The organism is Prescottella soli (genome assembly GCF_040024445.1).
GTDB lineage: Bacteria > Actinomycetota > Actinomycetes > Mycobacteriales > Mycobacteriaceae > Prescottella > Prescottella soli.
Genome location: NZ_CP157276.1, coordinates 457445 through 515115, shown reverse-complemented (window position 1 = coordinate 515115; position 57671 = coordinate 457445). Strand labels below are relative to the sequence as shown.

At 69.5% G+C, this 57671-nt stretch carries 52 protein-coding genes and 1 tRNA gene (2 of these 53 running past the window's edge); 27 read left to right on the top strand and 26 right to left on the bottom strand.

All coding sequences use genetic code 11. From position 1 onward, the window contains the following. Positions 1-250, top strand: partial view of a S8 family peptidase gene (locus ABI214_RS02395; RefSeq protein WP_348605780.1) — the 3' portion only. The gene continues 974 nt to the left of window position 1, outside the view; only the last 250 of its 1224 coding nucleotides appear in the window; the start codon falls outside the window, past its left edge; the stop codon is at positions 248-250. A gap of 79 nt (positions 251-329) precedes the next feature. Here ABI214_RS02395 and ABI214_RS02390 read toward each other — a convergent pair. Next, positions 330-415, bottom strand: a tRNA-Leu gene (locus ABI214_RS02390). A gap of 208 nt (positions 416-623) precedes the next feature. Between ABI214_RS02390 and ABI214_RS02385 the strand changes: the two genes are divergently transcribed. After that, entirely contained in the window at positions 624-1979 is a 1356-nt protein-coding gene (locus tag ABI214_RS02385; protein ID WP_348611167.1) for a M20/M25/M40 family metallo-hydrolase, read from the top strand. Between the two features lie 18 nt (positions 1980-1997). Next, on the top strand, positions 1998-2528 hold the full coding sequence (locus ABI214_RS02380) for a YbhB/YbcL family Raf kinase inhibitor-like protein (RefSeq protein WP_348605778.1): 531 nt from the start codon (positions 1998-2000) through the stop codon (positions 2526-2528). A gap of 61 nt (positions 2529-2589) precedes the next feature. On the opposite strand, the gene ABI214_RS02375 is transcribed toward ABI214_RS02380, so the two are convergent. The 8 genes from ABI214_RS02375 to ABI214_RS02340 form a co-directional block, all read right to left on the bottom strand. Next, positions 2590-3663: a quinone-dependent dihydroorotate dehydrogenase gene (locus ABI214_RS02375; RefSeq protein ID WP_348605776.1), complete on the bottom strand. Its 1074-nt coding sequence runs from the start codon at positions 3661-3663 to the stop codon at positions 2590-2592. A gap of 8 nt (positions 3664-3671) precedes the next feature. Beyond that, positions 3672-3911 carry a DUF5703 family protein gene (locus tag ABI214_RS02370; RefSeq protein WP_348605774.1) on the bottom strand — a complete coding sequence of 80 codons (240 nt, stop codon included), beginning with the start codon at positions 3909-3911 and terminating at the stop codon, positions 3672-3674. Positions 3912-3917: 6 nt separating this feature from the next. Further along, positions 3918-4919, bottom strand: coding sequence for a hypothetical protein (locus ABI214_RS02365; protein WP_348605772.1), 1002 nt, complete (start codon positions 4917-4919; stop codon positions 3918-3920). A gap of 105 nt (positions 4920-5024) precedes the next feature. After that, positions 5025-5891 (bottom strand): heme ABC transporter ATP-binding protein, encoded by an 867-nt coding sequence (locus tag ABI214_RS02360; RefSeq protein WP_348605770.1) that lies wholly within the window; start codon positions 5889-5891, stop codon positions 5025-5027. Then, positions 5891-6937, bottom strand: coding sequence for a FecCD family ABC transporter permease (locus tag ABI214_RS02355; protein ID WP_408586714.1), 1047 nt, complete (start codon positions 6935-6937; stop codon positions 5891-5893). Before ABI214_RS02355 ends, ABI214_RS02360 begins: the two co-directional genes overlap by 1 nt. A gap of 8 nt (positions 6938-6945) precedes the next feature. Continuing rightward, positions 6946-7962 carry a heme/hemin ABC transporter substrate-binding protein gene (locus tag ABI214_RS02350; RefSeq protein WP_348605766.1) on the bottom strand — a complete coding sequence of 339 codons (1017 nt, stop codon included), beginning with the start codon at positions 7960-7962 and terminating at the stop codon, positions 6946-6948. Continuing rightward, positions 7959-8642 carry a heme oxygenase (biliverdin-producing) gene (locus tag ABI214_RS02345; RefSeq protein WP_348605764.1) on the bottom strand — a complete coding sequence of 228 codons (684 nt, stop codon included), beginning with the start codon at positions 8640-8642 and terminating at the stop codon, positions 7959-7961. The genes ABI214_RS02350 and ABI214_RS02345 overlap by 4 nt, the downstream gene beginning before the upstream one ends. 117 nt (positions 8643-8759) lie before the next feature. After that, positions 8760-9695 (bottom strand): aldo/keto reductase, encoded by a 936-nt coding sequence (locus ABI214_RS02340; protein WP_348605762.1) that lies wholly within the window; start codon positions 9693-9695, stop codon positions 8760-8762. 206 nt (positions 9696-9901) lie between these two features. Here ABI214_RS02340 and ABI214_RS02335 point away from each other — a divergent pair, with 206 nt between their 5' ends. From ABI214_RS02335 to ABI214_RS02320, 4 genes are read left to right on the top strand one after another with little or no spacing between them, the layout of a single operon-like run. Further along, a complete protein-coding gene (locus ABI214_RS02335; protein ID WP_348611162.1) occupies positions 9902-10747 on the top strand; it encodes an undecaprenyl-diphosphate phosphatase in 846 nt (281 codons plus the stop codon). Between the two features lie 37 nt (positions 10748-10784). After that, positions 10785-11474, top strand: coding sequence for a histidine phosphatase family protein (locus ABI214_RS02330; protein ID WP_348605760.1), 690 nt, complete (start codon positions 10785-10787; stop codon positions 11472-11474). Between the two features lie 39 nt (positions 11475-11513). Next, positions 11514-12107, top strand: coding sequence for a DUF3090 domain-containing protein (locus tag ABI214_RS02325; protein WP_348605758.1), 594 nt, complete (start codon positions 11514-11516; stop codon positions 12105-12107). 5 nt (positions 12108-12112) lie between these two features. Continuing rightward, a complete protein-coding gene (locus tag ABI214_RS02320) occupies positions 12113-12934 on the top strand; it encodes an SCO1664 family protein (RefSeq protein ID WP_348605756.1) in 822 nt (273 codons plus the stop codon). A gap of 25 nt (positions 12935-12959) precedes the next feature. Here ABI214_RS02320 and ABI214_RS02315 read toward each other — a convergent pair whose 3' ends face one another. Beyond that, complete coding sequence (locus ABI214_RS02315; RefSeq protein WP_348605754.1) at positions 12960-15086, bottom strand: FAD-dependent oxidoreductase; 2127 nt, start codon at positions 15084-15086, stop codon at positions 12960-12962. Between the two features lie 146 nt (positions 15087-15232). Between ABI214_RS02315 and mshC the strand changes: the two genes are divergently transcribed. After that, entirely contained in the window at positions 15233-16474 is a 1242-nt protein-coding gene (mshC, locus tag ABI214_RS02310; RefSeq protein ID WP_348605749.1) for a cysteine--1-D-myo-inosityl 2-amino-2-deoxy-alpha-D-glucopyranoside ligase, read from the top strand. A gap of 10 nt (positions 16475-16484) precedes the next feature. On the opposite strand, the gene ABI214_RS02305 is transcribed toward mshC, so the two are convergent. Beyond that, positions 16485-17762, bottom strand: a complete 1278-nt coding sequence (locus ABI214_RS02305; protein WP_348605747.1) for an ATP-binding protein — start codon at positions 17760-17762, stop codon at positions 16485-16487. A gap of 236 nt (positions 17763-17998) precedes the next feature. Between ABI214_RS02305 and ABI214_RS02300 the strand changes: the two genes are divergently transcribed. Together ABI214_RS02300 and mgtE are read left to right on the top strand one after the other, a co-directional pair. Beyond that, complete coding sequence (locus tag ABI214_RS02300) at positions 17999-18967, top strand: antibiotic biosynthesis monooxygenase (protein ID WP_348605744.1); 969 nt, start codon at positions 17999-18001, stop codon at positions 18965-18967. 40 nt (positions 18968-19007) lie between these two features. Continuing rightward, the gene (gene mgtE, locus ABI214_RS02295; protein WP_348605740.1) at positions 19008-20366 is read left to right on the top strand and encodes a magnesium transporter; all 1359 of its coding nucleotides are present in this window, start codon (positions 19008-19010) and stop codon (positions 20364-20366) included. An 11-nt stretch (positions 20367-20377) separates the two neighbouring features. Here the strand turns inward: mgtE and ABI214_RS02290 are convergent, their stop codons facing one another. The 8 genes from ABI214_RS02290 to ABI214_RS02255 all read right to left on the bottom strand — a co-directional run bounded on the left by ABI214_RS02290 (position 20378) and on the right by ABI214_RS02255 (position 33532). After that, positions 20378-21631 (bottom strand): Nramp family divalent metal transporter, encoded by a 1254-nt coding sequence (locus ABI214_RS02290; RefSeq protein ID WP_348605739.1) that lies wholly within the window; start codon positions 21629-21631, stop codon positions 20378-20380. Positions 21632-21741: 110 nt separating this feature from the next. Next, complete coding sequence (locus tag ABI214_RS02285) at positions 21742-22557, bottom strand: glycoside hydrolase family 19 protein (protein ID WP_348605738.1); 816 nt, start codon at positions 22555-22557, stop codon at positions 21742-21744. 404 nt (positions 22558-22961) lie between these two features. Then, entirely contained in the window at positions 22962-27134 is a 4173-nt protein-coding gene (locus tag ABI214_RS02280; protein WP_348605735.1) for a TIGR02680 family protein, read from the bottom strand. A 13-nt stretch (positions 27135-27147) separates the two neighbouring features. After that, on the bottom strand, positions 27148-28569 hold the full coding sequence (locus tag ABI214_RS02275; protein ID WP_348605733.1) for a TIGR02678 family protein: 1422 nt from the start codon (positions 28567-28569) through the stop codon (positions 27148-27150). Then, entirely contained in the window at positions 28566-30014 is a 1449-nt protein-coding gene (locus tag ABI214_RS02270; RefSeq protein WP_348611156.1) for a TIGR02677 family protein, read from the bottom strand. Before ABI214_RS02270 ends, ABI214_RS02275 begins: the two co-directional genes overlap by 4 nt. Before the next feature lie 121 nt (positions 30015-30135). Continuing rightward, complete coding sequence (locus ABI214_RS02265) at positions 30136-31206, bottom strand: hypothetical protein (protein ID WP_348605731.1); 1071 nt, start codon at positions 31204-31206, stop codon at positions 30136-30138. 257 nt (positions 31207-31463) lie between these two features. Then, positions 31464-32627, bottom strand: a complete 1164-nt coding sequence (locus tag ABI214_RS02260) for an MFS transporter (protein ID WP_348605729.1) — start codon at positions 32625-32627, stop codon at positions 31464-31466. After that, positions 32624-33532 (bottom strand): PAC2 family protein, encoded by a 909-nt coding sequence (locus tag ABI214_RS02255; protein ID WP_348605727.1) that lies wholly within the window; start codon positions 33530-33532, stop codon positions 32624-32626. Before ABI214_RS02255 ends, ABI214_RS02260 begins: the two co-directional genes overlap by 4 nt. 51 nt (positions 33533-33583) lie before the next feature. Here ABI214_RS02255 and metH point away from each other — a divergent pair, with 51 nt between their 5' ends. From metH to hisG, 6 genes are all read left to right on the top strand, one after another. Then, positions 33584-37153 (top strand): methionine synthase, encoded by a 3570-nt coding sequence (metH, locus tag ABI214_RS02250; RefSeq protein WP_348605725.1) that lies wholly within the window; start codon positions 33584-33586, stop codon positions 37151-37153. Then, complete coding sequence (locus tag ABI214_RS02245; protein ID WP_348605723.1) at positions 37146-37853, top strand: HAD family hydrolase; 708 nt, start codon at positions 37146-37148, stop codon at positions 37851-37853. The genes metH and ABI214_RS02245 overlap by 8 nt, the downstream gene beginning before the upstream one ends. Before the next feature lie 2 nt (positions 37854-37855). Beyond that, entirely contained in the window at positions 37856-38707 is an 852-nt protein-coding gene (locus ABI214_RS02240) for a rhodanese-related sulfurtransferase (RefSeq protein ID WP_348605721.1), read from the top strand. Between the two features lie 19 nt (positions 38708-38726). Further along, positions 38727-39614 (top strand): pseudouridine synthase, encoded by an 888-nt coding sequence (locus ABI214_RS02235; protein WP_348605719.1) that lies wholly within the window; start codon positions 38727-38729, stop codon positions 39612-39614. Positions 39615-39635: 21 nt separating this feature from the next. After that, positions 39636-39917 carry a phosphoribosyl-ATP diphosphatase gene (locus ABI214_RS02230; RefSeq protein WP_174910124.1) on the top strand — a complete coding sequence of 94 codons (282 nt, stop codon included), beginning with the start codon at positions 39636-39638 and terminating at the stop codon, positions 39915-39917. Positions 39918-40007: 90 nt separating this feature from the next. Further along, the gene (gene hisG, locus ABI214_RS02225; RefSeq protein ID WP_348605717.1) at positions 40008-40859 is read left to right on the top strand and encodes an ATP phosphoribosyltransferase; all 852 of its coding nucleotides are present in this window, start codon (positions 40008-40010) and stop codon (positions 40857-40859) included. 72 nt (positions 40860-40931) lie between these two features. Here hisG and ABI214_RS02220 read toward each other — a convergent pair whose 3' ends face one another. Both ABI214_RS02220 and ABI214_RS02215 read right to left on the bottom strand, forming a co-directional pair. Continuing rightward, positions 40932-41741 carry a thioesterase family protein gene (locus tag ABI214_RS02220; protein ID WP_348605714.1) on the bottom strand — a complete coding sequence of 270 codons (810 nt, stop codon included), beginning with the start codon at positions 41739-41741 and terminating at the stop codon, positions 40932-40934. Further along, positions 41738-42556 (bottom strand): RecB family exonuclease, encoded by an 819-nt coding sequence (locus ABI214_RS02215; protein ID WP_348611153.1) that lies wholly within the window; start codon positions 42554-42556, stop codon positions 41738-41740. The genes ABI214_RS02220 and ABI214_RS02215 overlap by 4 nt, the downstream gene beginning before the upstream one ends. A 154-nt stretch (positions 42557-42710) precedes the next feature. Between ABI214_RS02215 and ABI214_RS02210 the strand changes: the two genes are divergently transcribed. Then, positions 42711-43565, top strand: coding sequence for a tRNA (adenine-N1)-methyltransferase (locus ABI214_RS02210; RefSeq protein ID WP_348605711.1), 855 nt, complete (start codon positions 42711-42713; stop codon positions 43563-43565). A 20-nt stretch (positions 43566-43585) separates the two neighbouring features. On the opposite strand, the gene ABI214_RS02205 is transcribed toward ABI214_RS02210, so the two are convergent. Then, the gene (locus ABI214_RS02205) at positions 43586-44074 is read right to left on the bottom strand and encodes a nuclear transport factor 2 family protein (RefSeq protein ID WP_348605709.1); all 489 of its coding nucleotides are present in this window, start codon (positions 44072-44074) and stop codon (positions 43586-43588) included. A gap of 183 nt (positions 44075-44257) precedes the next feature. Here ABI214_RS02205 and arc point away from each other — a divergent pair, with 183 nt between their 5' ends. Beyond that, complete coding sequence (gene arc / locus ABI214_RS02200) at positions 44258-46021, top strand: proteasome ATPase (RefSeq protein WP_348605707.1); 1764 nt, start codon at positions 44258-44260, stop codon at positions 46019-46021. Positions 46022-46038: 17 nt separating this feature from the next. Here arc and ABI214_RS02195 read toward each other — a convergent pair whose 3' ends face one another. From ABI214_RS02195 to ABI214_RS02185, 3 genes are read right to left on the bottom strand one after another with little or no spacing between them, the layout of a single operon-like run. Then, positions 46039-46545 carry an NUDIX domain-containing protein gene (locus tag ABI214_RS02195; protein ID WP_348605705.1) on the bottom strand — a complete coding sequence of 169 codons (507 nt, stop codon included), beginning with the start codon at positions 46543-46545 and terminating at the stop codon, positions 46039-46041. A gap of 53 nt (positions 46546-46598) precedes the next feature. Next, positions 46599-47618 (bottom strand): MerR family transcriptional regulator, encoded by a 1020-nt coding sequence (locus tag ABI214_RS02190; protein ID WP_348605703.1) that lies wholly within the window; start codon positions 47616-47618, stop codon positions 46599-46601. Positions 47619-47633: 15 nt separating this feature from the next. Further along, on the bottom strand, positions 47634-48290 hold the full coding sequence (locus ABI214_RS02185; protein ID WP_348605701.1) for a HEAT repeat domain-containing protein: 657 nt from the start codon (positions 48288-48290) through the stop codon (positions 47634-47636). Between the two features lie 139 nt (positions 48291-48429). Between ABI214_RS02185 and ABI214_RS02180 the strand changes: the two genes are divergently transcribed. From ABI214_RS02180 to prcA, 5 genes are all read left to right on the top strand, one after another. Then, entirely contained in the window at positions 48430-48807 is a 378-nt protein-coding gene (locus ABI214_RS02180; RefSeq protein WP_348605699.1) for a nitroreductase family deazaflavin-dependent oxidoreductase, read from the top strand. 55 nt (positions 48808-48862) lie between these two features. After that, positions 48863-50362 (top strand): depupylase/deamidase Dop, encoded by a 1500-nt coding sequence (gene dop, locus ABI214_RS02175; RefSeq protein ID WP_348605697.1) that lies wholly within the window; start codon positions 48863-48865, stop codon positions 50360-50362. 125 nt (positions 50363-50487) lie between these two features. After that, the gene (locus ABI214_RS02170) at positions 50488-50682 is read left to right on the top strand and encodes a ubiquitin-like protein Pup (RefSeq protein WP_005513229.1); all 195 of its coding nucleotides are present in this window, start codon (positions 50488-50490) and stop codon (positions 50680-50682) included. 41 nt (positions 50683-50723) lie between these two features. After that, on the top strand, positions 50724-51560 hold the full coding sequence (gene prcB / locus ABI214_RS02165) for a proteasome subunit beta (protein ID WP_408586806.1): 837 nt from the start codon (positions 50724-50726) through the stop codon (positions 51558-51560). Beyond that, a complete protein-coding gene (prcA, locus tag ABI214_RS02160) occupies positions 51557-52354 on the top strand; it encodes a proteasome subunit alpha (RefSeq protein ID WP_348605693.1) in 798 nt (265 codons plus the stop codon). Before prcB ends, prcA begins: the two co-directional genes overlap by 4 nt. Here the strand turns inward: prcA and ABI214_RS02155 are convergent. Beyond that, positions 52351-53787 carry a bifunctional phosphatase PAP2/diacylglycerol kinase family protein gene (locus ABI214_RS02155; RefSeq protein ID WP_348611146.1) on the bottom strand — a complete coding sequence of 479 codons (1437 nt, stop codon included), beginning with the start codon at positions 53785-53787 and terminating at the stop codon, positions 52351-52353. The two genes, prcA and ABI214_RS02155, sit on opposite strands and share 4 nt — an antisense overlap. Positions 53788-53904: 117 nt before the next feature. On the opposite strand from ABI214_RS02155, the gene pafA reads away from it, so the two are divergent. From pafA to tatA, 4 genes are all read left to right on the top strand, one after another. Then, positions 53905-55263 (top strand): Pup--protein ligase, encoded by a 1359-nt coding sequence (pafA, locus tag ABI214_RS02150; RefSeq protein ID WP_206612394.1) that lies wholly within the window; start codon positions 53905-53907, stop codon positions 55261-55263. An 80-nt stretch (positions 55264-55343) separates the two neighbouring features. Continuing rightward, on the top strand, positions 55344-56360 hold the full coding sequence (locus tag ABI214_RS02145) for a helix-turn-helix transcriptional regulator (protein WP_348605690.1): 1017 nt from the start codon (positions 55344-55346) through the stop codon (positions 56358-56360). After that, positions 56357-57334: a helix-turn-helix transcriptional regulator gene (locus ABI214_RS02140; protein ID WP_348605688.1), complete on the top strand. Its 978-nt coding sequence runs from the start codon at positions 56357-56359 to the stop codon at positions 57332-57334. The genes ABI214_RS02145 and ABI214_RS02140 overlap by 4 nt, the downstream gene beginning before the upstream one ends. A 240-nt stretch (positions 57335-57574) precedes the next feature. Continuing rightward, positions 57575-57671, top strand: the 5' end (the start) of a protein-coding gene (gene tatA / locus ABI214_RS02135; protein ID WP_348605686.1) for a Sec-independent protein translocase subunit TatA. It continues 176 nt past the right edge of the window; 97 of the gene's 273 nt are visible here — the first part of the coding sequence; its start codon is at positions 57575-57577; the stop codon falls past the right edge of the window.

The window sequence follows — 57671 nt, the reverse complement described above, 5'->3', positions numbered from 1 at the left end:
GCTGCAGTCGTTCTACCTGCGGACGATGGGGCACCTGCCCGGGGTGGTGGACGTCAAGCGGTGGCTGATGCGCGGTTCGACGGTCGTCTACGACGGCGCCGACGACCACGACAACGTCAAGCACACCGAACTGACGTTCCCGCGCGTCAGCGCGCTCGGTTCGCTGTTGGTGTGTGCGAAGGATCTCGCCGTGCGGGAGCTGACGAAGGCGGATCGCGCCGGACTGAGGACGGAGGCGATGCACCACTGATCCACCGATGTCGAAGGCCGACAACGAGAAGACCCCGGTTCCGTGGAACCGGGGTCTTCTCGTCTGTCTCAACTCAGAGTGTCCGAGGGGGGACTTGAACCCCCACGTCCGTTAATAGGACACTAGCACCTCAAGCTAGCGCGTCTGCCATTCCGCCACTCGGACTCGTTGTTTTCCCGCCTGTTCGCGGGGCCTTCAGTTGTTTTTCGTTTGCCCCCGTTCTCCGGGTGCCTGGAAAGATTATCCGATATTGCGCCAGGTCCAAAATCGGCTGGTCAGAGGGTGTTTTTGCGGCATATCTGCGTGCCTGTCGCATCCCGTGCGGTGAGTCTGGCGGTGGTAGGAAAGGGGAGTGGGAGCAAATGAAGAAGCAGTGGCGTCGGATCGGTCGTCGGAACGGTCCCCGAGTCGCGCCGAATCCGAGGTCGTCGACCTCGTCAGTTCACTGATCCGGTTCGACACGTCCAACACCGGTGAACTCGAGACGACCAAGGGAGAGCGGGAGTGCGCCCTCTGGGTGCAGGCGAGGCTCGAGGAGGTCGGCTACGAGACCGAGTACGTCGAATCCGGCGCGCCGGGTCGCGGCAACGTGTTCGCGCGCCTGCGGGGTGCGGACGCGGCGCGGGGGACGCTGATGATGCACGGCCACCTCGACGTCGTGCCGGCCGAGCCGGCCGACTGGAGCGTGCACCCGTTCTCGGGTGCCGTCGAGGACGGCTACGTGTGGGGGCGCGGCGCGGTCGACATGAAGGACATGTGCGGCATGATGCTGGCGCTCGCCCGCCAGTTCAAGGCCGAGGGCACGGTGCCCCCGCGCGACATCCTGTTCGCGTTCGTCGCGGACGAGGAGGCCGGCGGCAAGTACGGCTGCCAGTGGCTGGTGGACCACCGGCCGGATTTGTTCGAGGGTGTCACCGAGGCGGTCGGGGAGGTCGGCGGATTCTCGTTGACCATCCCGCGCGCGGACGGCACGGAAAGGCGCCTGTATCTCGTCGAGACGGCAGAGAAGGGCCTCGGGTGGATGCGGCTGACCGCGAAGGCCACCGCCGGGCACGGGTCGTTCCTGCACGAGGACAACGCGGTGACGCTCCTCGCCGACGCGGTGTCCCGGCTCGGCAACCACACGTTCCCGCTCGTGATGTCGGACTCGGTGGCCGAGTTCCTCACCGTCCTCGCGGAGGAGACCGGTGTCGAGTTCGATCCGAACTCCCCGGACATCGACGGCACGCTCGCGAAGCTGGGCAGCATCGCCCGGATCATCGGCGCCACCCTCCGCGACACCGCGAATCCGACGATGCTCAAGGCCGGTTACAAGGCGAACGTCATCCCGCAGACCGCCGAGGCCGTCTTCGACTGCCGGGTGCTGCCCGGGCGGCAGGCCGCGTTCGAGCGCGAGGTGGACGAGCTGATCGGGCCGCACGTGACCCGCGAGTGGATCACCAAGCTCGACTCGTACGAGACGACCTTCGACGGCGACCTGGTGGACGCGATGAACGACGCGATCCTCGCGCACGACCCGAACGGCCGCACCGTCCCGTACATGCTCTCGGCGGGAACCGACGCGAAGGCGTTCGCGCGGTTGGGGATTCGCTGCTTCGGTTTCGCCCCGCTGCGGCTGCCGCCGGACCTCGACTTCGCCGCGCTCTTCCACGGGGTCGACGAACGGGTGCCCGTCGACGCGTTGCGCTTCGGGACCCGGGTGATGGAACACTTCCTGCTACACAGCTGATCGCGAGAGAGGAATCTCATGGCTCACAACCCGTACGACGGACTACCCGACCTGCCGTCCTTCACGCTGATGTCGGAGGACGTCACCGACGGCGCGCCGCTGAAGAACGATCAGGTCAGCGGAATCTTCGGTGCCGGTGGACACGACATCTCCCCGCAGCTGTCCTGGTCCGGTTTCCCCGCGGAGACCAAGAGCTTCGCCGTCACGATGTTCGACCCGGACGCGCCGACGGCGTCGGGCTTCTGGCACTGGGCCGTCGCCAACATCCCCGTCACGACCACCTCGCTGGCCGCGAATGCCGGTGACGAGAACGGCTCGGGGCTGCCCGAGGGTGCCGTCACGCTGGAGAACGACGGCGATCTCGCCCGGTACCTGGGTGCGTGCCCGCCGAAGGGGCACGGCCCGCACCGCTACATGTTTGCGGTGCACGCGGTGGACGTCGATCACCTCGACATCACGCCGGATTCGAAGCCGGCGTTCCTCGGCTTCAACCTGTTCTCGCACGCCATCGCGCGCGCGGTGATCACCGGAACCTACGAGCAGAAGTAGGCCACGAACCACGACGGCCCGCCACCTGCGGAGGTGGCGGGCCGTTTCGGCGTCCGGGGACCTACGTGCGGGCGCCCGCGCCCACGGCGTCGGAGATCGACTGGAAGCCGGCCTCACGGACCTTGCGGGCCAGGCCCTTGTGCAGCTTCTTGGCGTAGAACGGGCCGCCGTAGATGAACCCGGTGTAGCCCTGCACCAGGGTCGCGCCGGCGAGGATGCGCTCCCAGGCCTGGTCGACGGTCTCGATGCCGCCCACCGAGATCAGCACCAGCTTGTCGCCGACGCGGGCGTGCAGGCGGCGCAGCACCTCGAGCGAGCGGGCCGCGACCGGCGCGCCGGACAGGCCACCCGCGCCGATCTCGTCAATGCGCGACTGCGGCGTGTTCAGGCCGGTGCGGCCGATCGTCGTGTTGGTGGCGACGATGCCGGCCAGCCCCAGCTCGACCGCGAGATCGGCGACGGCGTCGACGTCCTCGTCGGACAGGTCCGGCGCGATCTTCACCAGCACCGGGGTGTCCGTGACGGTCTCCAGGACGGCCTGCAGCAGCGGCCGCAGCGACTCGACGGCCTGCAGGTCGCGCAGACCCGGGGTGTTGGGGGAGCTGACGTTGACGACGAGGAAGTCGGCCAGCGGCCCCAGCAGGCGGGCGCTCGCGGTGTAGTCCGCGGGCGCCTCCTCCGCGGGGACGATCTTGGTCTTGCCGATGTTGGCGCCGATCGGCACGTCGCCGCGCCGGTGCCGCAGGTAGTTCGCCGCGTTCCCGGCGCCGTGGTTGTTGAAGCCCATCCGGTTGATCAGCGCGCGGTCGTCGGGGAGTCGGAACAGCCGCGGCGCGGGGTTACCGGGCTGCGCCTGCGCGGTCACGGTGCCGACTTCGGCGAATCCGAAGCCCAACGGACCCCACGTGTCTACGCCGGTGGCGTCCTTGTCGAATCCGGCGGCCAGGCCGACCGGCGCCGGGAAGTCCACCCCGAACGCGCGGGTGCGCAGCACCGGATCGTCGACCACGAGCACCTTCGCGACGAGCGCGCGGATCGGCGCGAACCGCGTGACCAGTCGCATCGCGGCGAACGCCAGGTGGTGGATGCGCTCCGGGGGAACCCGGAACATCAGACGCAGTAGCAGGTAGTACACGAATCTCCCTAGATTCCAGGTGCCGGAACGTGATGGGTGGTCTTGCGGCGGCGGAGCAGGATGCGCCGGCTGCCGTCCGTGTAGAGGCGCAGACGCGAGAGTTCCCAGCCGCCGAACTCGGCTTGCAGGGCCAGGCGCATCGACGCGCTCAAGCGGGTCACGTCACGGGGCAGACGCAGCGGCAGGTACTCGAACTCGTCCGATTCGAGGTCCCACTCGCGGGGCAGTCCACGACCACGACGTGACACGGCGGCTCACCCGGCGGCCAGCGGGATCCGCTGCAGGCCGTCACCGGTCGCGGATCCGATCAGGAGGGCGCCGCCCGCGGTGTCCACGGTGACGGAGTTGGGCTGGCGGACGGTGTCGTAGCGGGCCTTCTCGACGGGGATGCCGGTCGAGATGTCGTAGCCGACCACCTTGTTGTCGCCGGTGACCGTCACCCACACCAGATCGGTCCGCTCGTCGTACGCGACGCCGTACGGGGAGTGCGGGATCGGGTAGCGCTGCCGCATGATCAGCGGATCGGTCGTGAAGACCAGCAGTTCGTCGCCCCCCGTGTCGGTGATGAGGATCCGGCCGTACTCGTCGGTTGCCAGTTGTGTCGCGCCCTCGCCCGCGCGCAGCGCCATACCCAGCGACGAGTTGTCGACGTCGATCTCGGTGAGCGATGTCTGCCGGCGGTCGAGAGCGCTGAGATCGCCCTTCGTCAGGGCGAGCGCGTCCACCGAGGCGAGACCCGAGATCGTCTCGGCCACCGCGCCGTTCGTGTCGAGGATCTGGATCTTGCCGTTCGCCAGACCCGCCGCGAGCCGGCCGTCGGACAGGTACACGGCCGAGCGCGCGTCGCCGTCGACGGTGATCGACTTCTTCTCGCCCGACGCCGCGTCGACGATCTGCACGCGGCCGTCCATCGGAAGCAACAGGCGTCCGTCGGAGGCCACGACGATCTGCGCGGCGCGGCCGTCGAGCGCGACGTCGCGCGGTTCGGCGGCGGGCTGCGCCTGGAGCAGCAGGTGGGTCCCGCCGTCCGCGAGGATCGCGGTCGTCTTCGAACTCGGGTCGAACGCGAGTGCGTCGATCGAGCGGCCGAGGTTCTGGACCGTGCCGGTCGGCGTCGCGCCGGCGGGCGACACGGCCGCCGTGGCGGGCTCGATGGTCTGGAGGTTGTCGCCGTCCTTCGTGGATGAGCACCCGGCGAGCAGCAGCAACGCGGCCCCGATCGCGGTGGCGGTGATGCGCGGCGCGGGTACTCGCATGAAGGTGCTCCTCGGATGGTGCCGGTGTGATGCTCGCTCTCTAGCATCCATGATCGACCGGACCGGCCGGAATTCGACTCACCCCCCGAGTGAGGCGCGCGACATTCACCGCCGGCTGGCGGTCGGGTCGTCGCGCCGCGGCTGGACCAGGGTGGCGCCGGACCGCGGATGCGCGAACACCTCGACGGGGTGCCCGTACACGCGGCTGAGCAACTCCTCCGTGAGGATCTCGGCGGGTGGTCCGTCGGCGGCTGCCCGGCCGTTCTCGAGGACGCAGATGCGGTCCGCATACGCGGCGGCCAGTCCCAGATCGTGCAGCACGACAACCACCGCGGCGCCGGCGGACGCCCGGTCGCAGGCGATCCGCATGACGGCCTCCTGGTGGCCCAGGTCGAGCGCCGCGGTCGGCTCGTCCAGCAGCACCGTCTCGGTGGACTGCGCCAGCACCCGGGCGAGCGCCACCCGCGCGCGCTCGCCGCCCGAGAGGACGCTGAACGGCCGGTCGGCGAGGTGGCGGACGTCGCAGATGTCCAGGCAGTCGTCGATCGTCTTGTCGTCGTCGGCGGACCGCGGGGTCCGCTGCCACGGCGCCCGGCCCATCCGGACGACCTGCCGGGCGGTGAACGAGAAGCCGACGGTGTGCTGCTGGGGCAGCACCGCGCGCCGGCGCGACATGTCGCCCGGCGACCAGTCCGACAGCGGCTTCCCGTCGAGTTCGACGACACCCGAGCTCACCGACTGGTCACCGGACAGTGCGGCCAGCAGGGTCGACTTGCCGGCGCCGTTGGGGCCGACGAGCGCGAGCACCTCGCCCGCCCGGACCGTGATGTCGACGTGGTCGAGGACGGTGCGGCCGCCACGCTCGACACAGATGTCGCCGGCGCGCATGGTCACCGTGCCGCTGTCGGTGGGGGACGGGACGTCGTCGGGTCGGCCGAACAGGCCTCGCGAGCGTTCGAGTAGCGATGCCATCAGGCCCACCCGCCTTGCCGCGAGCGCGTGCGCCGCAGCAGCCAGAAGAAGAACGGTCCGCCGACCAGCGAGGTGAGCATTCCGAGGGGGAGGTCGGCGTTCGGCACCAGCGTGCGCGCGCCGAGGTCGGCGGCGAGCAGGACGATCGCGCCGCCGAGGACACTGGCCGGCAGCAGGAGGCGGTGTCCCGGTCCGACCAGCATGCGCATCACGTGGGGCACGACGAGTCCCACGAACAGGATGATGCCGGTGAACGCGACGCTGGACGACACCAGGACGGCGACGATCACGATCGCGATCAGTCGCAGCTTCTCGACGTCCACACCGAGGTGCCGGGCCGCGCTCTCGCCCAGTGCCAGCAGATCGAGTTTGGGCGCGATCAGCATCGCCGCCGCGATGCCCGCGATCGCCATCGGTGCCACGATCGCCACGGCGTTCCAGGTGGCGCCGTTGAGGCTGCCGAGCTGCCAGAACACGATCTGATCGCGGGCGGCGGGGCTCGCTACGAAGGTGAAGAAGGCGATCAGGCCGCCGGCGAACGCGTTGATCGCGACGCCGGTCAGCACCAGGGTGACCACCTCGGTGCGGCCTTCCGAACGCGCCAGCAAGTACACGAGGGTTGTGGTAATCAGCCCGGCGACAAACGCCGCACCGGCCACCGCCGGCCCGGCGGTGGCCGCGCCACCGACGACGATGACCGCACTGGCGCCGACCGCGGCGCCCGCGGACACACCGATCACGCCGGGCTCGGCGAGCGGATTGGAGAACACGCCCTGCAGCAGGGCGCCGGAGCAGCCGAGTGCGGCGCCGACGAGGATCGCGAGAACGACGCGCGGGAACCGCACCTGCCACAGCGTCACCTCCCCGCTCGGGTGCGACGGCATGGGGCCGATGTCGAGCCCGACGCGGTGCAGGATGCTGCCGAGGACCTCGGCCGGGCTGGTCGGGACCTGCCCGATGCAGGCGGACGCCAGGGCGAGGACGGCCAGCAGGATCGCCAGGCCTGCGATGACCGTCCCCGCGCGAACCCGCGGGCGGGTCGTCATTTCTGTGCTCATTCGGGGCTGGGGTGGTAGATCGCGTCGGACAGGGCGGCAAGGACCTGACCGGTGTTGGGCCCGAAGCTGAGCAACGTGGTGTCGGACATGTCGACGACACGCTTGTTCTGCCCGGCCGGGGTCTGCGCGATACCCGGCACCTTCTCCAGACCGTCGACCCCGCCGATGGACTGCAGCCCGCCGGTCATCATCAGCAGGACGTCGGGCGCCGCGGCGATCATCGCCTCGCTGGTGATCGGCACGAACTCGTTGGTGAGGCCGGAGGCGGTGCCGGCGTCGGTCGCCCCGAGGGCCTCGATCAGCGCATCCGCGCCCGATCCGGGACCGGCGAGCATCGTGATCGACGGTCCACGCATGTAAAGGAAAGCGATCTTGAGCTTGTCGCCGTCCTGCGGGACGGACGCCCCCGCGTCGGCGATCTCCTTCTGGGTGCGCGCGACGAGTTGCTCGCCCTCGGCGGGAACGCCGAGCGCCTGCGCGACCGCGGTGAGCTGCCCAGGCAGACCCTCGAGCGTGCGTGCCGGATCGAAGTACACGACCGGGATCCCGGCCGCGCGCAACTGGTCCTGCACCGACTTGGGTCCGATGCTGGTGTCGGTGAGCACGACGGTGGGGGCGAGGTTGAGAATCGCCTCGGCGTTGAGTGCCTGACCGCCCGGTGTGATGTTCGGGATGTCCTTCGCGGCCGGGAACGACGATGCAGTGTCCCGACCGACGATGTTGTCACCGAGGCCGAGCGCGAACACGGTCTGGGTGAGCGTGCCGTAGCGGTCCGCGGTGACGATCCGGCTGACGTCCGTGACCGTGACATCGACGCCGTCGAAGCCGCGCACGGTGGCCGGCAACTGCGGTGTCGGGTTGTTCGTGATCGGACGCGGATCGGGGTCCGCGATGACGGCGGTGGTCTGGCCGCGCTGGTCGGTGTCGCCAGTCGTGACCGTGGTGCACGCCGCGAGGGTCAGCGCCGCCAGGACCGCAGTCCCGGCGGCGGCGAGTCGGGAGAAAGATCTCATTTCACAAGGTAACGATCGATGTCGGCTTCGAGGTCGGAGAACAGTCCACCGTTGAGTCCGTAGGCCAGGTTCACCTCGGCGATGAACCGCGCCTGCTCCTCGGTGCTGAGCGGGGCCTGATCGAGCTTGGCCCGGTACTCGTCCTTGAAGACCTTGGGCTTGGCGATGGCGTCGAAGATGTAGAACCGCAGTCCGTCCACCTCGTAGCCGTACGCGCGCTCGAGCATGCGGCGGATGATCTGGCCACCCGAGAGGTCGCCCATGTAGCGCAGGTAGTGGTGCGCGACGAAGTCGGCGGGTGAGGTGAACGCGACCTCCTCGAGGCGCGCGACGTACCGGGCGGTGGCCGGCGTGGCGACCACTTCGTCGCGCCACTGCGGACCGAGGAGGAACTCGAGGTCGGCGGCCAGCGAGGGCAGTCGAATCAGTTCCGCGGCGATGAACGGTGCGGCCAGGGCATCCTCGGCGTGGGCTTCACCGGCGCGCTCGAGCGCCTCGTAGACGAGGTACGTCTGCGCCAGGAGGGCGGCGTAGCCTTCCTTGGTGAGCTTGCCGGCCAGGAGATCGCCGACGAAGCGGGACTGCTCGGTCGCGCGGTGTGCCGCGTCGGTCTCGGTCTTGATGCGCTCGGCGAACCCGGCAAGCGCGCCGGCGTCGGTTCCCTGATCGAGCACGTCCATGTGATCTCCTCCACGATGATTTTCGTCGAACACGATGGCTGCGAGGTTAGCCTACCCTCTGCATCGTTGTCCTCACTAATCACCGCAAATCAATCGAAAGTTGGACGCGCGATCGAATCAGGCGCTCACGTCGTCGAGCGCGGCGGCGATCGCCGGCGGCAGCTCCAGGTCCTCGGCCGACAGAACCCCCGTGAGCTGCGCGAGGTCACGCGCGCCGACCACGGCGCTCGCGACACCGCGCCGATCGCGCGCCCACGCGAGTGCGACCGCGAGCGGCGACGTGCCCAGTCCGTCGGCCGCGGTGAGGACCGCGTCGACCACCCGCACCGACGTCTCGGTGAGGTAGCTCCGGACCTCGGTGGCGTGCGTGTCGTCCGCCCCGCGGGAGTCGGCGGGGATGCCGTCGCGGTACTTGCCGGTCAGCACGCCGCCGGCGAGGGGGACGGCGGCGAACACGCCGATGCCGTGATGGGCGGCCGCAGGCAGCAGCTCCTCCTCGACCCCGCGGGCCAGCAGTGAGTACTCGGCCTGCGTCGCCACCAGTCGGCCGGGGCCCTGGTTCGCCGCCGCGGTAGCGAGCTGCCACCCCAGGTATCCGCGCGCGCCGGTGTAGCGGACGCGGCCGCTGCTCACGGCGTAGTCGAGGGTCGCGGCGATCTCGTCGACGGGAGTCAGCGGATCCCACGTCGCGACCTGCCACATGTCGAGGTGGTCGGTACCGAGTTCGCGCAGCGTCGCGTCGAGCTGGGTCAGCAGGCCGCGGCGGGAGCAGTCCACGCGCTGACCGGACGGGGCGGCGGAATTGATCCCGGCGCTGCCGCCGAGAATGAGGTACTCGCGCGGCACGACGTCGTCGAGCAGTTCCGCGAGGATGCGCTGCGCCTTCCCGTCGCCGTAGGCGGGGGAGGTGTCGACCAGTGTGCCGCCCGCGTCGACGAACGCCGACAGCTGTGCGGCGGCCTCGTCCCCGTCGGTGTCCCGTCCCCAGTGCAGGGTGCCCAGACCGAGCCTCGACACCCGCAGCCCGCTCGTTCCCACCGCTCTGTATTCCATAACCGCCCACGTCTCGACACCGGATGTTTTCGTTGGTGAACTGCGTCCACCGGGAAGAACACTAGTAGTGCGCACGGCGCGCCGAGAACAGCCACGCCGGGTACCGTCTGTCCGGTGAAACTTGGACCACACGTGTGTAATCCGGATGCCCCCAACCTCATCCGTCGTTCCGCCCTCGCACCGAGTGGCCCGGAGTTCCGCGCATGATCGGGGAGGCCATGACCTGGCTCCAGGCGATCGTGCTGGGAGCGGTGCAAGGTCTCACCGAGTTCCTTCCCATCTCGTCCTCGGGACATCTGCGGATCGTCTCGGAGATCTTCTTCGGTAGCGACGCCGGTGCGTCGTTCACCGCCGTCACCCAACTCGGCACGGAGGCAGCGGTTCTGCTGTACTTCGCGCGCGACATCGGCCGCATCGTCGCGGGCTGGTTCCGTGGGCTCTTCCGCGCCGAGTTCCGCGACGATCTCGACTACCGCATGGGCTGGTACGTCATCATCGGCACGATTCCCGTCGGAGTGCTCGGGTTCCTCTTCAAGGACCAGATCCGTACCGGCGCAAGGAATCTCTGGCTGATCGCGACGATGCTCATCGTCTTCGCGGTGGTGATCGCGGCCGCCGAGCGCTACGGCAGCAAGAAGCGTCCCATCGAGGAGTTGCGCGCCAAGGATGGCATCGTGATGGGTTCGGCCCAGGCGCTGGCGCTCATTCCCGGTGTCTCCCGTTCGGGCGGCACGATCAGCGCGGGTCTGTTCCTGGGGCTCACCCGTGAGGCAGCGGCGCGGTACTCGTTCCTGCTGGCCATTCCGGCGGTCGTCGCGTCCGGGCTGTTCAGCCTCCCGGATGCGTTCGAGCCGGCCGGTGAGGGACTGAATGCGTCGGGCGCGCAGCTGGTCGTCGCGACGCTCATCGCGTTCGCGATCGGCTACGCCACGATCGCGTGGCTGCTGCGATTCGTCGTCGACCACTCGATGTACTGGTTCGTCGGGTACCGGATCGCCCTCGGCACGCTCGTGCTCGTTCTGCTCGCCACGGGCGTCGTCTCGGCGACGTGACCGGTTTCCGGTCGATGTCGGAACTAGGCTGGGGCGCATGACGGTCATCCTGTTGCGTCACGGGCGCTCGACGGCGAACACTTCTCGCACGCTCGCGGGCCGTTCGCCGGGCGTCGCGCTCGACGAGGTCGGCATCGAACAGGCCAAGGGGCTCGTCGATCGCCTGGCCGGGCTCGCGATCGTGGAGATCGTGCACTCGCCGCTGCTGCGCTGCGAGCAGACGGTGGCTCCGCTCGCCGTCGACCGTGGCCTCGAGCCGCGCGTCGACGAGCGTCTGGTGGAGGTCGACTACGGGCAGTGGACCGGTCGCGCTCTGAAGGAGCTGGTCGAGGAGCCGCTGTGGAAGGTGGTCCAGCAGCACGCGTCCGCGGCCGTCTTCCCCGGCGGCGAGGGGCTGGCCGAGGTGCAGGCGCGCGCGGTGGCCGCGGTCCGGGACCACGACCGCCGGCTGGCCGACGCACACGGCCGGGACGTGGTGTGGATCGCATGCAGCCACGGCGACGTGATCAAGTCGGTTCTGGCCGACGCGGTGGGCAGTCACCTCGACGGGTTCCAGCGCATCGTCACCGAGCCGGCGTCGATCAGCGTGGTCCGGTACACCGACATCAGACCGTTCGTCCTGCGGATGAACGACACCGGCAGCGATCTCGCCGGACTGGACGGCGGCGGCCGGTCGGCCGACCCGCAGCAACCCGTTCCCGGCGGTGAGGTGGGCCGTGATCGGTAGGCGGATAATGAAGCGGTACGCATAGTTCGAGGAGGTGCAATGTCACGCGCGATACACGTTTTTCGCACCCCTGATCGATTCGTTGCGGGGACGGTCGGGGAGCCAGGTGACCGGTCGTTCTATCTCCAGGCTGTCCACGACGCGCGGGTGGTGAGCGTGCTGCTCGAGAAGCAGCAGGTGCAGGTGCTCGCCGACCGCATGGGGCTGCTGCTCGACGAGGTACACCGACGGTTCGGTACCGCGGTGCCACCCGAGGCCGGCGAACTCGGTGACCTGAGCCCTCTCGTGACGCCGCTCGACATCGAGTTCCGGGTCGGCACGATGGGACTCGGATGGGACGCCGAGGCGGAGTCGGTCGTCGTCGAGTTGCTCGCGGTGAGCGAGACGGAGTTCGACGAGTCGGTCGTCCTCGACGATGCGGAGGAGGGGCCGGACGCGGTGCGGGTGTTCCTCACCCCGATCCAGGCCCGCGAGTTCGCGCTGCGCTCGGAGCGGGTGATCGCCGCCGGACGCGCGCCGTGCCCGCTGTGCGGTGAACCGCTCGCGGCGGACGGGCATGTGTGTATTCGCACCAACGGCTATCGGCGTATCGCCGGATTCGATTCGTCGGTCGAGTTCGGAGAAGAGCTCTGACGACGGTGCCGGTCGACCCGTTGGATCCCGCGGCGCGAGGACTGCTTGCCGGGGGCGAGCTGACGCTGGTCGGCCGGATCGTGCACGCGAGCAACGCGACGTTGGTGTGCGATGCGTCGTCGGACGGTCGATCGGTGCGGTGCGTCTACAAGCCGATTCGTGGCGAGCGGCCGCTGTGGGACTTCCCGGACGGCACGCTGGCCGGCCGGGAGGTCGCGTCGTATCTGATCTCGGAGGCGCTCGGCTGGGGCGTCATTCCCCACACGATCCTGCGGGACGGTCCGCTCGGTCCGGGCATGGTCCAGCTGTGGATCGAGACGCCGGACCGGCACCCGGAGTCCGGGGGACAGCTCGACCTGGTGGACATCTGCCCGCCCGAGGAGGTGCCGCCGGGGTGGCTCGAGGTGTTGCGTGCCTTCGACGTCCAGGGCGACGAGGTAGCGCTGATCCACGCCGACGATCCGCGGTTGCGGCGGATGGCGGTGCTCGACATTCTGCTCAACAACGCCGATCGCAAGGGCGGTCACGCACTCGAGGGGATCGACGGGTCGGTGTACGGCGTCGACCACGGCATCTGCCTGCACGAGGAACCCAAGCTTCGCACGGTCTTGTGGGGGTGGGCGGGAATGCCGATCGGTGACGACCTGATGGCCGACATCGAATCTCTGGCCGAGCGGCTCGGAGGCGACGACCTTCCGGCCGTTCTCGCCGAGCATGTCACCGGCCGTGAGGTCGACGCGCTGCGGGCCCGCGCCAAGGCGCTCCTCGCGGCGCCGGTGATGCCGCATCCGGTCGGGTCCCGGCCGATTCCCTGGCCGGCGTTCTGACGCCGGCCAGGGACCCCGTCGCCTCCTACAGCTCGGTGGCGACCTTCCACGCGGTGTGCATCGCGCCCTCGATGTAGTCGACCTCGGTGGCGTCACCCACGACGCGCACGTCGACCCCGGCGCGGGCCAGTTCGTCGGCCAGCGGCGCCGCCGCGGAGACGCCGGACGCGACCACGACCAGGCTCGCCGGCGCGGACAGCGTCTTGCCTCCGGCGGTGAACTCGACGGTCTTCTCGGTGATGCGCTCGACGGTCGCGTTGCGGTGGATCTTCACCCCCAGCTCGTTGGCGTGCTTGACGGCGGTCCAGCGGCGCGGCATCGCCATCGGGACACCGAGCTGCTGCCCCTCCTCGATGAGCGTCACGTTGCTTCCCCGCTCGGCGAGGAACTCGGCCAGCTCGAGGCCGACGAGCGATCCGCCGATGACGACGACGTTCTTGCTCATCGGAAGGAACTTGAGGAACTTGCGGCTCAGGTCGCGAATCTTGGCGGGGCTCTTGGTGATTCCGACGAGACCGCCCAGCTTGCCGGCGACCCGCAGGAACAGCGACTGGTCGGAGACGTCGCCCGCGCCGGTCATCAGGGCCCGCAGCGTGTCGCCGGTGTGCACGTGCGGCAGATTGCCGCCCGGCACGCTCGGCCGTGCGCGCACCGCGCCGGTGGCGACCACGACGACGTCGGGCGAGAGGGCCTCGATCGTCGCGGCGGTGGCCTCGGTGTTCAGGCGGACGTCGACGCCGGCGCGCTTCACCTCGTGGGTGAGCCAGTTCAGCAGGCGCTCGTTGTCGGGCGTGGTGAGGGTGGAGAACCACAGCGTTCCGCCGAGGCGGTCGGTCTTGTCGAGAATGGTGACCCGGTGTCCGCGTTCGGTCGCCACCCGGGCGGTCTCGAGACCGCCGGGGCCTGCGCCGACGACGACCACGTGCTTGCGTGCGGTGGTGGGTGGGAACGGCAGCAGCGTCTCGTTGCCGAGCGCCGGATTGACGGCGCACAGCGGGGTGTCGTCCCAGAAGTTCTCCTGCACGCAGACGTAGCAGTTGATGCAGGGGCGGACCTGCTGGGACCGTCCGGCCTTCAGCTTGTCGACGAGCTCCGGGTCGGCCAGCAACTGGCGGCCCATCGCGACGAAGTCGGTCCGGCCCTCCGAGATCATCTGCTCGCCGACCTCGGGCAGCATGCGGCCGACGGTGATGACCGGAATCGACACCGCACGCTTCACGACGGCGGCGTTGTCGGTGTAAAACCCGACCTTGTCGGGCAGCGGGCCGTCGGTGAAGTTCGCGAACGCGTTGAGCGCGGTGCCGGTGACGTGGATGGCGTCCGCGCCCGCCTGCTCGAACATGGCGGCGGCGCGGGCGGCCTCGTCCGGCGTCAGGCCCTCGGACTCGCCGTATTCCTGACCGGCCAGGCGCACGATGACGGCGAGGCTGTCGCCGACCTCGTCCTTGACCGCGCGGATGACCTCGCACGACAGCCGTGCCCGGTTCTCCAGCGACCCGCCGTACTCGTCGGAGCGCTGGTTCGAGTAGCGGCTCAGGAAGCCGCCGAGGACGTAGTTGTGGGCGCAGTGGATCTCCACTGCGTCTCCGCCGGCGGCCTTCACCCGGCCCGCGGCCTCGGCGAACATCCGGACCAACCAGTCGAGGTCCTCCTGCGTGGCCTCGCGGTAGGTGGCCTTCTTGCCCTCCTGGATGGCAGCCATCTTCCGGAGTTCCTCGGGGGTGCAGTCGGCCATCGCGCTCATGTCCCCGGGCGGCTTCGGGATGGACGGCACCAGCTGGGGGCGGCCGTCGAGGGTGTCGATCCGGGCGACCTTGCCGTGGTGCGTCATCTGCACGCACAGCTTGCTGCCGGCCTCGTGGACCGCGTCGGCGAGCGCCTTCAGGCCGGGGATGAACCGGTCCTCGGACAGGCCCGGCTCCTTGCGGCTGGTGCAGCCCGCCGGGTATGCGACGGCGCAGCAACCGGTGATGATCATCCCGGTGCCGCCCTCGGCGCGGGCGGCGAAGTGGTCGATGTCACCCTGGTGGATCTCGCCGTCCTCGCACAGGTTCATGTCCATCGCTGGGAGCACGACCCGGTTGTCGAGCGTGATGGGCCCGATCTTGCCGGGGGCCAGGAGGTTCGGGAATGCGTGGTCTCGGATCGTCACGCCCCGAAAGCTAGTGAGCCACGACACCGCCATGGTGTGGTTTCCCGCTCAACGAGACTCGACGGGCGCGGCGCCGGGGTGCGCTCGATCGCGTCGTGCGACGCCGCCCGCGAGGACGGAATCGGCTCTCCACTAGGCTCGTTGCCATGCAGTCTTGGTCCGAAACCGCTGTCCCGTCCGTGCCTGGTCAGGGCCCTGCCCTCCGGCTCTACGACACTGCGGACCGGCAGGTCCGGCCGGTCACCCCCGGCCGGACGGCGAAGATGTACGTGTGCGGCATCACGCCGTACGACGCGACGCACCTCGGTCACGCCGCGACCTATCTGACGTTCGACCTGGTGAACCGGATCTGGCGGGACGCGGGCCACGACGTGCACTACGTGCAGAACGTGACCGACGTCGACGACCCGCTGTTCGAGCGGGCCGAGCGGGACGGCGAGGACTGGGTGGTCCTCGGTATGCGGGAGACGGCGCTGTTCCGTGAGGACATGGAGGCGCTGCGGGTGCTGCCGCCGCGGGACTACATCGGTGCGGTCGAGTCGGTGAACGAGGTCGTCGAGCTGGTCGAGAAGTTCGTCGCGTCCGGCGCGGCCTACGTCGTCGACGACCCGGAGTACCCGGACGTCTACTTTCGTGCCGACGCGACCAGCCAGTTCGGGTACGAGTCCGGCTACGACCGCGGGACCATGGACCACTTCTTCGCCGAGCGCGGCGGCGACCCGAACCGTCCCGGCAAGAAGGATCCGCTCGACGCGCTGGTGTGGCGCGCACAGCGCCCGGGTGAGCCGTCGTGGCCGTCGCCGTTCGGTCCGGGCCGCCCGGGCTGGCACATCGAGTGTGCGGCGATCGCGCTCAACCGCATCGGTTCGGGCTTCGACGTCCAGGGCGGCGGTAGCGACCTGATCTTCCCGCACCACGAGTTCTCGGCCGCGCACGCCGAATCCGCTACCGGGACAGATCGTTTCGCGCGCCACTACGTCCACACCGGAATGATCGGGCTGGACGGCGAGAAGATGTCGAAGAGCCGGGGCAACCTGGTGTTCGTCTCGAAGCTGCGGGGCGAGGGCGTGGACCCGGCCGCGATCCGGCTCGGTCTGCTCTCCGGCCACTACCGCACCGACCGTGCCTGGACCGACGAGGTGCTCGCCGACGCGCAGACGCGACTGGCGCTGTGGCGCAAGGCGGCTGCGCTCGAGTCGGCGCCGTCCGCGGACGACACGATCGCCCGGCTGCGTCAGCACCTCGCCGACGACCTGGACACCCCCAAGGCGCTCGACGCGATCGACGGCTGGGCGCGCCGGGCCGTCGACCACCGCGGCCCGGACGCCTCGGCGCCGGCCGCGCTCGCGACCGCGGTGGACGCGCTGCTCGGCATCGACCTGCGCTGACCGGTGCCGCTCACAGCCGGGTGAACTGCTTCCGGTCCTGCTCGAACTCGGCGAGGATCTCGGAGGTGAGCGTCGGACGGGTGTCGGCGATCGCGGTCAGGTAGTCGTCCGTCGTCGCCGGCCGTCCCGTTCGCTCCGACACCTCCCGTTCGAACGCGGCCTGGGATCCCTTGCGGGACGCGAATTCGATGTCCGCGGGCGTGAACAGCTCGCTGGCGTCGGCGAGCCGGTCGAGGTCGACGTGCTCGGCCGACTCGCCGAGATACCGGCGCCACACCGCGCGGCGCGCGGGGGCGTCGGGCGGGCCGACGGGGATCACGTAGTCGAAGCGTCCGGGGCGCAGGAACGCCGAGTCCAGCGAGTGCACCGAGTTGGTCGCGCACACCATCAGGCGTCGTTCCGATTCCCGGAACGCGGGGATCAGCTTGAGCAGTTCGTTCGTGACGCCGTGCGCGGGATTGGTCGGGAGTCCGGTTCGGGCACTGGCGATCTCCTCGACCTCGTCGATGAACAGCACCACCTCGTCGAGTTCGGCGAGATCGGCGAACACCTCGCGGAGGGAGGCCGCGAGCCCGCCGGTGGCCGCGGCCGCCAGACGCGAGGGGAACAGTTCCACGAACGGCCAGTCGAGCCGTGAGGCGATGGCCTTCGCGAAGCTCGTCTTGCCGGTGCCCGGTGGCCCGAACAGGATGACGGCCTTGGGCGGTGTGACGCCGTACCGGTCCGCGACGTCCGGGTGCTCGAGGGGCGACACGATTCGCAGTTCGATGACGTCCTTGACGGCCTCCATCCCGGACACCTTCTGCCACAGGCCGCTCGGCATGACGCGCCCGCCGAGTTCGCTGAGAAGCGTCTCGTCCGGGCCCAGGGGCTCGAGCAGTTCGTAGTAGACGAGGCCGTCGCGGCGCCGGTAGCCGGAGTGCTCGAACGCGGCCGTGCCGGTGGCGGCCTCGGGCAGCACCGCCGAGATCCGGTGTGCGCCCGCGGCGCGCAGCCGCCGCTCGAGATGGGCGAGCAGGTCGCTGCCGATACCGCGGTTGCGCCACCGCGAGCCGAGCGCGACGAGCAGGATCCACGCGCGTTCGCCGTGGACCTGCGCCATCGCCATGCCCACGAGTTCGTCCCCGACGACCGCGACGACCGCGGGTTGGCCCGCCCGCGCGGCCGCCATCACCTCGGCGAGTGTGAAGACGGGCTCGGGCGACCCGGGGGGCCTGCTCTGGTCCCAGATCTGAATGGCCTGATCCAGGTCGTCGTTCTGGAAGTCTCGCAATCGCCACACCGGCATCTGCGCTCACCTCGATCCACTCGTCGGTGTTCCCCCAGTAGACACGTCGGTGCCGGGGCTGTCAGGGCGTGCGCGGAATCGATTCGGCTACGAGATGCGGGAAAGGGGCAGGTCACGGCGACGATCAGGTGTAATCCCGTGTGGGGAGCCTCACCGCGTGGGTAAATTGTGGCCAGGTGTACCGCGACGCTCCGGAGGCGAATCGGACATGACGCCGGACAGACACCAATACTGACATGGCGGACCGGGATGCCACGGCCCGCCACCGCTCACCGGCGACCGTGGTCGTCACGCATCTGGTGCGGCCGGGTTCGGACGCCGCCTTCCGGCGGTGGCAGGACGAGATGGATTCGGCTGCAGCATCGTTCGCGGGCTTCCTGGGAACGGACGTGAACCCGCCGGCCGGCGGTACGCGTGCGTGGTCGGTCGTCTACCTGTTCGATTCGCTGGAGAATCTCCGGCGCTGGTTGGACAGTGCCCGGCGGCGCGACCTCGTGGAGCGGGCGCGCACGATGTTCGATGCGCCTCCGACGCAGCACATCCTGCTCGGCGAACCGGGGACGGAGGCGGTCACCGTCGTCGTCTCCCACCCGCCGGTGCCGGGGCGTGAATCCGAGTTCCTCGCGTGGCAGCAGCGGATCGACGACGCGGAGACGCGGTTTCCCGGGTTCCGCGGCTCGGAACGGCACGCGCCGATACCGGGTGTCCAGAACGAGTGGACGATCCTGTTCACGTTCGACTCGCAGGAGCACCTCGACCGCTGGCTCGAGTCGCCGGAACGTGCGGCGCTGCTCGCGGAAGGTAAGGCGTTCCAGGACTTCAGCGTCGGCCCGATCCCGAACCCGTACGGATCCTGGTTCCCGACGCGCGGGGCGGCGGGCAGCGCGGTGCCGTCGTGGAAGACCGCGCTGTCGGTGCTGGTCGGGCTCTATCCGCTCGTCGTCGTGCTCACCGTCGTGATCGACGAGCTGTGGCCGGGCGCGCCGCTGTGGGCGAGTCTGCTGATCGGGAACATCGCGTCGGTGAGCCTGCTGACCTGCGTGGTGATGCCGATCGTCACCCGCGCGCTGCGCTTCTGGCTCGAGCCCGACGGCCCCGCCGGGCGGCGCATCGACGCCATCGGGACGGCGGTGTCGATCGGGTTCCTGGCGGCCGCGGCGGTTGTCTTCTGGCTCGTCACGACGGTGGTGTGGTCGTTGCCCTGACGCCCGGCGGGATGTCGGGCGGCGGGCTATGGTGCAGTCGATGAGCCGAATCGATGCGTCCGACACCGATTTTCCGATCCGAGTGGCCGAACGGGCGGTCGCTGCGTCCGATCTGCCGGCACTCACCGAGGCCGTCGCGCCCCTGACCGCCGTGCAGGTGGTGGATGTCCTCGAGCGACTCGACCGCACACACCGCGCCGTGCTGTACCGCGTCCTGCCGAAGGACCTCGCGATGACGGTGTTCGAGGCGCTGCCACCTACGTTGCAGCGTGATCTCCTCGAAGGGCTGCGGGAGGACGATGTCGCGGCGCTGTTCGCGGGTCTCGACCCGGACGACCGTGTCGAGCTGCTCGACGAGCTGCCCGCGGCGGTGGCGACCGAGTTGTTGCGCGGGCTGCCCGACCATGAGCGCGCGTTGACCGCAACGATCCTCGGCTATCCGGCGGGGTCGATCGGACGTCGGATGAGTACCGAACTGGTCACCACCCACCCGGACCTGACCGTGGCCGCGACGCTGGAGCGACTGACGCGCCGGCTCGACGACGCGGAGACCGTGTACACCCTGCCGGTGACCGACGGCCACCGTGTCCTGGTGGGGGTCGTGAGCCTCCGGGACCTGCTGCGCGCGTCACCGGACTCGACGATCGCTGAGATCGTGCAGCCGGCGGAGTGGGTCCTCGCCACCGAGGCCGCCGAGGACGCCGCCCGCTACTGCGCGCAGGTGAAACATCTGGCCCTGCCGGTCGTCGACGCGGAGACCCGGCTCGTCGGCATCGTCACCGTGGACGATGCGCTGCGCGTCCTCGAGGAAGCCGACACCGAGGACCAGGCCCGGATCAGTGGCACCGAACCGCTCCGGCAGCCGTATCTGACCACACCGGTGCGCCGCATCGTCCGCTCCCGCGTGGTGTGGCTGCTGGTGCTCGCTCTCGGTGCGACGCTGACGGTGCAGGTGCTCGAGATATTCGAATCCACGCTCGACGGGGTCGTCACGCTCGCGCTGTTCGTGCCGTTGCTGGTCGGCACCGGCGGCAACACGGGCAATCAGGCAGCCACGACCGTCACCCGTGCACTTGCGCTGGGCGAGATCGGTTCTCGGGACGTCGTGCGGGTCGTGCTCAGGGAGCTGCGGGTGGGGATGTTCCTCGGCGCTCTCCTCGGCGCGATCGCGTACGTTTTGGCCGGCGCGATCTACGGTTACGACATCGGCCTGGTCATCGGGCTGACGCTGCTCGCCGTGTGCACGATGGCTGCGACCGTCGGCGGCATGATGCCGCTGGTCGCCCGCGCCGTCCGCGCCGATCCGGCGGTGTTCTCGAATCCGTTCATCACGACGTTCGTCGACGCCACCGGACTGATCCTGTACTTCCTTATCGCCAAAGCCGTTCTCGGCCTGTGACGTTCGGAGATTCAGCTCGCCCCGGTGAAGGTCAGCCACAGGAGCGCGATGTTGAGCGCGATGATCAGCCCGGCGCAGAACCAGGCGACGGCCGTCGTGGCCGGGGCGTTGCGTTCGGGGCCCATGAGTTCCCGGTCGGACGTCATGCGCACCAGCGGGATCAGGGCGAACGGGATGCACAGGCTCAGCACGACCTGGCTGATGACCAGCGCGTAGGTGGGGTCCACGCCGATGCCGAGCACGATCAGCGCCGGGATCAGCGTGACGACCCGACGCGTCAGCACCGGGATCCGCATGTTCAGCAGTCCGCGCATGATCTCGGACCCGGCGGCGCAGCCGACCGAGGTGGACGCCAGGCCCGACGCGAGCAGGCCGACACCGAACACGATCGCGACGCCCGGGCCGAGGGACGCCTCGATCGCGGCGTGCGCGCCCTCGATGCTGTCGGTGTCGGGGACACCACGCAGCGCGGACGCGGCCAACAGCAGCATGCCGATGTTCACGCCGCCGGCGACGACCAACGCGCTCGCGACGTCCCATCGGGTGATGCGCAACAGTCGGTGCAGCCGGGGCCCGTGCCCCGCGGCGCCGTGCCGGTCGCGGGCGAGCGCGGAGTGCAGGTAGATCGCGTGGGGCATCACCGTGGCTCCGAGCATGCCGGCGGCCAGGAGGACGGTTTCGGCGCCGTCGAAGCGGGGGACGAGACCCTCGGCGGCGTCGCGGCCCGAGACGTCGGTGAACGCGAGTCCGGCGAGGAACCCGATCGTGATGATCGCGAGCAGACCCATCACCACGAACTCGAAGGCCCGCTGTCCACGGCGGGACTGGATCGACAGGATCACCATCGAGACGACACCGGTGATCAGACCGCCGACGAGCAGCGGCAGCCCGAACAGCAGGTGGAGTGCGACGGCGCCGCCGATCACCTCGGCCAGGTCGGTCGCCGCCGCCATCACCTCGGCCTGCACCCAGAATGCGCGCCGATTGCCCGTGCGGAGCCGCATGCCGAGCATCTCGGGCAGCGAGTGCCCGGTGACGAGGCCGAGCTTGGCGGACAGGTACTGGATCAGCACGGCCATCGCGTTGGCGAGGACCAGCACCCAGATCAGCAGGTAGCCGTACTTCGCGCCCGCGGTGAGGTTCGCGGCGACGTTACCGGGATCGACGTATGCGATCGCGGCGACGAACGCCGGGCCCAGCAGGGCTACGGAACGCAAACCGCCCCGCGGACGGTGCGGGGCGGGTGCGTCGATATCGGTGCTCACTGATCTCCACAGGGCGCTTCTCGAACAGCCGATGGTCGGTTATTCGCCTCTTCGCACTATAGAGTTCGGGTGTCCGAAAACTCAACCTGGAGACTCTCGTCGGTCGATCTCTAGTGGAGGACCCCGAGCGCGCGCTGGAAGCTGTCGATGCGCTGCGACAGGCCGTTCGTGCCGCCGTTGACGATGCGCGAGACGCTCTCGATGCTGCCGGTATCCGACACGGCGTTGAGGTTGCGGGACTGCCAGTACCAGGCGGCGGTGTCGAAGGCGTTCTCCGGCGTCGACATGAGCTCGGGATGCGCGACGAAGTCGATGCCGAGGTAGTTGCTGACGCTCTCGTAGTTGTGGCGGCCGGTGACCTGGATGGCTCCGCGGCCCTTGTAGCGCTCGCCGTCGCCGGGCGCGACGTTACCGAGGTCCGAGCGCCCCTCGTAGGCGCGGCCGGACGCGTACTCCTCGAACGTGCGGAACGAATCCGACTCGACGACGAGCTGCGAGATGAACGCGGCCTTGCGCACCGGGGTGTCGATGGCGGCCTTCGCCAGTGCGTCGTTCAGCGGCGCGACGTAGCCGGCGAGCTGCGCGGGTGACACCTGCGGCACGATGCTCACGAGTTCGTCGAGCGTGACGGACGCCGGTGCGGGCGGCGGGGGCGGGGGTGGGGGTGCGATGGCCGGGATGATGCTGGCTTGCGGATTAGGGGCCGGGGCGGGCACGGGGGTCGAGTCCGGCAGGTTGAGCGCCTTCAGCAGGCCCGTGGACTCGAGGAACTGCGCCGGTGCCGCTGCGGCGGCGGGGGCTGTCAGCGCTGCCGGGGCTGCCGGCAGGGGCTCGGCGTTACCGGACGCGAGCGGTCCGAAAACGGCGTTTCCGATCAGGCCGGCCGCGGCCAGGGTGGCTACGCCGGCGATGCGGGTTCGTGACATGAGCCCGCATCGGGTAGTGGTCGACGTCTGGTCGAAATTGCTCTTACGCGAATCGTTCAAGGTTCGTGCTCCAGCTTTTGGGCTGCAGACGGGGCAGCCGCCGAACGTGAGCACCGGTAGGGTCGAGTAAGTTGTTCTGACCGCTGCATCACCCGGTGGTCACGACAAGGTCACAACCAGATAACAGGCGGAGTCCTGAAGATCGCAAGCTGCGGCGACCCAGATCACAATTGAGTTACATTGTGATCTGGGTCACACGATGTACGGAATGTGTGAGACGCCCGTTCGGGCCGAGTGATGGTCCGCACAGAGGTCGGCGCGCTGCACACACGCGGTCGGTGGGTGCAGCGCGCCGGTTCGGACGGGTCGGTTCTCGGAGTGGCTCTTCGTCGGAGGGGCCCGGGCTAGACCTCGGCGAACTCGAGTCCGCCCTCCGCGGTGGCGGGCACCCGGCGGCGCATCGGCGAGCCGAGGGCGCGGGCCAGGTTGCTGCCGTCGTGCTCCGCGAGCAGTTCGCCGCCGGACCACACGAGCAGCGCCGCGCTCACGCTCTGCTCCGCCGTCGAGTGCGCGAGGTCGTAGTGCGCGCATCCCGGCACGCCCGCGTACGTGATCCACAGGTCGTATCCGGTCATGAACAGATCGAGATCGAACTGCACGCTCAGACCGAGGAGTTCGCTGCGGCCGTTGTCGTCGACGCCGGCGAACGCCTCGTCGAGACCGAGCAGGCGCGGGGAGTGCGGATCCGCCGACGACAACATGACGTGCGCCGCGGCGAACAGCGGCAGGTGCAGCGACACCGACTGCTCACCACCGGACAGCGCGCTGTGCCGGGCCACGGTGAGCCGGTCCTCGCTGCCGTCGCCGCCGATGAGGGTGAACGAGAACACCCGCCAGCGCCGGTAGTCGAGCGCGGACGCCAGGATCTCCGGGTACGACCGCTCGGGATGGGCCGCCCGGGCGATGCGGACCTGCGCCGCGAAATGCGCTCGGATGGTGGCCAATTCGTCCGCACTCAGTGCCGACGGCGCCCGGTCGAGCAGCTTCGACACCGCTCGTGAACTGTCGTCGAGGTTGTCGGCGAGGATCCAGTGGACGCCGATGGTGCTGCCCGACGACATCCGCCGCTCGCGCATCTCGGCGCCCATCTGGGCGATGAGGTCACGGGCGTCGGCGGTGCGCTCGTGGATCTGCTGCGCGAGTCCGGTGAGCAGCGCGTCCTCGAGGATGCGCCGCTCCGAATCCGTCAGCAGCACCTCCTGATCTCGACGCGCCGCGCTGATCCGGGTCGCGAACTCGCCGATCGACGAGTAGCCCTGGTCGTCCTGCACCCGGACGACGGTGAGTCCGTCCGGCGCATCCCACTGCAGCCGGTAGTCCTGGCCGGCCGCGGCGAGCTGGGCGTCGAAGTCCTGCAGCGCCGCCGTGAGCGCCGAGCGGGTCGACTTCTTCGCGTTCTCGCTGGTCTTCACCGACGCCGTCGCCGCGTCGAGCGCCCGGTAGAGAGCCTCCACGTCGGGCGGCAGGATCGGTGCGTCGGGATCGCCCTCGGTGGCGATCCGGTACACCAGCTGATCCGGGCTCAGCCACGCCGCGGAGCTCTGCGGCCACGCGTGCTGGGTCGGGGCGCCGAGCAGATCGAGCAGGTCGCGCCGCGCGTACGGCGCGAGTCGGTCTGCGTCCGAACGGGTTTCGGTCAGCGCACTGCGCAGGGCCTCGATCGCGGCGGCGTGCGCGCCCTCGGCCTTGCCGATCTGCTCGACCGCGGCGTCGTAGGTCTTGCGGGCGGCGCGCTGCTCGGTCTTGCACACCTCGATCCGGGCCCGGGCCTGCTCGAGGTCGGCGTCGATCTGCTCGGCGCTGGCGCCGAGTGCCTCGCGGAGGGTTTCGAGGCGCGAGATCTGCTGCGCGTAGTTCTCCTCGGCGACGGCGGCTTCCTCGACGAACTCCTCGGCGTTCCCGCGCGCCTCCTCGAGGCGGTCGTCGGCCTCCCGATGGAGCTCGAGTTCCTTCTCGTGGTCGCGGCGGCAGCGCAGCAACTGCTCGCCCTGATTCTCGAAGTGCCGGATCGCGGCGGCGAGGGCGTCGACGTCCCGGGCCTGGTGCGACGTGCGGTGCGTGACGGCGACCGCGCGCAGCTGCTTGTCCTTGGCGGTGTGGTCCGCGATCGCCTGGTCGAGTTCCTCGCCGACGGTGGCGGTGGACTCCGACCTTGTGCGCAGGGCACCGGCCGACTCGGTCAGCTTCTTGATCGCGGCGAGCACCCCCGACGGCCGCGGCAGCGCCTTGGCGGCACCGGCCAGGCGGTCGAGGACGGCGACAGTCTCGGCCTCGGCGTCGCGGGCGGCGCTCAGGGCCTCCTCCGCCGCAGCGATCTCGTCGTCGAGTTCCTCGAGGCGTTGGGCGCGCCGGCGCTCGCGGGCGGTGGTGCCGATGTACTCGGCATCGGCCTTGACGTGGCGGCCGCGCTGGACGCCCTGCCAGAAGCGGCCGTCCACCCCGACGCCGACGGCGGCAGCACCACCCGTGCCGGTGCGGTCGAGCGCCACGGATTCCAGGATGGCCTGCACGATCGTCTCCGGCACGCCTGCGTCGGGCTCCACCTCGAGGACCTCGGCGAGGGTCGGACCGTCCGGTCGACGATCCTCGGGCAGCGGCATGAGGAACTGCTCCGACGGGGCGTCCGGGAGCGGACCATCACCGCCGAACACCCAGCCGTCGAGGAGGTTCGCCGCGGCGAGGGCGGACTCGACGCCCGCGGCGACGGCCGGGTCGACGCCGTCCGCGAACCGCACCAGACGCCACAGCGGCGCGCCGGGAAGCTCCGTGCGGTCACCGGTGCGGAACGCGAAACCGGCCGGGGCGTCGTCGTGTTCGGCGGCGACGCGCCGCCGGTCGGCACGCAGCGCGGCGATCCGCTCTGTGGTGGTGGTCTGCTCGGCGGCGGCATCACGGCGGTGCGCCCGCTGGTCGTCGAGCGCCGAATGGGTTTGCTCGTGCAGCACCGTGGCCAGGCTGGGGGAGTCGTCCTCGCCGGCCCGCGCCAGCGCGGCATCGAGTGCCGCGAACAGGTCGGCGGTGACGCCGATCGAGCCGTACTCGGTGGAATGCTCCGTCCACCATCCGCGCAACGCGGCCGCGCAGTCGGCGCGGGCCAGTTCCACGGACGCCTCGGCCTCGGCGACCGCGGCCTGGGCAGCGTCCAGGAGCTCGCGGCCCTTGTCCGCCGCGCGGTCGGCGCGTTCACGCTCGGTGGTCGCCTTCTCGACCGTGGCCAGGGCCGCGCGCACGGCCCGGACGTCGCCGTCGCGTTCCTCGGCGTGCCCCCGGACGGCGGTGGTGATCTGGTCGGCGCGCGCGCCCTCGGGCAACGGGGCCCACGCGATCCCGGCCTGCTCGGCCGCCCCGGCCAGTTCCTCCTCGGCGCGCACCATCGCGGCGCTCGCGCGGCGAACCGCATCGGTCGCGCGCGTGGCCTCGTCGGTCCGCTGCTCGAGCGTCGCCTGCGCCTTGCGTGCCTTGTCGGCCTGCTGTGCGGTCGACACCTTGAGCTGTTCGACGGCGGCGGCGAGGTCGTCGAGTTGCTGCTTGCCCTCGTAGGCACCCGACCGCTGGAGGGTGTCGAGGTCCGCGCGGGCCTGCTCGAGGGCGCGCTCGGCGACGGTGAACCGCTCCTCCGCGAGCAGGCGCTCCTCCTGCCGCGACGTCTGCAGCGCGAGTGCCTGGTCGAGGACCGCCTTCGCCCGGTCCACCGACTCGAGGCGGCGGGCCACCTGCTCGACGTCGGTGCGGGCCTGCTGGGCCAGGTACTTCGAGTACACGGTGACGAAGCTCTGCGCGGCCTGGTCGGCGGCGGCGAGACCTTCGAGTGCGCGGCCCACCTCCTCCATGTCGCTGAACGAGCGGGCCGCCTCGAGTACCAGCTGCTCGTCGAGCGGGCGAAGACCGTCGGTGAGGGCCTGCGACAACCCCTTCGGGTCGAGGTTCTTCGCGAGCTGCGGGCGGCGCAGCGTCAGGATCAGGTTGATCAGCTGGTCGTAGCGTTCGGCCCCGAGGCCGAACAGCCTGGCATCGATGGCAGCGCGGTAGTCGACCGGACGGTCGGTGAGGGCGTCGCTGCCGAGCTGCTCGGCCAGCTGCTTCTTGGTGAGCGGCCGGTCGTCGCTGCCGAGCAGCGAGAAGTCGACGCCCACCCGGCCCTCGGCGACGAAGTACCAGCGGGTGACCTTGTCGTTCTGGCGGGTCGCGCGCATCCCGATGCCGACGGTGACGGCCTCCGGGTCGTCCTGCGGTCCGCGGCAGAACTCCATCCACACGTACGAGTGGGCCGAATCCTGCCCGCGGTAGAGGAGATTCGACTTCATGGTCCGCTCCTCGCCCGCGAACGGGTTGAGGCGCCGCGGCTCGATGCGGCCGTCGAACACGAACGGGAACAGCACCTCGAGGGCCTTGGTCTTGCCCGAGCCGTTAGGCCCGCGCAGCACCAGGCGTCCGTCGGCGAATGAGAACTCCTGGTCGCGGTAGTCCCACAGGTTGACGATCCCGGCGCGGGTCGGCTTGAAACGCGCGTGTGCCATACGAAAGGTGCCTCTACTTCTCTACGGAGGTGGGTTCGTCGGTGCTCGAAGGTTCGCCGAGGACCTGTTCGTGGAACAGGTCGGACTGCGCGGTGCGGTCGCGGATGTTGACCACGACGCCGCGGAATCGCGCGATCGCCGGCAACACCAGGACGCCGTCGTCGACCAGCCGGACCAGGTGCAGGCGGTCGAGCAGCGCCACGGCGCTGCGTTGCAGCCCTGCGTGGTCGGCCTGCCACTGCGCGGCGAACGTGCGGCCGAACTGGCGGACCAGTTCGTCGACGGCCGCCGCCAGCCAGGCGTCGTCGAGCAGCGCGTACCGGGCCGGTTCGGGCCGGTCGTCCACCGGCGTGAAGAGATCGGCGGGGGCGTCCCCGGCGTCGTCGGCGAGGTGCTCGAAGATCCCGGCGCTGGGAATTGCGGCGTCCAGGTGGGCCATCAGGTCGTGCTGATCCGACACGGGAAGCGGGCGCCGGGGGAGTTCGGGCGCATCCAGGTCGAGGACGCGGTCGGCCATCTCGCCGGCCAGCAGCAGCGCGACCTGGGCGACGGTGCCCGTGCTGGGGAAGCGGACGTCCGACATCCGGCCCGACGGGTCGATCATCGCGATGCCCTCGGCCCGGCGCTCGGCCACCAGCCCGGTCAGCTCCTCGACGTCCGCCGCCGTGCGCGGGAGCGCCAGCTGGAGCCGTTCGTCGTCGGTGAACTCGTCGGCGTACACGACGGGACGTTCGACGAGGGCGCGGCGCATCCGGCGCGCGATCTCGCGCGGATCGGTGGGGCGGTACCCGATCTCGTCGTCGAGGGGTTCCTTCTCGCCGGCGAGCAGCGAGCGCACCGACGTCAGGTGCTGCAGGGCCCGCGGTGGGCGGAAGAGCGCGACGACCACCGAGCGGTCGATGTCGTAGAGCGCCTCGCCCGCATCGGGATTCGACGCCCATCCGCCGGCATCGCCGTCGGCGAGGACGATCGCGCCGCGCGCCGCCAGCCAGCCGACCGCGTCGACGAACGCGTCGCGGTCCGCCGCCCGGTCCGTCGACAGCGCCACCCCGGGAACCTGCGCGGCCTCGGCGGCGACGTGATCGGCCAACTCCGACAACGTGATCTGGTTGCCCGCTCGGCCCAGGGCCGCGAGCGCGAGCGCGAGATACGCGTAGCGGTGCCGGTCGAAGGTGCGGTCGTTGGCGGTCCGGGCGGGGGTGCCCGGCGTGAGACGGTCGGCCACCGTGAACAGGCGGGCCGTCGTCTCGGTCACCTCGAGCCGGTACCCGAACAGCTCGAGCAGGTCGTCGCGCAGCTCGGTCGCCCACCGGCGCAGCAGCGGCAGCGCGAGGCGGTCCGGATAGGTCTGCGTCACAAGATGGTTCGACAGGATGACGCGGGCGGCCCGCTGGTACGAATCGAGGTCCAGCGGGGAGACGGTGCGGGCCCTCACTTCACGCTCACCTGCAGACCGTCGAGGTGGAGCCGACCGCGGGCGGTCTGGACCACGGTGGACTCCGCGTGCGGGCTCAGCGTCAACCGCACACCGTTCTCCGACCCGGTCGAACTGGGAATCGTGCCGCTGACCGGCACCCGCGCGGTGAGCGCGGCGTTGAGCAGGCTCAGCAGGACGTCGGTCTCCTCGGCGTCGAGCACGCGGTCGTAGGCGCCGTTCGACGCGAGCGACGACGCCGCGACCGCGCGGGCGCGTTGTGCTGCCAACTGCTCCTCCCGCAGTCGGCGGATGCTGCCCTCGTTGCGCTGCACGCGCGACGGCATGCCGGGCGACGCCGCGCGGCCGGTCTCGGCGAGCGTGCGGGAGATCTCGACGGGCGTCGCGTCCCACCATGACCGCGAGTCGGGGATGATGTCGGCGTCCGGATGGACCATGGACAGGTGCCGCGGGCGACCGAGGTCGAACACCAGCTGGAACAGCGCGTGCGCCGATTCCTCCGTGGGCGTCGCGGCGAACCAGCCGGCGAGGTGTCTTAGCTGGCTCTCGCGGCTCACACCGCCGCGGCGGGTTTCGGTGACTCGGCGCAGCAGTGACAGCACCGCCGCGATCGCGCTCATCGTGCCCTCGCGGAGCCGATCGGATTCGCTCGGGCCGGCGGCCGCGACGAACCACTGGGCCAGGCCCGACCAGCGTGCGCGCCAATCGGATTCGCGCTCCTCGTGGGACATGAACAGACGTTCGTCGCTCGCCGCCGCACGGGCGAGCAGCCCGTCGATCCCGGTGGACTCCACGAGTGCGATCGCGGCCGAGAGCTTGGGGGCGTAGCGGGCGAGGTCCGAGCTGAACTCCCGCATGTGGCTGAGCAGCGCGTCCTTGTGTACGAGGAACGCCTCGGGCGTGATCTCCGTGGTGCGCACCAGGTCCCCGAGCATCAGGTAGAACTGCGCGGCCCGGGCGGCCATGTCGGTCAGCGTCGAATCCAGGCGGGCGAGCTTGCGGTAGATCAGGTCGTCGTCGCCGCGCCGGTTGGCCTCGGCGAGTTCCTCGAGGTCGGCGAGTAGATCGGGCAGCGCGAGTCGGGACAGGGTCGCGTCCTCGAGCCGGGCGCCGAGGAGGTCCTCGACGGCGCGGAACGCCAGGTAGCCCGCCTGACTGAACTGGTAGACGAAGTGCCGGTTGCGGTACTCGGCGAGAGTGGCCGCGCGGCTGCCGTCGTAGCTGCGTTCCAACACGCCCCACGTGTGCAACTGCTCCAGCAGCGGGGTGATCTCGGCCGCGGTGAGCGCGCCGTGCGGGTCGTCACCGGCGATGCGCGTGAGGATGTCCGCGACCTCGCCGGCATGCAAGAGGACCACGTAGTTCGCGCGGGCGTTGTCGAACGCGCGCAACACCCACAGGTACTCGGCGCGCTTCTCCGCCGTGGTGAAGGAGAACAGTCGCAGCCGGTCCTCACGCGCGGCGAATTCGACGTCCGTCGACGACCCGGCCGTCCTCGTGTCACCTGAATCGCTCACCGTCACAGCCTAGGGCGTCGCCCGGTCCGTGAGCGAACACGCCGGTCGGTCATCGGGTGCGCCGAGTGGCACGGCGCCACGACGATTCGTCCGCGGTGAGTGCTGTCAGCAGGTACTCGGCGGCGTCGGGGTGGCGGAACGGGCCGGCGACCAGGTCCGCGTACGCGTGCGCGGGGGAGACGCAGCGCAGCCCGTCGCGGTACTGCATGCGCTCGAACACCACCGCCGACCACGGGGTCGCCACCACCACGTCGGCCCCGCCGTCGACGGGCCGCAGATCCAGCGCCGCCGCGAACGCGTCGACGTCGTCGGCGTACACCTCGAGCACACTGGGGGTGGCGTAATCGGTGGCGCCGATTCCGGTGACGGCGTAGCCGAGATCGCCGTTGGTCGCGGCCAGGCGGGATCGCAGGTCGTCGAGACCGCCGGGTGCGGCGAAACTGCGTGTGGCGCAGGGTTTGCGATCGGCAGCCCACGCGCGCAACATGTGCGGCCACCGGACGTCGGTGATCGGGCCGCGTGGCAGTCGGGTGAGCAGTTCGCGCTCGAAGAGCACCTCGACCACCCGGTACGCGGCACCCGTGGACGCGCCGGAGACCTTGATGAGTTCCGGGACCGACATCTCGCCGGTGTGGTCGGCGAGCGCGCGGACCACGCGTTCGGACGGTTCGCCGGTGAGTACACCGGACGGCCGGCCGGGACCCCGCCACGGGTCGGCGTCGGCGCCGCGGTTGCGCACCCAGATCGCGGGCCGGGCGGCGACGAGGTTCACGTTGCCCGTGGCGTCCGCGTACGAGATCCCGTGCCCGTCGAGTTGGCGGCGGACCGGGTCCGACAGGTAGTGCGCACACACGAATGCCCGATCGCTGTCGGACAACTCGGCGGAGATGCGGGCGACGTCGCCGCTGAGCACACCCTTCGACGTGACGATCGAATACGAGACCGCCTCGCCGTCGGGTGCCGTGATCAGCAGGCGGGTGGGCGCCGCGGGGGAGCGGGGCCGATCCGCCGACGCCGTCCAGCCGTGGGGGAGGTGGGTCTCGAGCCACGACACCGACCGGCGGTAGATGTCGATGCTCCGTTCGGGCCGCGGATTCGGCGCAACGTCGGGTGTGGTCACATCGGCAACAGTAGCCACTCTGTGCGCAACGGAAACAGAAGATAAGCGGAATCGGCGCCCCGGCGTGTCGGGTGGAAATCTGTGCAGGACGGAACCAGTGGAATATCCGAATAGGCGGGTTGTCGCGTCGGCCAGCCGGGGTGGTGTCGGTCCGCGTGAGACGTCCCGTCGCGAGTGCCGCGCCGACCCGACCGCCTCTACGAGAGGGGTTCTGTCGCAATCGGATCAGATTCGCCCAGCCGTCGTGTGCCGGTGATTCAGGCTGCGGGAGTTGCCGCGCGACCGGGCCGGGGCATGAGAAGCGGAGGGAGTACCGCCAGCAACAGCGCAGGGAGCAGGAAACTCAGGTTTGGGTGGACGGCGTACAGCGGGGTCAAGGCGAGCGGCGCGAGGGCGGCACCGGAGAACCGGAGCGACTGCACCACCGACACCGCGCCACCACGGTTCCCGCCCTCGCCTCCGAGGACCGCGGCGTTGACGCCGACGAGGATGAACTGCGAGGCCACACCGGCTACGAACCAGGCGAGTGCGGCGACGGCGGCGCTGCCGACCGTGCCGACGATCGCCACCAGGGCCGCACCCGCGAGGGCGCCGATCATCACCGTGCGCCGCGCCCCGATCCGGTCGATCAATCTGCCGACGGTGCGGGCGGTGAGGATGCCGGCAACGCCGAACCCGGTCAGCAGCAGGCCGCGGGCGGCGGGGTCCATCCCGAAAACGTCCTCGGCCCGGAAGGCCAGGAGGAACCCCAGACCGCCGAGCGCGCCCCAGCCGAGGAGTGCGACGGCGCCGACGCGGAGCACCTCCGGCCGCAGCGCGTCGCGCAGGCGCGCTCCGGTGTCGGCAGGAATGTCGCGTGCGGCGTCGGGCAGCCCGATCGCCCCGAGCAGTCCGGCGACGAGCGCGATCGCGAGGAACGCCAGGCGCCAGTTCACCTCGGCCGCGAGACCGCCGATGAGCGGTGCGCTCGTCTGGCCGGCCGCCTGCAGCGCCCCGAAGGCGCCCAAGGCGCGGCCGAGCTTCTGCGGCGGCGTCATGGCGGCGAGGGTCGCCAACAACAGGGGAGTGGTGAAGGCGTTCGAGCATCCCTGCAGCACCCGCGCGCCGAGGAACAGTTCCAGCGTGGGCGCCGCGAAGCACGCAACGGATGTAGCGAGGTACACCCCGTACGCGGTGCGCACCGTCCGCATCCGCCCCCAGCGCGCGCCCAGGGTCCCGGACACGAGCATGACCAGCGCGAACGGCAGCAGGTAGGCCGTCAGTGACGTCGCGGCCGCGGATGCGTCGACGCCGAGTCCGTCGCCGATCTCCGGCAGCATCGACGTGACGACTCCGCCGCCGAACGGGCCCAGGAATCCGCCGGCGTAGAGCGCGGCGAGCTGGACGCGGGTGCGAAGGCGCGGCGAGTCTGCGCCGCTCACGCTCCGAATCGTCCGGGTCCGCGGCGGCGCAGGTACCGCTCGAACTCGGCGGCGAGCGCATCGCCGTCGATCTTGGAGATGGCGTCCGAGATGTCGGCCTCGGCGTCGCCGCGCTCCTCGAGGGTGCGGACGTACTCCGCGATCTCCTCGTCGTCGCGGGTCATCTCCGACACCGACTCCTCCCAGTCCTCTGCCTGGTTGGGCAGGTCACCGAGCGGCACCTCGACGTCGAGGACGTCCTCGACCCGCTGCAACAGCGCCACGGTCGCCTTGGGATTGGGCGGCTGCGAGACGTAGTGCGGAACCGCTGCCCAGAACGAGACCGCGGGCACCCCGGCCTTGACGCACGCGTCCTGCAGGACGCCCGCGATGCCCGTCGGACCCTCGTAGCGGGAGTTCTCGAGATTGAAACGCTCGGCGGCCTCGACGCTGTACGCGGTGCCGGTCACGGGGACCGGGCGGCTGTGCGGGGTGTCGGCCAGCAGCGCGCCGAGGATCACGACCGTGTGGACGCCGAGTTCCTCGATGAACTCGAGCAGTTCCTTGCAGTAGCTGCGCCACCTCATGTTCGGCTCGATACCGCGCAGCAGCAGAACGTCACGTTCGCTGCCGGGCGGGGAACACACCGACAACTGCGTGGTGGGCCACACGATCTCGCGGGTGACGCCGTCGACCTGCCGGATCATGGGGCGATTGACCTGGTAGTCGTAGTAGTCCTCGGAGTCGAGTTCGGCGAGCGGCTCGGCGTCCCACGTGAGCTCGAGGTGCTCGACAGCACCGCTCGCGGCGTCGCCCGCGTCGTTCCAACCTTCGAAGGCTGCGATGAGGACGGGGTCGCGCAGAGTCGGCACTGCCGCATCGGTATCGGCCGATGCAGTGGTGTCGGGGAACTCGGGGGAACTCACGTACCCAGCCTACGACCAGGCGCCGTCGGACCGCCCACTACTCTGGACGGCATGTCTGCACCATTCCACTCTGCCCTGCTCGATGCGCTGAAACAGCGTGTTGTGATCGGCGACGGCGCCATGGGCACGATGCTGCAGGCCGCGGATCTGACTCTCGACGACTTCCTCGGGCTCGAGGGCTGCAACGAGATTCTGAACGAGACGCGCCCCGATGTGCTGCGCGACATCCACCGCGCGTACTTCGAAGCCGGCGCCGACGCGGTCGAAACCAACACGTTCGGCTGCAACCTGCCGAACCTCGCCGACTACGACATCGCCCACCGCATCCGGGATCTGTCCGAGCGCGGCACCCGCATTGCGCGCGAGGTCGCCGACGAGATGGGACCGGGCCGGGACGGGATTCCCCGGTTCGTCCTCGGTTCGATGGGTCCGGGCACCAAGCTGCCCACGCTCGGCCACGCGCCGTTCTCGGTGCTCCGGGACGCCTACACCGAGTCCGCACTCGGCATGATCGAGGGCGGCGCGGACGCGATCCTCGTCGAGACCTGCCAGGACCTGCTCCAGGTCAAGGCGGCGATCATCGGCAGCCAGAACGCGATGGAGAGGCTCGGCCGACGGCTGCCGATCATCACCCACGTCACGGTCGAGACCACGGGCACCATGCTCCTGGGCAGCGAGATCGGTGCGGCGCTCACGGCGCTCGAGCCGCTCGGCATCGACATGATCGGCCTCAACTGCGCCACCGGTCCCGACGAGATGAGCGAGCACCTGCGGCACCTGTCGCGGCACTCGACGCTGCCGGTGTCGGTGATGCCGAACGCCGGCCTGCCCCAGCTCGGCCCGAACGGCGCCGAATACCCGCTCACGGCAGAGGAACTCGCCGTCGCGTTGTCGGGCTTCGTGAGCGAGTTCGGTCTCTCGCTCGTCGGCGGCTGCTGCGGTACGACGCCCGAGCACATCCGTCAGGTCGCCGACGCCGTGCGCAAAGTGGAGCAGGCCAAGCGCAACCCGCAGCCGGAGGACGGCACCTCGTCGCTCTACCAGGCAGTGCCGTTCGATCAGGACGCCAGCATCCTGATGATCGGCGAACGCACGAACTCCAACGGCTCCAAGGCGTTCCGCGAAGCGATGCTCGCCGAGGACTACCAGAAGTGCATCGACATCGCGAAGGACCAGACTCGCGACGGCGCGCACATGCTCGACCTCAACGTCGACTACGTCGGTCGCGACGGCGCGGCCGACATGGCCGCGCTCGCGAGCCGGTTCGCGACGGCGTCGACGCTGCCGATCATGCTCGACTCCACCGAGCCGGACGTGCTGCGCGCCGGTCTCGAGCACCTGGGCGGCCGCTGTGCCGTCAACTCGGTGAACTACGAGGACGGTGACGGCCCGAACTCGCGCTACCAGCGGATCATGAAGCTGGTCAAGGAGCACGGTGCCGCGGTGGTCGCGTTGACCATCGACGAGGAGGGCCAGGCCCGCACCGCCGAGCACAAGGTGCGGATCGCCGAGCGCCTCATCCAGGACATCACCACCACGTGGGGACTGTCGCAGTCCGACATCATCATCGACGCGCTCACCTTCCCGATCTCGACGGGCCAGGAGGAGGTGCGCCGCGACGGTATCGAGACGATCGACGCGATCCGCGAGATCAAGCGGCGCTACCCGGACGTCCACTTCACCCTCGGCATCTCGAACATCTCGTTCGGCCTCAACGCTGCTGCCCGGCAGGTGCTCAACTCTGTGTTCCTGCACGAGTGCACCGCTGCCGGTCTGGACACCGCGATCGTGCACGCGTCGAAGATCCTGCCGATGGCGCGCATTCCGGACGAGCAGCGCGAGACGGCGCTCGACCTGGTGTACGACCGTCGCCGCGAGGGCTACGACCCGCTGCAGAAGCTGATGGAATTGTTCGAGGGTGTCTCGGCGGCGTCCGCACGCGAATCACGCGCCGAGGAACTGGCGGCACTGCCGCTGTTCGATCGACTCGAGCGCCGCATCGTCGACGGCGAGCGCAACGGACTCGAGGCCGACCTGGACGCGGCGATGCTCGAGCGTCCGCCGCTCGAAATCATCAACGAGACACTGCTGTCGGGCATGAAGACGGTCGGCGAGCTGTTCGGCTCCGGCCAGATGCAGCTTCCGTTCGTGCTGCAGTCGGCCGAGGTCATGAAGGCCGCGGTCGCGTACCTCGAACCGCACATGGAGTCCACCGGCGACGACGGCAAGGGCCGCATCGTGCTCGCGACCGTCAAGGGCGACGTCCACGACATCGGTAAGAACCTCGTCGACATCATCCTGTCCAACAACGGGTACGAGGTCGTCAACATCGGCATCAAGCAGCCGATCGCGACCATCCTCGACGTCGCGCTCGACAAGAAGGCCGACGTCATCGGCATGTCGGGTCTGCTCGTGAAGTCGACCGTCGTGATGAAGGAGAACCTCGAGGAGCTCAACGCGAAGGGTGTCGCGGAGCAGTTCCCGGTCCTCCTCGGTGGCGCGGCACTGACCCGCTCGTACGTCGAGAACGACCTGTCCGACGTCTACCAGGGCGAGGTGTCGTACGCGCGGGACGCGTTCGAGGGCCTGCACCTGATGGACACGATCATGGCCACCAAGCGCGGCGAGGGCCCGGCGCCGGACAGCCCGGAAGCGTTGGCGGCCGCGGAGAAGGCGGCCGAGCGCAAGGCGCGGCACGAGCGGTCGAAGCGGATCGCCGAGAAGCGCAAGGCCGACGCTGCGCCGGTCGAGGTGCCGGAGCGCTCCGATGTCGCGAGCGACATCGGCGTTCCCACGCCGCCGTTCTGGGGCACCAGGATCGTCAAGGGCATCGCCCTGGCCGAGTACTCGGGGCTGCTCGACGAGCGCGCCCTGTTCCTCGGCCAGTGGGGTCTGCGCGGCCAGCGGGCCGGCGACGGCCCGACGTACGAGGAGCTGGTCGAGACCGAGGGCCGGCCGCGTCTGCGGTACTGGCTGGACCGGCTCAGCACCGAGGGTGTGCTCCACCACGCCGCCGTGGTGTACGGGTACTTCCCGGCCGTGTCCGAGGGTGACGACGTTGTCGTGCTCACCGAGCCGGATCCGGATGCGCCCGAACGCTTCCGGTTCACGTTCCCGCGCCAGCAGCGCGACCGCTTCCTGTGTATCGCCGACTTCATGCGCTCGCGGGAGGACGCGCGCAAGACCGGGCAGGTCGACGTGCTGCCGATGAACCTGGTGACGATGGGGCAGCCGATCGCGGACTTCGCGAACGAACTGTTCGCCGCCAACGCGTACCGCGACTACCTCGAGGTGCACGGCATCGGCGTCCAGCTCACCGAGGCGCTCGCGGAGTACTGGCACCAGCGGGTCCGCGAGGAGCTCATCATGCCGGACGGCCACCACGTGTCCGACGAGGATCCGAAGAACGTCGAGGACTTCTTCAAGCTCGAATACCGCGGCGCGCGTTACTCGTTCGGCTACGGTGCCTGCCCGGACCTCGAGGACCGGCGCAAGCTGGTCGCGCTGCTCGAGCCCGAGCGGATCGGCGTGGAGCTGTCCGAGGAAGTGCAGCTGCACCCCGAGCAGTCCACCGACGCGTTCGTGCTGCACCACCCGGAGGCCAAGTACTTCAATGTTTGATCGAACTGGGACGGCGTCGGGCAGGCCTACGGGCACCCTCCGCGCGGTCCTGTGGGACATGGACGGCACGCTCCTCGAATCCGAGAACCTGTGGGACATCGGCGTCCGGGAGTTGTCGCTGCATCTCGGTGGTCCGATGTCGGAGGAGACCCGCCAGGCGACGATCGGCGCGTCCAGCTACAACGCACTCACGACGGTGTTCGCGTCGCTCGACCTGGATCCGCATCCGGACGCGCTGGCCGACGCGAAGAACTGGCTGTACGCCCGGATGGGGGAGCTGTTCGAGGCCGGACTGCCGTGGCGGCCCGGTGCGCAGCAGGCGTTGCGCACCGTCCGCGCGGCGGGACTCGGCTCGGCACTCGTGACCAACACCGACCGCGAGTTGTGCGAGTTCGCGCTCGACACGCTCGGGCGCGAGCACTTCGACCACTCGGTGTGCGGTGACGAGGTGCCGGCCGGCAAGCCGGACCCGGCGCCGTACCTGCGTGCCGCGCAGTTACTCGGCGTCGACCCCGTGGACTGTCTCGCAGTGGAGGATTCGCCGACCGGTGCGGCCGCGGCCGATGCCGCGGGCTGCACCGTACTGGTGATCCCGTCGATCACCGATGTGCCGGCCTCCGCGAAGCGGGTGTTCCGCACGACACTCGAGGGCCTCACCGAATCCGACCTGGTCGCGCTGCACCGGCAGGAGGTGGCCTGACCGTGGCGACGCCGAAGATCGTTCTCTTCTACCGGTTCACGCCGCTCGCCGATCCCGAGGCGATCCGGCTGTGGCAGCACACGCTGGCCGAGTCGAACAACCTCAAGGGCCGGATCCTGATCTCCGAGCACGGCATCAACGCGACCGTCGGCGGCGACATCGCCGACGTCAAGCGGTACGTGCGCGGCACTCGGTCGTACGGGCCGTTCAAGGACGCCGACATCAAGTGGTCCGACGGCGCCGGTGACGACTTCCCGCGCCTGTCGGTGAAGGTGCGTCCGGAGATCGTCACGTTCGGCGCCCCGGACGAGCTGAAGGTCGATGCCGACGGCGTCGTCGGCGGCGGTGTCCACCTGTCCCCGAACGAACTTCACGAACTGATGGCGCTGCGCGCCGGCGACGTCGTGTTCTTCGACGGGCGCAACAAGTTCGAGGCCGAGATCGGGCGGTTCCGGGACGCGGTGGTGCCCGACGTCGCGACCACGCGCGACTTCGTGTCCGAACTGGACAGCGGCCGCTACGACCACCTCAAGGCCAAGCCGGTCGTCACGTACTGCACCGGCGGCGTCCGCTGCGAGGTGCTGTCGGCGCTCATGCGCAACCGCGGATTCGAAGAGGTGTACCAGCTCGACGGTGGAATCGTCCGCTACGGAGAGGCTTTCGGTGACGAGGGTCTGTGGGACGGCTCGCTGTACGTGTTCGACCAGCGCATGAACCTCGACTTCACCGACAAGGCGGTGACGCTGGGCAGGTGCACGCTGTGTCAGGCGCCCACGTCGCGGTACCGCAACCATCCGGACGTCAACGGGCGCGAGCTGACGCTCGTCTGCGAGACGTGCGTCCCCGACGCGTGACGCCGCGGGAGCGCTGACGATGGCACGCGCGCCGCTGCCGGTGCGGGACGGACTCGGCCCGGACCGCCTCCGGATGCCGGCCGAAGTCACGGCTCCCACGATCGTCGAGTACCTGTCGACGCATCTTCCGGACGAGGACTGGGCGGGCCGGATCGCCGCCCGCGAAGTGGTCGACGAGCACGGCCGGGTCGTCGACCACGACACCCGCTACCAGCCCACGCGATTCGTATACTTCTACCGGGAGCCGGCGCCGGAGGTGCCGGTACCCTTCGCCATCGACGTCCTGCACCACGTCGGTGGTCTGGTCGTCGTCGACAAGCCGCACTTCCTGTCGACCATCCCGCGGGGCGCGCACATCCGCGAGACGGTGGTGGTGCGACTGCGCCGCGAACTGGACCTGCCGGACCTGGTCCCGGTGCACCGGCTGGACCGGATGACCGCCGGCGTGCTGCTGTGCACCGCCGATCCCGCGTTGCGTCGTCCCTACCAGGAGATGTTCGAGCGGCAGCGGGTGCGCAAGGTGTACGAGGCGATCGCGCCGTACCGCGAGGGCGTCGAATTCCCGCGGACGGTGCGCAGCAGGATCCGCAAGGTACACGGGGAGCTGACGGCGTACGAGGAACCGGGAGAACCGAATTCGGAGACGCTGATCGAGATGGTCGAGCGCCGCGGCGATCTCGCCCGCTACCGGCTGCGCCCCCGGACCGGCCGGACGCATCAGCTGCGGCTGCACCTGAATTCCCTCGGTGCGCCGATCGTCGGCGACAACTTCTATCCGCAGTTCCGGCGCCGCGATCCGGACGACTTCACCGACCCACTGCGGCTGCTCGCCCGCAGCCTCGAGTTCGACGATCCGGTCACCGGCGAGACCAGGCGGTTCGAGAGCCGGCGGGTCCTGGAGTACTGAGTGCGGGCTGTCCGGTGTCTCGTGAGACAATCGATACCCGTGAAGACCTTCGAATCCCTGTTCGCCGAGCTGACCGAGCGCGCCGCCTCCCGCCCCGAGGGATCCGGCACCGTTGCCGCGCTGGACGCAGGTGTCCATGCGCAGGGCAAGAAGGTGCTCGAGGAGGCCGGCGAGGTCTGGATCGCCGCCGAACACGAGAGCGACGAGGCTCTGGCCGAGGAAATCTCTCAGCTGCTGTACTGGGTCCAGGTCCTGATGGTGGGCAAGGGACTGAAGCTCGAGGACGTCTACCGACATCTGTGACGGCATCCGTCGTCACCACTGACGGCTGCCGGTGATCGGAAGTTCCCGTCGACCAACCTCAGCCACATCGTCCCGGAAGGACCACCCCACATGCTGCGCGTCGCAGTACCCAACAAGGGATCGCTCTCGGAATCGGCCAGTCAGATCCTCGCCGAAGCCGGATACCGCCGCCGCACCGATTCGCGTGACCTCACCGTCCTCGATCCCACCAACTCCGTCGAGTTCTTCTTCCTGCGCCCCAAGGACATCGCCATCTACGTCGGCTCGGGCGACCTCGACCTCGGCATCACCGGCCGTGATCTCTCGCTCGACTCGGGCGCCCCGGTCACCGAGCGGCTCGCGCTCGGATTCGGGGGGTCGACGTTCCGCTACGCCGGTCCCGCGGGCAAGGAGTGGAAGGTCGAGGATCTGGCGGGTCTGCGGATCGCCACGTCGTACCCGAACCTGGTGCGCTCGGATCTCGCATCCCGCGGCATCGAGGCCACCGTCATCCGTCTTGACGGCGCCGTCGAGATCTCGATCCAGCTCGGTGTCGCAGACGCGATCGCCGACGTCGTCGGATCCGGCCGCACGCTGCGCCAGCACAACCTCGTCGCGTTCGGCGACGCCCTGTGCGATTCGGAGGGTGTGCTGATCGAGCGTGAGGGCTCCGACCGGGACGACCGCGCCCGCAACCAGCTGATCGCGCGCGTCCAGGGCGTCGTGTTCGCTCAGCAGTACCTGATGCTCGACTACGACTGCCCCAAGGGCGTTCTGGACGAGGCCGTCAAGGTCACCCCGGGACTCGAGTCGCCGACGCTGTCGCCGTTGGCCGACGAGAAGTGGGTGGCGGTGCGGGCCATGGTGCCGCGCAAGGGTCACAACGCGGTGATGGATCAGCTGGCGGACCTCGGTGCCAAGGCCATCCTGGCGTCGGACATCCGTTCCTGCCGCGCCTTCTGACGCGACGCCCCAGAACTTCGACGGCGGTGGTTCCCGGATCCGGGAACCACCGCCGTCGGCGTACTAGGGCCCCTAGCGGGCGCGAACCTGGAGGGTCTGATTGATCCGTCCGACGGCGCCGGTCTCGTCGTAGAGGACGCCGGCACACATGCCGACACCGTCCGGCCCGTACGACGTCTCCGACGACAACCCGATCCACTCGCCCTCGGGCACACGGAACAGGTGCACCGTCAGGTCGGTGTTCAGGAACGTCCACTCCTCGGGGTGAATCTTGGCGCCGGCGCCGTTGGAGACGTCAGCGACCGTGAACAGCCGCTGGATCGGGGTCAGCGACTCGCCCTCCACCAGAACAGGAATCGGGCGCGCCCACATCTGACCGGGCCCCTCGCAGCCGATCTCGGCGAGCCAGCGCCACTCCAAGCTCTTCACGAATCCGGTGCCCCAGAACAGTCCGCCCAGATCGACCTCGTGCGACTCCGCCACTGGGCGCAGGGGAGCGTCGGCCGTGTGTACGACGGCCGTGGTATCGACGGTCTCCATGCGCCATCCGGTGCCGCGCGCAACCGCGCGCGCCGTGCCGTCGGGACCTGTGGCCCACAGTTCGGCGACGACGAGCTCGACACGCTTGCCGGGGCGTTCGACCCACGAGCGGACCTCGATCTCGCTGATCGGGATGGGCCCCAGGATCTCGACGACGACCCGGGTCAGGCGGGTGTCCGGGCGATGGGCGCAGCGCTCGAGGGCGCGCACCAGCAGTGCCGACGGCGGGGCGCCGTGCTGCATCGTGTCGGCCCACGTGCTCGCGGTCAGCGGGGTCGACTCGAACCGTTCGACACCGTCCGACGCGGCTCCGAGTGGAATGTAATAGGCCAGATCGCTCACTCGACCGTCTCCTCGAAATCCGAACTCGCCCCGGGGGAGACGTCCGGCCAGCCCGGATACGGGGGCGGTGTTCCTCCGAAGGCCGGGCAACGGGTCTTATGGTCGCACCAGTCACACAGGCGGCTCGGATTGGGGCGGAAGTCGCCGGAGTCGCCGGACGCGACGATCGCCTTCCAGATGGCCGAGAGCGTCCGTTCGAACCTCCGCAGTTCGTACTCGTCCGGGTGGTACGTCAACGCCTGTGCGTCCGCGAGGTACAGCAGTTGCAGTTGCGCGGGCACCACTCCGCGGGTGCGGAGTATGACGAGCGCATAGAACTTCATCTGGAACAGGGCCTTGGTCTCGCCCATCTCCCACGGCGCCCGGCCGGTCTTGTAGTCGACCACCCGCACCAACCCAGTGGGGGAGACGTCGATGCGGTCGACGAAACCGCGCAGAAGCACGCCGTCGTCGAGTTCGGTCTCCACCCGCAACTCGCACGCCTCGGGCTCGAACCGCGTGGGGTCCTCGAGCTTGTAGTAGCCGGCGACGAGTCGACGTGCCTCGGTGAGGAAGCGTCCGCGCTCGTCGGGTGCAATCAGGTCCGCGAGCTCCGGCGACTCTGTGAGTAGCCGGTCCCACGCGGACTCGACGAGGGCGCGGGCCCGGTCCGGCACCCGCTCGGCGGCCGGCAGCACGAACAATGCCTCGAGCGCCGCGTGCACGACGGAACCCTTGACCTGCGCCTTCGACGGCGTCTCCGGGATCCGGTCGAGGGCGCGGAACCGGTAGAGCAGTGGGCACTGCTTGAAATCGCTCGCCCGAGACGGCGACAGTGCGAGCCGGCGTCGCGGTGCCGGGTCGTGCGTTCGACTGCCGCCGGCATCGACGTAGGCAGGGGGCGTCGGAACTGTCGTGCTCACACCTGGCAGGCTATGCGCTGGGCCCGACACGGTGTCGGGCACCACGAACGAACGGAGTTGGCTCGAGATGGCATCAGGCGGACTGGGACGTAGCGGACCGTTTCAGGTCGGTGACCGCGTCCAACTCACCGATGCCAAGGGCCGCAAGTACACCGTGGTTCTCGAGCCGGGCAAGGAGTTCCACACGCACCGCGGCGGGATCCTGCACGACGCGCTGATCGGAACGGACGAGGGCAGCGTCGTCACCTCGACGAACGGGACCCCGTACCTGGCGCTGCGCCCGCTGCTCACCGACTACGTGCTGTCGATGCCGCGTGGCGCCCAGGTCATCTACCCGAAGGACGCGGCGCAGATCGTGCACGAGGGCGACGTGTTCCCGGGTGCGCGGGTGCTCGAGGCCGGCGCCGGTTCGGGGGCCCTGACGTGCTCGCTGCTGCGCGCCGTCGGACCGACCGGACGGGTCATCTCGTACGAGGTGCGTGAGGATCACGCCGAGCACGCGGTGCGGAACGTGGAGACCTTCTTCGGGGAGCGTCCCGAGAACTGGGATCTCACCGTGGCCGACCTGGCGGAGTTCGACGCGGACGCGGCCGGCGGCAAGGTGGACCGCGTCGTGCTGGACATGCTCGCGCCGTGGGACGTCCTGCCGACCGTCGCGAAGTCCCTCGTCCCGGGTGGCGTGCTGGTGGTGTACGTGGCCACCACGACGCAGCTGTCGAAGGTCGTCGAGGCGATGCGCGAACAGGAATGCTGGACCGAGCCCCGGTCCTGGGAGTCGATGGTCCGCGGCTGGCACGTGGTCGGCCTCGCGGTGCGCCCCGAGCACCGGATGCAGGGCCACACCGCGTTCCTCGTCACCGCGCGTCGACTCGCCGAGGGCACGGTGACCCCCAAGCCGCAGCGCCGCCCCAGCAAGGGCTGACGCCGCGGCGGGGCGGTCCGTCAGGAGCAGCTCACGCGGCCCATGCCGAAGAGCTCGCAGGTCGAGGCGTCGGAGATCACCCATTGGCCGTTCACCTGAGTGAACGCGACCGGGACCGGCGCTCCGCCGTGCGGGCCCGCGATCTGGGTGACGGCGGTGACGGTGCCGTTCTCGCTCTTCACCTCGGTGACCTTCGCCGTCAGCGGGTAGCCGGCGAGAACCCCGTTGAACTGCTCGACCGTGGCGGTGCGCTGCGCGCCGTTCTCGATCACCGTCGTCTTCTCCGCGACCGGGGCGGCCGGGTCGAGGAAGACCGTCAGCTGCTTCTCGAGGACCTCCGCCGAGGGCGCTGCTGCTGCGGCAGCAGCGGTCGAGGTCGTCGCGCTCGTCGTGGACGACGCGGCCGAGGTCGTGTCGGCCTTGTCGGACGAGTCGTCGGAGCTGCAGGCGGTCATTCCGAGAGCGGCGACCAGCACACCGGCGGCGACGAGGGACTTGCGGATGATCACAGTGAGGCCTTTCGTTGGGGGTCGATCGGAGATGACCGGCCGCTAGGAAGGCTAGGCTAACATGGGTGGAGATGCCGGTCTCGAGACCGAAGAGTGATACCGGCACCCGTTCGAACACGTGTCGCACCCCGCTTTGCCCGTCGTGCCGGTAGCGTTGATAGATCGGACTGGGAGGAGCTGCAGATGAACCCGACAGAGAATCCGGACCCGGTTGCGGCGGCGCGCGAACTCGACGCAATGAGGGCGGAGACAGCGGCACTCCGTAGGCAACTCGCGGAATCGCCCGAACAGCTGCGTGAGCTCGAGTCGCGGGTGGACTCACTCACCATCCGCAACGGCAAATTGATGGACACCCTGAAGGAAGCCCGGCAGCAGCTCATCGCCCTGCGCGAGGAGGTCGATCGGCTCGGGCAGCCCCCCAGTGGCTACGGCGTTCTCCTCGGCGTGCACGACGACCAGACCGTCGACGTGTTCACGTCCGGCCGGAAGATGCGTTTGACGTGCTCGCCGAACGTCGATGCCGAATCGTTGTCCATGGGGCAGACGGTTCGTCTCAACGAGGCGCTCACGATCGTCGAAGCGACGACCTTCGAGCGTGTGGGCGAGATCTGTGCTCTGCGTGAGATTCTCGACGACGGTGCGCGTGCGCTGGTCGTCGGGCACGCGGACGAGGAACGCGTCGTGTGGCTCGCGGCGCCGCTCGCCGAGATCGCGGGCGACGACGGCATCAAGGATCCGGACTCCCCGTCGCGCAGATTGCGGCCCGGCGATTCCCTCCTGGTCGACACCAAGGCCGGATACGCGTACGAGCGCATCCCCAAGGCCGAGGTCGAGGATCTGGTCCTCGAGGAGGTCCCCGACGTCGGCTACAACGACATCGGCGGCCTCGGACGGCAGATCGAGCAGATCCGGGACGCGGTCGAGCTGCCGTTCCTGCACAAGGATCTGTTCCACGAGTACGCGCTGCGGCCCCCGAAGGGAGTCCTGCTGTACGGGCCCCCGGGCTGCGGCAAGACGCTCATCGCGAAGGCGGTTGCGAACTCGCTCGCGAAGAAGATCGCGGAGTCCCGTGGCGAGGACAGCAAGGAGGCCAAGTCCTACTTCCTCAACATCAAGGGCCCCGAGCTGCTGAACAAGTTCGTCGGTGAGACCGAGCGTCACATCCGGATGATCTTCCAGCGGGCGCGGGAGAAGGCGTCCGAGGGCACGCCGGTGATCGTGTTCTTCGACGAGATGGACTCGATCTTCCGGACCCGCGGATCGGGCGTGTCGTCCGACGTCGAGACCACCGTCGTCCCGCAGCTGCTGAGCGAGATCGACGGCGTCGAGGGGCTCGAGAACGTCATCGTGATCGGTGCGTCGAACCGTGAGGACATGATCGACCCGGCCATCCTGCGTCCCGGCCGGCTCGACGTGAAGATCAAGATCGAACGCCCGGACGCCGAGTCCGCGCAGGACATCTTCTCGAAGTACCTCACCGAGCATCTCCCGCTGCATGCGGAGGATCTCGCCGAGTTCCGCGGCGATCGTGCGGCGTGCGTGAAGGCGATGATCGAGCGGGTCGTCGACCGTATGTACGCCGAGAGCGACGACAACCGTTTCCTCGAGGTCACGTATGCGAACGGCGACAAGGAGGTCCTGTACTTCAAGGACTTCAACTCGGGCGCGATGATCCAGAACATCGTCGACCGGTCCAAGAAGTACGCCATCAAGTCGGTGCTCGACACGGGCTCGCCCGGCCTGCGCGTCCAGCACGTGTTCGATTCGATCGTCGACGAGTTCTCCGAGAACGAGGATCTGCCGAACACGACCAATCCGGACGACTGGGCCCGGATCTCCGGCAAGAAGGGCGAACGGATCGTCTACATCCGCACGCTGGTCACCGGCAAGAACGCGAGCGCGAGCCGCGCGATCGACACGGAATCCAACACGGGCCAGTACCTCTGACTACGTGTGACGACCGGTCAGTCGAAGTAGTTCTCCAGCAGGACCCGGGTGTCCGGTACGAACGGCCACTCCGGGTCCTGCAGGTGATTCCGCAGATCCTGTTCCGGCCACCACCACCCGTCGGTTATCTCGCTGGCCTGGTGGTGGACGGGGCCGTCGTAGCGCGCTTCGAACGCGTACAGGTGGCAGCGTAGTGGCGCCCCGTCCCACGTCCCGTCCCAGGAGACCCGGGCGATCGGGGTGAGTTCGACGCCGGTGACACCGAGTTCCTCGGCGAGTTCGCGGCGCGCTGTGACTTCCGGCGTCTCGCCGGGATCGACGACACCCCCGGCGAGGCAGTCGTGCATGCTCGCGAAGACGGCCTTGTCCGGTGCCCGCCGGTGGACGTAGATGCGGGTGCCGTCGAGTGAACGCAGAAGCACACCGGCGCTGGCGTGCCAGAGCCCCTCGGCGTAGACCCGGGTGCGTGGTGCGGCACCGATCACGGTGCCGTGCTCGTCGTAGACCGAGACCACTTCGTCCATGGAGTCATCGTCGCATCGACCACGGCGACGTACCTCGACGTGGTCGGTGATCGCTACCGTCGGTGCTGTCTCGGTCCGCGGTCCTGATTGTCGATGATCGCTGCCGCAGTCGCCGCGATGGTGCGGTCACCGTCGCGGGCCAGTCCTGCGAGGGCCCTGCGCGCCGCCGGGCCGGGAATCTCCGCGAGCGCCTGCGTGATCCGCAACCGTGTGGGCGCGTCGTCCGTGTTGTCGAGCTGACCCTGCAAGACCGCGACGACGTCGTCGGCCGAGGCGGCGGTCGCCGTCAAGAGCCCCAGCACCTCCGCAGCCTCGACATCGCGCCGCCCCTCGATGACCATGTCGAGGAGGACGGGCATCGCGTCGACGCCTCCGCGAGAGCCGAGAGCGAGGGCCGCACGTCCGCGGACCGTCGTGTCCGGATCATCGAGAGAGCGCCTCAGAAGTTCCGTGGCCTCCGCGGTGTGCACGGCCGCTATCGCGGCAGTGGCGCGCCGTCGGACGTCGACCGCCTCGGAGTCGAGACCGACGGCCAGATCGGTGAGACCCCGACCGCCGGCTCTCGCCAGCGACCAGTGCAGCGCTCCGGCCACGTTGAGGTCGTCCTCCGACAACGCTGCCTCGGCCAGCGCTTCGACGGGCATCGACCCACTCCCGTCCTGGGACAGGATCGCCTGTTGACGGCGTGCCGCGGACTCCGATTCGAGCGCGCGCAACAGCGTCACGATGCGTAGGACCTCCTCCCACTCCGGCGGGGCCGCGGCGTCGACGTGTCGGAGCTTTCCGAGCAGTTCCTCCTCGGCGGCGATCCGCTCACGCGTGTGCCGGATGAGTTCTCCCACCAGATCCGCCGGCGCGAAGTCGGGTTCGTCGAGCGCCCGCTTCGCGTCGTTCAACGAGAGCCCCAGGGTCCTGAGGCTCTCGACGTGGAAGAGCCGTCTGATGTCGTCGGCGGAGTACTCGCGGTAGCCACCCGAGGTGCGGCCGGTGGGTTGCACCAGCCCCAGCGAGTCGTAGTGGCGCAGCATCCGCGTGCTGACCCCCGAACGCCGCGAGACCTCGCCGATCAACATCTCATCTCCTCACTTCTACGTGTCCGGACCGGTGACCGCGACGCGCTTCGCCATCTCGAGCGAGAGGGTGAATCCGCTGTCGGGGTCGCGGCACAGCCGCTCGGTGGCCTCCGCGTGCGCGCGAACGTGCGGATCGGAACTCGCCGCGGCGGCGTCCAGCACCGCGAATGCGGCGTCCCCGAGCCCGACGAACGCACGACCCAGGCTGAGCTGCAGGTCCCGGTCGCCCCGGCCCAGCTCGGATGCGAGGGAGGCCGCCAGCCCGCCCTCGCCGCCGGGTGGCACCAGTGCCACGGCGGCCCGCCAGGCGCTGCGCGCGACGTCGTCGTGCGCGTCGTGCAGCAGCGTCGACACCGCGGGCCAGGCACGGCGGTCACCGATCTTGGACAGAGTGTGCAGCGCCTGGCTACGGGCCTGCGCGGGGTTCGACCCGAGTTCGCGGATCAGCCGCGGCACCGTGATCTCGGCTGGCAAGCGGCACAACGCCCAGGTGAGCATGTCCCGGACGAAGAAGTCCGGTTCGACGGCACACCGAGCGACGAGAGCCTCCGCGAGACCGGGATCGGGGTGCGTGCCGACCGAGAGTGCGGCGCGCAGCCGACGCGACTGGTCGGTCGCGGCCAGAGCGTCGACGAGATGGGCATTCGGCCCACCGTGGTTGGTTGTGTTCACGGACAACCACCTCCTTCGTCGACCATTCGAATCGTTGTCACTGTGTCAGGGTCAAGCCTCGGTGTCAGGCGTCGTGCGTTGTGACCCGGTGGCGCGGCGGGTAGGCGATACGCTGAAACGAACGAGAGGTGGTGGCATCGTGCCCCTTCCACGTTCACTCGCCCGGGCCAACCGCGCGGGACTCAATCGTGCGGTCGTCCGCATCGCCGGGCATCTGCCCGGGTTCGCGGTGGTGGATCACCGCGGTCGACGATCAGGACGCCGCTACCGCACCCCGGTCAACGCGTTTCGGATCGGAAACGGCTACCGCTTCGCGATGACGTACGGCACCGACAGCGACTGGGTGCGTAACGTTCTCGCGGCGGGGGAATGCGATGTCGAGGTGCGCGGCCACGTCGTGCATCTCGTCGAACCGCGTCTCGAGGTCGACCGTGCGGCGCGCTGGGCGCCGGCCCCTGTGGCTCTCGTGCTGCGGCAGCTCGGCGCCGACTCGTACCTCCAGTGCCGCGCCACCTGACGTCGCGCGACGCGGTCTCGGGGTGCGCGTGACCGGAACGATCTAGGCTCGTGCCATGCAGCGGATCATCGGCATCGAGGTCGAGTACGGCATCTCGTCGCCCAACGAGCCTTCGGCGAACCCGATTCTGACCTCGACACAGGCAGTGCTCGCGTACGCGGCGGCCGCCGGTGTGCCCCGGGCCCGGCGGACACGGTGGGACTACGAGGTGGAGTCGCCGCTGCGCGACGCGCGCGGATTCGACCTGGGCCGACTGGGCGGGCCTGCGCCGGTGATCGACGCCGACGAGGTCGGCGCCGCCAACATGATCCTCACCAACGGGGCCCGGCTGTACGTCGACCACGCACACCCGGAGTACTCGGCGCCCGAGGTGACCGATCCGCTCGACGCGGTGATCTGGGACAAGGCCGGCGAACGTGTCATGGAGGCCGCGGCCCGGCACGCGTCCAGCGTCCCCGGTGCCCCCCGCCTGCAGTTGTACAAGAACAACGTCGACGGCAAGGGCGCCTCGTACGGCACGCACGAGAACTACCTCATGTCCCGCGAGACGCCGTTCTCGGCGGTAATCACGGGGCTGTCGCCGTTCTTCGCGTCCCGGCAGGTCATCTGCGGGTCGGGTCGGGTCGGCATCGGGCAGTCCGGCGACGAAGCCGGTTTCCAGCTCTCCCAGCGCGCCGACTACATCGAGGTCGAGGTCGGCCTGGAGACGACCCTCAAGCGAGGGATCATCAACACCCGCGACGAGCCGCACGCGGACGCGGACAAGTACCGCCGACTGCACGTCATCATCGGCGACGCGAATCTGGCCGAGATGTCGACGTATCTGAAGGTGGGCACCACCGCGCTGGTGCTCGATCTCATCGAGGCCGGTGTCGATCTGACCGACCTGCAGCTCGCCCGCCCGGTCACCGCCGTGCACCACATCAGCCACGATCCGACGCTGCGGGCGACGGTGGCGCTGGCCGACGGCCGCGAACTGACCGGGCTCGCGCTGCAGCGGATCTACCTGGACCGAGTGGCCAAGTTCGTCGATCGCGAGGGCAACGACGATCCGCGGGTCGCGGACATCATCGACAAGTGGGCGATGGTGCTCGATCTGCTCGAGCGCGACCCGATGGAGTGCGCTCACCTGCTCGACTGGCCCGCGAAACTGCGTCTGCTCGAAGGCTTCCGGAACCGCGAGGGATTGTCGTGGTCAGCGCCGCGACTGCACATGATCGATCTGCAGTACTCCGACGTGCGGCTCGAGAAGGGCCTCTACAACCGCCTCGTGGCGCGCGGATCGATGAAACGACTGGTCGACGAGCAGCAGGTTCTCGACGCGGTGCACAACCCGCCGACCGACACCCGCGCCTTCTTCCGCGGTGAGTGCCTGCGCCGGTTCGGCGCGGACATCGCGGCCGCGAGCTGGGACTCGGTGATCTTCGATCTGGGTGGTGAATCGCTCGTGCGAATCCCGACCCTCGAGCCTCTGCGCGGTAGCCGCGCCCATGTCGGCAAGCTTCTGGACTCCGTGGATACGGCCGCTGAGCTGGTGGATCAGCTTACGAACTGATCACACCGGCGAGTCGCGTCCCGTGCTTGCAGCCCGATGGGCACCGTCGATCGGTAGGGTTAGGGTCCGAGCAGGACTCGTCGGACGTGCGTCGACGAGTCCCGGTGAGAAGGAGGTCGGTGGCCATGGCCCAGGAGCAGACCAAGCGCGCCGGTGGTGGCGACGACGACGATGCCCCGATCGGTGAGGGAGCGGCCGGGCAGGAACGTCGCGAGAAGTTGGCGGAAGACACCGACGATCTTCTCGACGAGATCGACGACGTGCTCGAGGAGAACGCCGAAGACTTCGTTCGTGCCTACGTTCAGAAGGGCGGGCAGTGAGGTCGGATCGTGCAGGGGTGCCGTCGGTTGACGGCGTCGGCATGAACACAGGGTTCACCTACGGGTCGAACATCTCGTCGTTCTCCGAGCACCTGCGCATCCATGCACCGGAACTGTTGCCCGGGAATCGAATCGACATGAGCCGCGCCGGCTCCGACGGTGGCACGGCGGACATCGCGCCGCACGGCACCACGATCGTCGCGCTCACCTTCGCCGGTGGCGTCGTGATCGCGGGTGACCGTCGCGCCACGATGGGGAACCTGATCGCCAGCCGCGACGTCGAGAAGGTGTTCGTCACGGACGACTACTCGGCAGCCGGCATCGCCGGCACCGCCGGTGTGGCAATCGAACTGGTGCGTCTGTTCGCGGTCGAACTCGAGCATTACGAGAAGATCGAGGGCGTCCAGTTGACGTTCGACGGCAAGGCCAACCGGCTGTCGTCGATGGTGCGGGGCAATCTCGGTGCCGCGATGCAGGGCTTGGCGGTCGTGCCGCTCCTGGTCGGCTTCGATCTCGATGCGGCCGATCCGGTGAAAGCCGGACGAATCGTCTCGTACGACGTCGTGGGCGGTCGGTACGAGGAGCGCGCCGGGTACCACGCCGTCGGATCCGGGTCGCTGTTCGCGAAGGCGTCGCTCAAGAAGCTGTACCGGGAAGGCGGCGACGAGGATTCGGCGCTGCGGATGGCGATCGAGGCACTGTACGACGCCGCCGACGACGACTCCGCGACCGGTGGACCGGACATGGTCCGCTCGATCTACCCGACCGCGGTGACGGTCTCCTCCGCCGGCGCGGCGTACGTGCCGACGGAACGCACGGCCGAACTGGCCGCCGCCGTCGTGGCCGGCCGTACCGAGGAAGGACGCACCCCGCGATGACGCTGCCGTACTACGCCTCCGCCGAGCAGATCATGCGCGATCGCTCGGAGCTGGCGCGCAAGGGAATCGCGCGCGGGCGCAGCGTCATCGTGCTCACCTTCGCCGACGGTGTGCTGTTCGTCGCGGAGAATCCGTCGACCGCGCTCCACAAGGTGAGCGAACTGTACGACCGACTCGGTTTCGCCGCGGTCGGCAAGTACAACGAGTTCGAGAACCTGCGCCGGGCCGGGATCGTCCACGCCGACATGCGTGGGTATTCGTACGACCGGCGGGACGTGACCGGACGCTCGTTGGCGAACGGCTACGCGCAGACTCTGGGCACGATCTTCACCGAACAGCCCAAGCCGTACGAGGTGGAGATCTGCGTCGCCGAGGTCGGTCCGCACGGGGCGGGTCCGCAGGCGCAGCTGTACCGGATCACCTACGACGGGTCGATCGTCGACGAGCAGCAGTTCGTCGTCATGGGCGGTACCACCGAGCCGATCGTGACGGCACTGCGCGAGTCCTACCGGGCCGGGATGGAACTCGCCGAGGCGGTCTCGGTCGCGGTGAAGGCCCTGCAGAACGGGACGTCGGGCGGCAACGGGGACGCCGAGCGGCGCACGCTCGGGGTGTCGGGGCTCGAGGTCGCGGTGCTCGACCAGTCCCGGCCCCGACGGGCGTTCCGCCGCATCACCGGTGCCGCGCTCGAAGCGATGCTGCCGGTGTCGGCGCCGCCGGCACCCGAGAGCGACCAGGGCAAGACCGGCGAGGAGCCGAGCGGCGAGGCCGACGAGGCCGGAAGCTCCGACTAGCCGGGCCGGTCGGCCGGGAGCCTGCGGTACAGGGTCACGCTCCGGGGCTCGCTGCGGAACTCGAACCTGCGGCCGTCGGCGACCACCTCGCCGTCGGTCGCCAACGCGACGGCCTCCCCGTCGACCTCCACGGTCAGCGACGCCGTGGCGCGCTGCACGTAGGTCGCCGACGACCCGAGCGTCCCGGTGAGCGCCGCGGCCACGAGTCGAGTGCGGGAGAACCGTCGGTCGGCGCGGATGTACCGCACATCGAGCGTGCCGCGGTGAATCTCCGGTCGGGACATCGGCACCTGGTCGGCGGGGGAGTACCGGCCGTTCCCCACGAACGCCATCCAGATCGAGTGCCGTGTTCCGTCGATAAGGACGTTCATCGGTCGGGTTCGGGCGAGGACCCGGGTCATGGCCAGCGCCGCGGCCGGCCATTTGCCGAGCCGGGGCTGCCAGCGTTCGCGCAGTCGCACCGACTCCGGGTAACCACCGAGGCTGGCGGTGTTGACGAACGTCGTTGCCGGCCCGCCGTCCACCTCCACCTGCCCCAGATCGACCAGTTCGGCGCTGCCCGTTGCGATCGCCTCGGCGGTGGACGCGATGTCGCCGACGCCGGCGTCACGGGCGAAGTGGTTGAGCGTCCCGCCCGGAAAGACCGCGAGCGGCAGGTCGTGCCGGACGGCGGCCGCCGCGACGGTGACAACGGTTCCGTCACCGCCACACACCCCGACGGCCTCGGGTGACCGTTCCGTGATCACCTCGTCGAGTTGGGTGTCGAAATCGCGGTCGGGGTCGAACTCCACGACCTCGGCCTTCGGCAGGGCCTCCTCGACTTCGGACCGGATGCCGTCGTCGTCGTTACCGGATCCCGGATTGACGAACACGATCATGCCGTCGCCCTCGGAAAGCGCTCGCGTGCGCCGGTCGGGGCCGAGTGTCGCGGGTTCCTCGTCGCGCACCGGCCACCACCGTCGGGTGGCGAGCGCGACAGCGCTGCCGACGCCCATACCCACCGCGATGTCGGACGGCCAGTGCACGCCGGTGTGTACGCGCGAGTAGGCGACCGCGGCCGCCAGCGGGGCCAGCGCCGCCCCCACAGCGGGGAATTCGAGTGCCACACCGGTTGCAAACGCGGCCGCGGAGGCCGAATGCCCGGACGGGAACGACGACGATGCGGGCGCGGGGAGTCCGCGTCTGATCGTGAACTCCGGCGTGCCCGCGGGCGGGCGGCGACGCGGCAACAGCGGCTTGAGGACCGCGTTGGTGAGTGCGCTCGCGCCGGCCACCGAGAGGATCCCCCGAACCGCCGCCCGACGGGCCCGGCCCCCGGCGAGTCCGAGACCCGCCGCGATGCCCAGCCACAGGACGCTGTGGCTCGCGGAGGTGCTCAGGGCACGCAGTCCACCGTCGAGTCGGGACGGTGGCAGGTCGGTGCTGAGACGCATGAGAACGCGGTCGGTACGTTCCGGGAAATATCTCACTTCGGCCACGTTCCCACCCTATGGCGGCGCGACTGATCCTGAACGGCAAGGCAATCGCGTTCGGCGCTGTAGTGTCGAAGTGTGCAGCGACGAATCATGGGAATTGAGACCGAGTTCGGTGTCACCTGCACCTTTCACGGTCATCGACGGCTGAGTCCGGACGAGGTTGCCCGTTACCTCTTCCGGCGGGTGGTCTCGTGGGGCCGCAGTTCCAACGTGTTCCTCCGCAACGGTGCGCGCCTGTACCTCGACGTCGGATCGCATCCGGAGTATGCGACCGCCGAGTGCGACAGCCTCCTGCAGCTCGTCAATCACGATCGCGCGGGCGAGCGTGTGCTCGAGGAGCTTCTGGTCGATGCCGAGCAGCGGCTCGCCGAGGAGGGCATCGGCGGCGACATCTATCTGTTCAAGAACAACACCGATTCGGCCGGCAATTCGTACGGCTGCCACGAGAACTTTCTCGTCGTGCGGGCAGGGGAGTTCTCCCGGATCTCGGACGTGCTGCTGCCCTTCCTGGTGACGCGGCAGTTGATCTGCGGCGCCGGCAAGATCTTGCAGACGCCCAAGGCCGCAACCTTCTGCCTGTCGCAGCGGGCCGAGCACATCTGGGAAGGCGTGTCGTCGGCGACCACGCGGTCGCGTCCGATCATCAACACCCGCGACGAGCCGCATGCCGATGCCGAGAAGTATCGCCGGCTCCACGTGATCGTCGGTGACTCCAACATGTCCGAGACGACCACGATGCTCAAGGTCGGAACGGCCGCGTTGGTGCTCGAGATGATCGAGGCCGGGGTGCCGTTCCGGGACTTCGCGCTCGACAACCCGATCCGCGCCATCCGCGAGGTGAGCCACGATCTCACGGGCCGCCGTCCCGTCCGGCTGGCCGGCGGGCGGCAGGCGAGCGCGCTCGATATCCAGCGCGAGTACTACTCCCGGGCCGTCGACCATCTGCGGACGCGCGAGCGCGATCCGCAGGTCGATCAGGTCGTCGACCTGTGGGGCCGGACACTCGACGCGGTCGAGAACCAGGATTTCGCGAAGGTCGACACCGAGATCGACTGGGTGATCAAGCGCAAGCTGTTCCAGCGCTACCAGGACAAGTACGGGATGGAACTCTCCGATCCCAAGATCGCGCAGCTCGATCTCGCGTACCACGACATCAAGCGTGGCCGCGGTGTCTTCGACCTGTTGCAGCGCAAGGGGCTGGCGAAGCGGGTCACCGAGGACGAGACCATCGAGGCGGCCGTGGAGACGCCCCCGCAGACCACGCGAGCCAAGCTGCGCGGCGACTTCATCGCCGCCGCGCAGGACGCCGGCCGCGATTTCACGGTGGACTGGGTGCACCTCAAGCTGAACGATCAGGCGCAGCGGACCGTGCTGTGCAAGGACCCGTTCCGTTCGGTGGACGAGCGCGTGGAGCGGCTCATCGCGTCCATGTGACCGTATCGGGCGGGTTCCACCGGGCAGTTCGTCCGTTTTGCTACCGCTCGGTCTGGTCCGTTGCCACTAGGCTCGGCGACGTGGCGATATCCAAAGTCGAGCGGTTGATGAACCTTGTCATCTGTCTGCTCTCGACCCGACAGTTCCTCACCGCGGAGAAGATCCGCGAGAGCGTGGCCGGCTACGACGACTCCGCGAGTCACGAAGCGTTCAGCCGAATGTTCGAGCGGGACAAGAACGAGCTGCGAGACCTCGGCATCCCCCTGGAGACCGGACAGGCGAGCCGGTTCTCCGGTGTGGAGGGATACCGGATCAATCGCGACGCCTACGAGTTGCCCGATGTCGACCTGGACGCCGCGGAGGCGGCGGCAGTCGCAGTCGCGGTGCGCCTGTGGGGATCGCCGGAACTGTTGTCGGCGTCCCAGAGCGCGCTGATGAAGCTGCGCGCCGCCGGGGTGCAGGTCGATGGGGAACTCGACGCCGTCCCGGTGCCGGCCATCCCCGCGCGCACCCGCGGATCGGAATCCGCGATGCGGCAGCTGCTCGAGGCGATCGACGCGGGCCGCGTGGTGACGTTCCAGCATCGGGGCGCCCCCACCGAGGCGTTCGTCACCCGGACCGTCGAACCGTGGGGTGTCGTGACGCTGCGTGGACGGTGGTATCTCGTCGGGCACGACGTCGATCGAGACGCGACCCGCACGTTCCGGCTGTCGCGGATCGGTGATCCGGTGCAGGCGATCGGACCCGCCAACGTGGTCCGCAAGCCCGTGGACGTGGATCTGCGGGCCGTCGTCGACGCGGTGACCGGTGCCGGGTCCGTGACGGGCGTCGCGGTGGTGTGGGTGGCCGAGGGGGGCGCGACCGAGCTGCGTCGGCTCGGAACCGTCCGGGGCACGCGCGAACTGGGGTCGCGGCCCGGGGCGGTGCTCGAGATCCCGGTCCGGTCGTGGGACTGGACCGCCCGGCTGATCGCCGGCCACGGCGTCGACGCCCTCGTGCTGGAGCCGGAATCCCTGCGGTCGATGGTCAAGGAGAAGCTGCGTTTCGCTGCCGCCGTGGACGCGGCCGCGACGGAGAGCGTGGAGGCAGAGCGATGAGCGTCCGACTGTCCCGGCTGGCCCGGCTGCTGAACATGGTGCCGTACTTCATGGCGAACCCGGGCATCAGCAAGGAGCAGGCGGCACGAGAGCTGGGTGTCACGGTTCCGAATCTGATGAAGGACCTGGACCAGCTGTGGGTGTGCGGGCTCCCGGGGTACGGCCCGGGCGATCTGATCGATCTGTCCTTCGACGAGGACACCGTGTCGGTGATCTTCTCGGCGGGAATGGACAGGCCCCTGCGTCTGACGTCGACGGAGGCGACGGTGCTCCTGGTGGCGCTGCGCTCGCTGGCCGAAATGCCGGGAATGGTCGATCCGACCGCGGCGCAGGGCGCGATCGCGAAGATCGAATCGGCGGCCGGAACCGCCGCCCGCGCGATGAGCGGCGGCAGGTCGGACGAGGACGGCGCGTCCGCGGCGACACCCGAGAATCCCGTCGCGGCGACCGTCCGGTCTGCACTGCAGCACGATCACGCGCTGCACCTGACGTACTACTCGGCGTCGCGTGACGCCGTCTCCGAGCGCGTGGTCGATCCGATCCGGTCGCTGCTGGTCGACGATCACACCTACCTGCAGGCGTGGTGCCGGCAGGCGGAGGGGGTGCGGCTCTTCCGGTTCGACCGGATCGACGCGGCCGAGGAGCTGAACGAGGTGTCGGCGCCGCCCGCGCAGGCGTTGGGGACCGAGGAGCATCTCGAGTTGTTCAGCGCCGACGCCGGGTTGCCGCTCGCGGACCTGCAGATCTCGGGCTCCCACGGCTGGATTCTCGACAACTATCCGATGGACCTGGTGCGGACGCTGCCGGACGGCTCGATCGAGGTGACGATGCGCTACGGGTCGCTGGAGTGGATGGCCCGTCTCGTACTCGGTTTCGGGTCGGCCGCCCGCGTGCTCGGGCCGGTGGAACTCGTCGACGCGGTTCGCGATCGCGCCCGGGCGGCGCTCGACGCATACGACGCCCTCGGGGCGTGAGATCCGGCACCGTTCGTCGCCGGTCACGTGTGTCCGAATTGCCGTCTCGATCCGGCCGAACGGGCCCCGCGGAGACGGCGAGAAGAGTAATTTCGGATAGCGGTTGCGTGAACCGGATCATCGGTAGGTGCGCAAACCGCTCCGGTTGGTTGTTAAGTCACGGTGAACAGGACGTTTGCACCAAGACCGACGCACTCACGTCCGGTAGCATCGTTGGCGTCTGCAAATTTGGAGGTAGTAATGACCGGAGGCTTCAGCCTGTGGCACTGGGCCATCGTGGCGCTGGTGGTCGTCATCCTGTTCGGTTCCAAGAAGCTGCCGGAAGCGGCTCGTGGCC

Excerpts from the sequence above, each read along its gene's own strand:
- ABI214_RS02380 (WP_348605778.1), top strand. The coding sequence starts at position 1,998 with ATGGCTCACAACCCGTACGACGGACTACCCGACCTGCCGTCCTTCACG.
- ABI214_RS02365 (WP_348605772.1), bottom strand. The coding sequence starts at position 4,919 with ATGCGAGTACCCGCGCCGCGCATCACCGCCACCGCGATCGGGGCCGCG.
- ABI214_RS02360 (WP_348605770.1), bottom strand. The coding sequence starts at position 5,891 with ATGGCATCGCTACTCGAACGCTCGCGAGGCCTGTTCGGCCGACCCGAC.
- ABI214_RS02355 (WP_408586714.1), bottom strand. The coding sequence starts at position 6,937 with ATGACGACCCGCCCGCGGGTTCGCGCGGGGACGGTCATCGCAGGCCTG.
- ABI214_RS02350 (WP_348605766.1), bottom strand. The coding sequence starts at position 7,962 with ATGAGATCTTTCTCCCGACTCGCCGCCGCCGGGACTGCGGTCCTGGCG.
- ABI214_RS02345 (WP_348605764.1), bottom strand. The coding sequence starts at position 8,642 with ATGGACGTGCTCGATCAGGGAACCGACGCCGGCGCGCTTGCCGGGTTC.
- ABI214_RS02340 (WP_348605762.1), bottom strand. The coding sequence starts at position 9,695 with ATGGAATACAGAGCGGTGGGAACGAGCGGGCTGCGGGTGTCGAGGCTC.
- ABI214_RS02330 (WP_348605760.1), top strand. The coding sequence starts at position 10,785 with ATGACGGTCATCCTGTTGCGTCACGGGCGCTCGACGGCGAACACTTCT.
- ABI214_RS02325 (WP_348605758.1), top strand. The coding sequence starts at position 11,514 with ATGTCACGCGCGATACACGTTTTTCGCACCCCTGATCGATTCGTTGCG.
- mshC (WP_348605749.1), top strand. The coding sequence starts at position 15,233 with ATGCAGTCTTGGTCCGAAACCGCTGTCCCGTCCGTGCCTGGTCAGGGC.
- ABI214_RS02305 (WP_348605747.1), bottom strand. The coding sequence starts at position 17,762 with ATGCCGGTGTGGCGATTGCGAGACTTCCAGAACGACGACCTGGATCAG.
- ABI214_RS02300 (WP_348605744.1), top strand. The coding sequence starts at position 17,999 with ATGGCGGACCGGGATGCCACGGCCCGCCACCGCTCACCGGCGACCGTG.
- mgtE (WP_348605740.1), top strand. The coding sequence starts at position 19,008 with ATGAGCCGAATCGATGCGTCCGACACCGATTTTCCGATCCGAGTGGCC.
- ABI214_RS02285 (WP_348605738.1), bottom strand. The coding sequence starts at position 22,557 with ATGTCACGAACCCGCATCGCCGGCGTAGCCACCCTGGCCGCGGCCGGC.
- ABI214_RS02280 (WP_348605735.1), bottom strand. The coding sequence starts at position 27,134 with ATGGCACACGCGCGTTTCAAGCCGACCCGCGCCGGGATCGTCAACCTG.
- metH (WP_348605725.1), top strand. The coding sequence starts at position 33,584 with ATGTCTGCACCATTCCACTCTGCCCTGCTCGATGCGCTGAAACAGCGT.
- ABI214_RS02245 (WP_348605723.1), top strand. The coding sequence starts at position 37,146 with ATGTTTGATCGAACTGGGACGGCGTCGGGCAGGCCTACGGGCACCCTC.
- ABI214_RS02235 (WP_348605719.1), top strand. The coding sequence starts at position 38,727 with ATGGCACGCGCGCCGCTGCCGGTGCGGGACGGACTCGGCCCGGACCGC.
- hisG (WP_348605717.1), top strand. The coding sequence starts at position 40,008 with ATGCTGCGCGTCGCAGTACCCAACAAGGGATCGCTCTCGGAATCGGCC.
- ABI214_RS02210 (WP_348605711.1), top strand. The coding sequence starts at position 42,711 with ATGGCATCAGGCGGACTGGGACGTAGCGGACCGTTTCAGGTCGGTGAC.
- arc (WP_348605707.1), top strand. The coding sequence starts at position 44,258 with ATGAACCCGACAGAGAATCCGGACCCGGTTGCGGCGGCGCGCGAACTC.
- ABI214_RS02195 (WP_348605705.1), bottom strand. The coding sequence starts at position 46,545 with ATGGACGAAGTGGTCTCGGTCTACGACGAGCACGGCACCGTGATCGGT.
- ABI214_RS02190 (WP_348605703.1), bottom strand. The coding sequence starts at position 47,618 with ATGTTGATCGGCGAGGTCTCGCGGCGTTCGGGGGTCAGCACGCGGATG.
- dop (WP_348605697.1), top strand. The coding sequence starts at position 48,863 with ATGCAGCGGATCATCGGCATCGAGGTCGAGTACGGCATCTCGTCGCCC.
- ABI214_RS02170 (WP_005513229.1), top strand. The coding sequence starts at position 50,488 with ATGGCCCAGGAGCAGACCAAGCGCGCCGGTGGTGGCGACGACGACGAT.
- prcB (WP_408586806.1), top strand. The coding sequence starts at position 50,724 with ATGAACACAGGGTTCACCTACGGGTCGAACATCTCGTCGTTCTCCGAG.
- prcA (WP_348605693.1), top strand. The coding sequence starts at position 51,557 with ATGACGCTGCCGTACTACGCCTCCGCCGAGCAGATCATGCGCGATCGC.
- ABI214_RS02155 (WP_348611146.1), bottom strand. The coding sequence starts at position 53,787 with ATGCGTCTCAGCACCGACCTGCCACCGTCCCGACTCGACGGTGGACTG.
- ABI214_RS02140 (WP_348605688.1), top strand. The coding sequence starts at position 56,357 with ATGAGCGTCCGACTGTCCCGGCTGGCCCGGCTGCTGAACATGGTGCCG.